Source organism: Nocardiopsis oceani (genome assembly GCF_054777395.1).
Genome location: NZ_BAAHAR010000034.1, coordinates 1 through 57,671, shown reverse-complemented (window position 1 = coordinate 57,671; position 57,671 = coordinate 1). Strand labels below are relative to the sequence as shown.

Here is a 57,671-nt window from a genome sequence, read left to right as displayed (position 1 = left end):
CGAGAGCCGGCTCATCACCGAACGCATCCGGTCCGTCGTGCTCGAGTGGTATTCGTGGGCCCCCGCCGTGAGCAACCCAAGGGGATTGACACCTTGTCCGGCCCCGCTCGACCGCGAAGGGCTCTCCCACTCCTTGCGGCGCATCGCCCAGGGGGCCCACCAGCGGCCTTTGGGGATAGTCTTGGCCGCCGGCGCTGAGCTGGTGGAACTGCGCGCGTACCAGTTCTCGTGCACCTCGTCGATGTCCACGCTGCCGCCGGTGCGCTCGTGGTCCATACGCCAGGCGTGGATGGCCTCGAAGGCCGCATGGTCCATGAAGTCCACGTACAGGTCGAGGTCGACCTTGGCGCCCGCGGGGATGGTGCGCAGCACGTGCGCGAGCCGGGGGACACCGAGGAAGGTGAGCGAGCCGTGCACGGTGACGTGCACCCGGCCGTTGCGCTCCTCGGTGACCACGGTGAGTTTGGTCAGGCGGCGCAGCGAGACGATCATCGCCAGCGCGAACCCGATGAACACCCCTTCCAACAGGCCGAGGAATACCACACCGCACAGAGTCACCAGGTAGACGCTGGCCTCGTGGTGGCGGCTCAGGTTCCGCAAGTGGGCGAGCGACACCATCTGCACGCCGATGAACACCAGCAGCGCGGCCAGGGCAGCCATCGGGATCAGCTCGACCACGTGGGCGAAGAAGGCGACGAACAGCAGGATCCAGACGCCGTGCAGGACCGTGGAGAGCGGGCTGGTGGCGCCGGCACGCACGTTGGCGGTACTGCGCACGATCACACCGGCGACCGGAAGGCCCCCGAGTGCTCCGCTGACGGTGTTGGCCGCCCCCTGGCCGCACAGCTCCCGGTTGAGCATGACCCTGCGGCCGCTGTGCAGGCGGTCGACCGCGATCGCGGCCAGCAGCGACTCCACGCTGGCGACCATGGCGACGGCGGCCACGGCGAGGGCGATGCCGTGCCACTGTCCGGATTCGGGCAGCATCGGTCCGTTCCAGGCCTCCGAGAGCGAGGCCGGTAGCTGGACGGTCTCCACCTCCCAGCGCCCGGTGGTGGCGATGGCGGTGGCGGTACCCACTGCCACCAGCGCGGCGGGGATCATGCCGGGCCGGACCCTACCGATGGCGGGTAGCCGGTTCCAACCGAACATGATCGCGATGGTGATGACACCGACCGCTACGGCGGCGGTGTGGTTCTGCGCGATCTGCTGCGGTAGGTCGGTGATGTTGGCGAGGGCTGAGCTCTGTGGGGACCCGCCGAGCACCACGTGCAGCTGGGCGAGGGCGATGGTGACGCCCACCCCCGCGAGCATGCCGTGCACGACGGCGGGAGAGACGGCGAGGGCGGCCCGTGCGATGCGGAAGGCCCCCAGGGCGAGTTGGACCAGCCCGGCGAGCAGGGTGATCAGGCAGGTGACCCGCCAGCCGTAGGTCATGATCAGGTCGGCCACGATGATGGTCAGGCCCGCGGCCGGGCCGCTGACCTGGACCATTGATCCGCCGACCAATCCGGCTACGATGCCGCCGACGACGGCGGCGATGATGCCGGCGATCAAGGGGGCGCCGGAGGCGACGGCGATCCCCAACGACAGGGGGACGGCGACCAGGAAGACCACGAGCGAGGCGCCGACGTCGGCGGCGACTCCCTTGCGATCGGTGAGGGGCCCGGGGAGCCGGGAGGAGGCCTCCGGCTGCCCGGGCGGTGCTCCCTGGGCGTCGTTGCGCATGGTTACTCCGTTCGGGTTGGACCAGGCAGGTGTATGCGTAGGCGCACGGGGACGGAAGATGTCCGTTAAGGGGGTGGCGTGGCCGCATGACGAGAACGGACCTCGAAGGGTGCTTCGTCAGTCACCAACTGTAGTCAAAATTGGTGACTATGAGTTACATTCCCTCGTGGTTTCGGTAACCATTTTCCCGATTTCACACACTCTCGGGATGGGTGGAGGCAGAAAAAATCCGAGGTGGCAGGGTATCCCGCCACCTCGGTGGTGTGTATCAACGGAACCGCGTGCCCAGTGTGCCCGGTTTCGATGTCACTCTGTGTGGCCTAGGGCCTCCATGGGGAACAGAGGTCTCCCGGGGGGCTTCCTAGCGGAAACGTCCGTCTTCGTAGCCGCCTTCGTAGTACTCCGGTCCGGGACCGGGCCGACCGTAGGGATCTTGGCCGTACGCGCCTCGGCCGTAGTGGCCCTGGCCATAGGGCCCTGGGCCCTGCTGCCCCTGGCCGCCCTGGGCTTGGTCGTCGGCGCGCGGGTACCACCGGTCCACGGGCGGGTAGCCGTAGTCCGGCTCGGGTTGTTGCGGAAAGCCACTGCCCAGGACGTCGGGATAGGCGCCGGGGTCGTTGGGTCCACCGGATCCATTCGGACCACCGGGGCCGCCAGGGCTGACCGGCCGACCGAAGGGGTCGGTCTGCTGAGGGTAGTCGGGATAGGCGCTGGGCAGGTCTCCGCTCAGCTGTCCAGCTGGATAGGCGCCCGTCGGGTAACCGGGGCCGGGGCCACCGGGGTACGCCGGGCCTGCCTGCGGCTCCGGCTGCCCGGGAGGAAGGCCGGCGCCCTCGTTATAGGGCGAGGCCTGGCCGGGGGGTGGCCCTCCGTGCGACATCGTCGGCCGACTCGGAGTACCGAAGGTTCCGCTGTCGTCCTGGCCGCCCCACAACGGGGCGTTGCCCCCGGACCCGCCGACACCGTGTGGTCCGGGCTGTCCCTGCGAGCCGCCTTGGAGCCGTCCCTGGTATCCGGGCCGTGTGTGGGTGCCGCTGTCGAACTCCGGCCGGTTGAAGGAGTCGGTGTCGTAGGCCGAGCGGTTGAAGGAGTCCGTGTCGTAGGCGGGGCGGTAGAAGGAGCCCGACTCATAGGCCGGGTTGCGCTGGTGGGTGCCGCTGTCGAACTCCGGCCGGGGCGGGAAGCCTTGGGGTCCGCCGGGGTAGTCGGGGCGCGTGTGGGTGCCGCTGTCGTAGGCGTTGCGCTGGTGGGTGCCGCTGTCGAACTCCGGCCGGGGCGGGAAGCCTTGGGAGCTGCCGGGGTAGTCGGGGCGCGTGTGGGTGCCGCTGTCGTAGGCGTTGCGCTGGTGGGTGCCGCTGTCGAACTCCGGCCGGTTGAAGGAGTCGGTGTCGTAGGCCGAGCGGTTGAAGGAGTCCGTGTCGTAGGCGGGGCGGTAGAAGGAGCCCGACTCATAGGCCGGATTGCGCTGGTGCGTACCGCTGTCGAACTCGGGGCGGGGGAGGGAACCGCCGTCGTGAGACGATCCAGGACGGAACGATCCTGCCGGGTAACCGCCGGTCATGTTGCCGACGGGGGCACCCGGAGCAGGGGAACCGGGAATACCCGGCCCGTCCATGGGCTGTCCCGGCGCAGGTTGGGCTCCCATGCTCGGATGGCTACCGCTGCTCGCGCTCGGTCCGCTTCCGTAGCCTCCCAAGGAGGACGGGCTGGGACGCTGGTGCGCACCGGTGTCCATGCTGGACCAGATCGGTGAACCCGCGTCGTCCCCGACGGAGGGCTCCGGACGGAAACCCGGGTCCAGAGGGTCGCGGGCACCGGGACGCTCACCGCCACCGCTCAGCCCGCCACCGGCCGAACCGCCCATCGGCCCGCTGCCCATCGGCACGGTGCCCAACGGGTCCCCGCCACTGGGTCCTCCGCTCAAGGGAGCGCCCCCCAACGGATCGTGCCGCTCCGGGGGCCTGATCGGATCGCGGCCCTCGAACGGGTCACCGGTCGAGGGCGGATGCGGCCTCCAGGAACCCGGACCCAGCGGATCGTCGTCCGGCGGGCCCGAAGGAGCCGCGGGCTGTGCGGGCGGGAGCCCCTGGGTGGGCGGCAGGCCCTGCGTCGGCGGTAGCGCGGACGGAGCCGACCGGGAGTCCGTGCCGGTCGGCGGGGACCCCAACCCTTCGGAGAGGGGGTCGTGCTGGGCCGGAGCGGGGTCGGGCCGTGTGGGCTCCGAGGGAGTGTTGCCCTGCCCCAGGCTGGCCAGCATCGCGAGGTCATCGGTGGAACCCGCAGTGGAGCCGGCGGGAGCGCCGCGCCCCTCGGGGCCGCCCCCGACGGGCGGCAGGGCGTTGGGTCCGCTGGGCGGCCCTTGGCCGGCCCGCTGGCCACGCACGGGTTCGTCGTAGTAACCGTCGTCGTAGTCGTCGTAGTAGCCGTCGTCCCCGAAGTCGTCGACGTCCCCGGCGCCTCCCCTGGCCGCCGTAGGCGGTTGCGCGGGCCCCTCGTCACTCAGGCTCGACCAGAAGTCGTTGTCGGAGAGCCCGTCGGCGTCGTCTTCCCAGTCGACCCCGCGCTGACGCCTGCCCTTGAACCGTCGCGCCGCCTTGCCGCCGCCCGGGCGCGAACGGCGGGCGCGGCCCCGCGGCTCGGACCCCTCGTCCTCGTCGCCCGGGTCGCGACGGTCTTCGTAGCCGTCGTCCTCGACGTCGTAGTCGAAGTCGTCGTAGTCGTCCTCCTGGGAACCGAGGCTGAGCGCGCGCATGCCGAGTAGGAGGAGCACGAGCACGGCGAGTACGACGATGACGGCGATGATGATGGTGACGGTGACGTTCATGGTGTACGCACTACCTTGGGGAGGTCGGCCGGGCCCGGTCAGCGCCGAGGACCGGCCGGGCGAGGTCCGGTCGAGGGGAAGCGGCGGCAGCCTGGTTCTGCGTGGTTCCGGAACATTCCGCCCGTGTGGGGGCCAGGGCATGGGCACCGGTCGTCCGAAGCGGTCTCAGGGCAGGGTGCCGCACGGCGGTTGGGCGGGAATCGGTCATCTGAAAAGGGGCGAGGGGCACAGCCCCACTGTATGTGCTGTTGCGTGCTGTGTGCAGAGGGCGATAGGAGCTTCCTCAGCCCATTCCGGTGTGCACCTATGAGGGTGAGTGTCCGGTTCTGCGTTGGAGCTTAATGACCATTATGGACCGATTCACTCGCTGCTCGCGACCAGTGATCCCCGGGCCACGGCCTGGTCGGCGATGCCATCCAGGGTGAGGCTCAGCTCGGCACCCTCGGGCAGATCGAGTTCGCCGTCCAGCGCGTACACGGTGAAGCGGTACTGGTGGAGGTCGTCCTCCTCCGGGCAGGGAGCGCCGTACGCGGCGTCCCCGGCGGAGTTCTGGCCCGTTTTCGCGTCGGACGGGACCGTGTTCTGGCGGAGCTCCACCAATTGCGGGTCCAGGTCGTAGACCATCCAGAACACGACGGCGTCGGTCGGGTCGTCCACCACCAGCGCGATCGACCCCACGTCCTCGGGCAGCCCCGACCAGCTCAGCGGCGGTGAGGCAGGCTCGCCGTCGGCCTCGCACGTGTACGCACTGGGCAGCGGTTTGCCCTCCTGCATCATCGGGCTGGTGATGTTGATGTCGGTGGGCATCTCGGCGCTCAGGTCCGAGGACAGGACCCCGCAACCGGTCGACGTGAGCAGGGCGGCCCCCGCGGCCACGGCGGCCACGCGGGTACCGGAGGATGTTCGGGGTACGCCACGCGCGGCGGTGGTCCGGACGGAAGGGAAGGCCGGGAACAAAATGGGGCTCCTGCTGGACTTTCGGGCTGTCAGGCGGTAATCGCTGCACACCGGCCCCGGCGCCCACGGATGGCGCCGGTGCCCGTCGCGGTGGAGCCGCGCACACCTGCGCCACCACGGGCACGGCGGCACGGTCCTGAGTGAAGCCTACTGCGGTGGGCCAGGGCCTCGGGAAACCGGATGAGGTGACGGACCCGTCCCGCGGCGGCGCCGAACCGGAACCCACGAGCTTTCGCGTCCCGCATCGGTGATCATGGGTGGGTGCGGTTCTCCATTCTGGGTCCCCTCCAGGTGCATGACGCCTCGGGGTACCCCGTCACCATCGGCGGTGCGCGCCTGCGCGCCTTCCTGACCCTGCTCCTGCTCCGCCCCGGCCAACCGGTCTCCGTGGAGCGGCTCACCGACGCGATCTGGGGAGAGGACGTCCCGGCGGCCGCGGGCAACGCCCTCCAAGCCCTGGCCTCCCGGCTCCGACGAGCCCTCGGAACAGAGACCCGCCTGCACGGTGACTCTTCCGGATACCGGTTGGCGGTCGCGCCCGACCAGGTGGACCTGTGCGCGTTCGAGGTACTGGTCAGGGACGGACGGGCCCAACTCCTGGACGGGCAGGCCCTGGAAGCCGAACGCACCCTGTCCGCCGCCGTAGCCCTGTGGCGCGGTCCAGCCCTGCCTGACCTGACATCCAGGGGGGTGGCTGAGGACACCGCGTTGCGCCTGTCCGAGGCACACCAAGCGGCACTGGAGGACCACCTGTGGGCCCGGCTCGAATTGGGGCGGCACGCTGAGGCACTGCCGGAGGCGGAGGAGCTCGCCGCACGCCAGCCACTCCGCGAACGACCGGTCGAGCTGCTCATGCGGGCGCTGGCGGGCAACGGCCGTACAGCTGAGGCACTCGCCGCCCACGAGGGTTTCCGGAACCGGCTGGCCGAGGAGCTCGGCCTGGACCCGTCACCCCGCCTGCGTGACACCCATCTGCGCCTGCTCAGGGGAGAACTCGCCCCCGACGAGCCCGGGCCGACCCCGCTCTCTCCCAAGACGCCCACGCCCGGGCCTGGGGCCGCCACGCCTAGGCCCGTGACGCCCCCGATCCGGCCCGAGGTGGTCCGCCTGCCCCGGCACCTGACCAGCTTCGTGCCGCGCGATACCGAGGTCTCCGCGGCCGTGGAGCGCATGGCCGAGGCCCGGCTGCTCACCCTCACCGGACCGGGAGGCGCGGGCAAGACCCGCCTCGCGACCGAGAGCGCCGCCGCCCTGGCGGAGCGGGTACCGCAACAGGTCCCCGACGGGGTCTGGTTCGTCGAACTCGCCCCGGTTCGCGAAGGCGCCGATGTGCCCGACGCCGTCGCCGCCGCCCTGGACCTGCGCGTGTACGCGGTGATGCACGCCCGTGCCGCCGCGGCACCACAACCCTCCGAGGAGCGGGTGCTCTCCTTTCTCGGCGCACGGTCTGGCCTGCTCGTGCTCGACAACTGCGAGCACCTGGTCGACGAAGCGGCCCGTTTCGCACAGACCCTGCTGGCCAACTGCCCCCGCCTGCGCATCCTCACCACGTCCCGGGAACCGCTCGGAGTGCCGGGTGAGAGCCTTCTCCCGGTGCCCTCCCTGCCTCTGCCGCCGAAGGACGCCGACGCCGCGACGGCTCGCGCCAACCCCGCGGTGGCACTGTTCGCAGAGCGCGCCGAAGCGGTCCGTCCCGGCTTCGCCGTCGGCCCGGACAACGTCGGCCACGTCGTCCGGATCACCCGGGAGCTGGACGGTATGCCGCTGGCGCTGGAACTGGCCGCCGCCCGGCTCCGGGCGATGTCCCCCGCACAGCTCGCCGCCCGCCTCTCCGACCGATTTCGCCTCCTCACCAGCGGGAACCGTTCCGCGCTACCCCGCCACCGCACCCTGAGGGGCGTGGTCGACTGGAGTTGGGAACTGCTCGACGAACCCGAGCGGCGCCTGTTGCGCCGCTTGGCCGTCTTCCCCGGCGGGGCGACTCTGGAGGCGGTCGAGCGGGTGGGCTCCGACCCCGACGCCGACCCCGCCCCTGACCCTCACACCGGCAGCCCGACCGTCGCGGGCCAGGACGTGTGGGAGGCCCTGTTCGCCCTCGTGGACAAGTCCCTCGTCACCGTGGAGAGTCCCGAACACGACGACACCTCGCCCCGTTACCGGCAGTTGGAGACGGTGCGAGCCTACGCGGCCGAGCAGCTGACCAGGAGCGGAGAAGAGGAACGGGTCCGGGATGCACAGGCCCGCTACGTGCGCGACCTGTGGCGGCGTGCCGAACCCGAGTTGAGGGGGCGCGGCCAGCGGCCCTGGCTCGCCCGGCTCGCGAGGGAGTCCGACAACTGCGTGGCGGCCTTCCGGTGGGCGATCGAGCGCCGCGATGTCTCCCTCGCCCTGGACCTCGTGGAGCACTCCCAGTGGTACTGGACCCTGAACGGGGGCTGGCGACAGCTCCACCGCTGGTCCAAGGAGGCCCTGGAACTGGTCGGGGACCGGCCTCCTGAGGGACGCGAAATCGCCTACGCCAGCTGCGTGTTCCACCGGACCGGGGACATGGGACTGGGACGACAGGGCATCCTCGACGGGATCGGCAGGGTGGAGGACGTGCTGGCACGGGTGGACACGCGGCCTGAGTCCCACCCCGTTCTCGTGTCCGTCCTGGCCTACAAGGCCATGGCGGAAGGGAATCCCGACAGTGAGCCCCGGAAACGGTTGGAGGAGGCGCTCGACTGGGTGACCGACCCCTGGCTCCGGGCAACGGTCAGCTTCTCGCTGGCCCTGCTGGACGCGGTGTTCGGGCAGGCCCACCGTGCCCTGAGGCGTTCCTCGGACGCTTTCGAGTCGATGGGCGCCCTCGGCGACGCGTGGGGGCAGTGCAATGCGCTCATGCAGATGGTGGACGTCGTCCGCTTCACCGACCTGGAGCGGGGCCGCCTACTGCTCACCGAGGGGATCGCGTTGGCTGAGGGAAGCGGGCTGGAGGGGATCTCCGCCATGTTCCGCACCGTGCGGGCCCGCACTCTGGTCGACCTCGGAGATCTGGCGGCGGCCGCGCAGGACCTGGCGGAAGTGGCGGGGGCCGCGGCGGAGGAGGACCACCTGGTGATCCTGCGCCAGGTCCGGACCCAGCTGTTGCGGGCCGAAGGCCGTACCGCCGAGGCCCGGACCCTGGTGGACGAGACCGAACCGGTCGTCACGCAGTTGGGGGGTTTCGCGCCCGCCTACATCGAACCCTCCTGGCGGATCCTGGCCGCGGAGGTGGCCTGGGATGAGGGTGACACCGCGCGCGCCTGGGCCGAAGCGGGCCGGGGCTGGTGGCTGTCCATCTACGGATTGCGAACGATTCGCGCTGACATCCTGGACGCCTTCGCCGCCATGCTGGTCGAGGAGGATCCCGCGCAGGCCGCCCTCTTCGTCGGTTACGCGACCGCGCTGAGGGGCATCGCCGACTCCGCCTCGCCCAGGGCCCGCCACGTACGCGAGCGGCTGGTCGAACACCTGGGCGCAGCACGGAGTCAGACTCTGGTGTCCGGGGGAGAGGCCGCCGAAGCAGAAGAGGTGGCTGACAGGGTGGCTCGCTGGCTGGCCCCGGTCGTCCCGGACGACGTCGAACCGGGCGGCTGGTGCCGCTGAGCGCCGACCGGTCCGCCTGTCGGCGGGGCCCGCCCACCCGGTGGGCGGACCCCGCGTTCGGTCAGGTGCGGCGGCGGTAGGCCCACACCGCGAGCGGCGCGAAGACCGCGGTGATCACCACGGTCCAGACCACGGTCCAGAGCACGGGACCGGCGACGTCGCCGCCGAGCATGAGCCCGCGCATGGCGTCCACGACATGGGTGACGGGGTTGTTCGCCGCGATGGGCGCCAGCCAACCCGGCATGTCATCGGGGGCGACGAAGGTCGAGCTACCGAAGGTGAGCGGGAACAGCAGGATCATCGCGAAGGACTGCACCGCCATCGGTGTGCGCACGATCATGCCGACGAAGGCCGACATCCAGCACAGCGCGAACGCGAACAGCAGGACCAGTGCGCTGGCGGCCAGCACACCGCCCACGCCACCGTCGGGGCGGAATCCGATTGCCATGCCGACCAGCATCACCATCACCACGGTGATGCTGTAGCGGACCAGGTCGCCGAGGATCGCGCCGATCAGCGGGGCCGAACGTGCGATGGGCAGCGACCGGAACCGGTCGAAGATCCCCTTCTCCACGTCCTGGCTCAGGCTGAAACCCGTGCCCATCGTGGCGAAGATGACCGACTGGGCGATGATTCCGGGCATCAGGAAGTCGCGGTAGGTCTGCCAGTCGCCCATCATCGCCTGTCCGAAGACGAACACGAACAGGGTCACGAACATGACCGGCTGCAGCATCAGCCCGAAGACCTCTTCGGGGTTGGCCTTGATCTTCAGGATGCTGCGCCAGGTGAGCTGGAGCCCGTGCTGGACAGTGCTCAGCGGGGAGATGCTGTGGGGTGCCACCGGAGCCCCCTCGGGCTGTGCCGGTCGCGGCCGGGCCGTCACGGCACTCATGCCGGGGTCCCTTCGTTCGCGGGCTGTTCCGTGTTGTCGTCTTCGGCGGGGTGGCCGGTGAGGGCGAGGAAGACCTCGTCCAGGCTCGGCTTGCGCAGGGAGAGCTCGGCGACGGCGACCCCTTGTTCGTCGAGGCGGCGCACCGTCTCGGGCAGGACGCCGCCGTCGGTGACGGGGACGCTGGCCAGGAGACCGTCCGTGGTCACCGGGGTGCTGGTGACGGCCTCGACGATCCTGGTGGCCAGGGGCAGCTGAGCGGGGTCGGCGGTGCGCAGTTCCAGTACTTGGTTGCCCGCGTGCGTCTTGAGCTCCTCGGGTGTGCCCCGGCTGATCACCTTCCCGTGGTCCAGGACCATGATGTCGTCGGCGAGCTGGTCGGCTTCCTCCAGGTACTGGGTGGTGAGCAGCACGGTGACACCGTCGTCGACCAGGCCGCGCACCACATCCCACAGGCCGTTGCGGCTGTGCGGGTCGAGCCCGGTGGTCGGCTCGTCCAAGTAGAGCAGCGCGGGGCGGCCGACCAAGCTCGCGGCCAGGTCCAGACGCCTGCGCATACCCCCGGAGTAGGTCTTGGCGGGCCGGTCGGCGGCGTCGGTGAGCCCGAAGCGCTCCATGAGCTCCTTGGCGCGGGAGCGTGCGTCGGCGCGGCCGAAACCGAGCAGCCTGGCGATGAGCACTAGGTTCTGGGTGCCGGTCAGCTCGGCGTCCACCGCGGCGTACTGCCCGGTGAGCCCGATCTGGCGGCGTACTTGGTGCGGTTCGCGGACCACGTCGAAGCCCCCGACGGTGGCGTGGCCCTCATCGGGTCTGAGCAGTGTGGCAAGGATGCGTACGGTCGTCGTCTTCCCGGACCCGTTGGGTCCCAGCACGCCCAGCACGGCCCCCGATTTGGCTGTCAGGTCCACTCCGCCAAGGGCGGTCTTGCCCTTGAAGTGTTTGACCAGACCCTCCGCGCGGATGGCGTCAGTCATCAGTCCTCCGTTTCAACGTCTGTCCCAAGTGTGCCGACATGCACTGACAGGACGCTGGCGGAGCCGTTCGTCCGGGGCATCGGCGGTGTCAGCCGGATGTCAGCGGACCGGGCGGCAGGAAGAGTCGAAAACGGACGTTCCCCGCACCGGTGGCAGCTACTGAACACGTCGTTTGCCCAGGGCATTCCGCATCCAGGAGGGAGGAGCCGACCGGCCCCGGGCGAGAGGTGCCCGGGGCCGGGTCTTCGTTCAGGCCAGCGTCGATGACGCCCCTCTCCGTTCGCGGTGTCGATCGAAGTGGGAACGGCTACCCCCCGTTTGCGCTGACCCGGGTGACACGACTCCGGGGATCCCCCGAAAACGGCCTAGACTCGGGCATGTGATGAACACCCCGCCCCACGACGCCATGCCCCAGCCCGGCGATGTCCCCGAACCACCCGAACCCGCCGGGGTCGCACAGTTGCGGCCGCCCCTCAGGAGGGTGAGCGGGCGATCGATCGGGGTGTGGACTCTGAGACTGCTCTTCGGGGCGGTCTTCAACCTGGCCGTGTTCAGCTTCATCGCGTGGGTGTTGAGCACGTCCGGATGGGGCTGGATCCCCGAGTGGGCGGTGGAGAACGCCTGGGCGCTGCCGGTGGCCTACTCCGTGTACGCCCTGGTCAAGATCGCCATCGTGCCCTCCTGGCGCTACCGGGTGCACCGCTGGGAGGTCACCGGCGACATCATCTACACGCGGGTGGGCTGGATCAGCCGGGCCTGGCAGCTGGTGCCGGTCAACCGGCTGCAGACCGTGGACCACACCCAGGGCTGGTTGGAGCGGATCTTCGACGTGGCCACTCTGAAGGTCCAGACCGCCTCCTTCGCTGGCTCCTCGACGATCGAAGGACTGGACTCCGAGGAGGCGCGCAGGCTCAGCGAGGAGCTGGCTGTGCGCGCCGGAACACTGCGGGGCGATGCGACCTGATGGACCGACAGCACGATCCCGACCCGAACCCCTTCGGCCCCGAACCCGCCGACCCCGAGGACGGGGAGGCGGGCGGGTGGGTCGCGCCGGGCAGCACGTCTTCCGGGGCCGCGAGCGACCCCGGCCCCGAGCGTGCGGGCCAGGAAGGTCCCGGCCCCGAGAGTCCCCAGCCCGGTTACGGACCCCAACCCGGCTACGTGCCGCACCCCGGTTACGGACCCCAGCCCGGCTACGTGCCGCACCCCGGTTACGGACCCCAGCCCGGCTACGTGCCGTACCCGGGGCCCGAGGCCTCTTCCGGGTACGGGGCGAGCCCCGAGTACACCGCAACCGCCGACGAGCCCTACGGGCCGCACGGAGCACGTTCGTGGTGGGGTGATGCCCCGGAGGGGGCACCGGTCGCCGAGTTCGGGGCGGAGAGCGCACGCCAGCTCAGCCCGCGCAGCATGGTGGTCGGTCCGATCAACCAGCTCAAGAGCATCCTGCTGCCGATCCTCCTCGGCCTGGTGGTCGGCGGTTTCAACCCGTGGCTGCTGGCCGCCACCGCGATGACCGTCATCGGCCTCCTGGCCGGTGGGCTCGTCACCTGGAAGACCCTGCGCTACGAGGTGGGCGAGGAGCGGATCGAGATCCGCAAGGGCCTGATCCGTCGTTCACGGCGCACGATCCCGCTGGAACGGATCCGGGGCGTGGACGTCACCAGCACTCTGCTGCACCGGATGCTCGGTGTGGCCGTGGTGCGGATCGAGGCGGCCGCGGGGTCGGCGGGGGAGACCGAGGACGGCAAGCTCGACGCCGTCACCGCGGAGGAGGCCGACCGGCTCCGAGGCGTCCTGCTCCACCGCAAGGCGGTGCTCACCGGCAGGGCCGAGAGCGGCTATGGGGGAGAGGAAGAACAGGCGGATGCTGACGCGCACGTGGCGGACGGCTCCGTAGCAGGCACCCGGGAGCCCGAGGACGCCACCGTCACCCACTTCACTATGCCCCGGAGCTGGTACCTGTACGGGGCGCTCAGCATGGGCTACCTGCTGACCCCGTTCGTGGTCCTGGCGACCCTGTTCGGCATGGTCCAGCAGTCGATGGGGCAGATGGCCACGGGTTTCTTCGTCGACTGGGTGGCCAGCTCCGACCGCTCCTTCCTCACCTTCTTCGCGGTGGCCTCGGTCGGTGTACTGGTGTTCCTGATGCCGGTGTTCGCGGTGGTCTCCTACGCCCTCACCCACTGGGGGTTCACGCTCCGGGACCGCGACGGATCCCTGATCGCAGAGCGCGGACTGTTCACCCGCCGCAGCGTCACCTTGGAGAAGCGCCGGATCCGCGGGTACGAGCTGCAGGACAACCCGCTCGAACGCACCCGAGGGGCGGTGGGCCTGCGCGCGATCGTCACCGGGTTGGGGGACGCCGCCACCCGTGCCGTCCTACTACCTGTCGGCCCGCGTTCGCGGGTGGAGCCGGTGGTCGACCGGGCCCTGGGCCTGTTCCGGGCACCGTTGACCTGGCACCCGCGGGCCGCGCTGGTCCGGCGCCTGATCCGCTCGGTGCTGCCGTTCGCCGCGGTGGCGGCGGTGGCGGCGGCCTTCGACGTCACGTGGTTGGCGGTGACAGCGGGGGTGCTGGCCCTGCTTGGGATCCCTCTGGGTATCGACCGGTACCGGTCACTGGGGCACGGCTACGACGGTGAGCGCGTGAGTGTGCGCTCGGGTTCGCTGAGTCGGTCGCAGGCCACCGTGGAGCGGTCGGCGGTGATCGGTTGGACGTGGACGCAGACCCTGTTCCAACGCAGGTCCTCCCTGGCCGACCTCCAGGTCACGGTCGGTGCGGGCGCTGGTGGCTACACCGCGCAGGACGCCTCCATCGAGGAGTCCGTGGGCTTCGCCGCGCAGATCACCCCCGAGATGGTGCGCCCCTTCCTGGCCCACGAGGGGGACGGGGACCGCGGGGCGCCCTAGGTGTACTCAACCTCCGTGGTCAGGACATCTAGGACCCGGACAGCAAGAGGGGCGGTCGCCCACCGGCGACCGCCCCTGTCCGCGGCCTGTTGTGTCCCGCCGTGGGACAGCTGGACCGCCCTATTCGCTCTTCTTGGAACCGAACATGATCTCGTCCCAGGAGGGCACCGAGGCCCGGCGGCCGCGGCCCTTGCGCTTGGCCGTGCCGCCGCCGGAGGAACCGTTGGCGGCGGCCGGGATCGAACTGTTGGGCGGCTGCTCGTCGGCGGTCCGGCGCGGGGTGCCCTTGTCGTTGAGGTCGATGGTGGCGCGGCGGCGGCGCGGGCGCTGCTGAGCGGACTCGTCGGTGGGAGGGGCCTCCTCCGGTTCGGGCGGAGCAGCGGGCGCGGGCTGGGCGTCCAGCCAGTCCGGTGCGGTCGGCGGCTCGGCACGATGCCGGGTTTCCGCATGCTCAACGGGCGCTTCGCGGGTGGCCGCGGGCTCGTGGCCCGGCATCTGGGGCCGCTGCCGGGGTTCGGGGCGTGCGGGCGACGGTTCGGCCGGTTCGGAGAACTGGCGGCGGACCGGTTCCGCGCTCGGCGGTTCGGCCCTTGGGGCCTCGCGCCGGGGCGCGGTGGGCAGCGGGGCTGCGGGCGGTGCCTCGTACTGTTCGGCGTGTCGCTCCGTGTGCCGCACGGGCCGGGGTTCGACCGGCCGACGTTGCGAGGGCTCCTGGTGTGGTGGCCCCTGCTGCGCGGGTTCCTGGTTCTGCGGCTGGTGGTGGCGCTCCCCTCGGAGGGGTACGCCGAACTGGTCGGTCTCCGGCTGTCGGGCAACGGGGCGCAGGGGATCGTCCGTCGGCGTGTCCTGCGCGGGCGACAGGCGGCGCGGCGCGACGTGGTCCGGGCGTCGCTCGGCGGCGGACTGTGCGTCCAGGCGGGGCAGGTCGGTGGTGGTCTCGTTGCGCCTCGGGGCGAAGGGCGTGACGTTCGCCCCGGGGCCGATGCCGAGTCCGGGGGACGTGTCCAGCGGTTCATTGGAGGAGAACCGGACGGCCTCCTCGTCGGCGGGCGTCACGCTGTTGTGTCTGGGTTCGTACAGCCAGTGGGCGACACGTTCGTCGCCGCCGTGCAGGAATACGAGCTTGAGCAGCCAGGAGCGGTCCTCGCGCTTCCACGAGTCCCAGACGGCGTCACCGGTCTCGATCTGGTGGGCACCGATCCTCTTACCGACCACTTCCTCTAGGGAGGGACCGGGAGCGGCGTCGCCGTGCGAGCGCACGGTGGCGCGCTGGGCCTGCTGCGCGATGTACTCGCGCTCCTGGAGTACGGGGCCCTCGAACCAGCGCACCCGTTCGATCGGTATTCCGGAGATCTCGGAGATGGCCTCCGCGGTCTCGCCGGACCGGATGCGGGCCTGGATTTCCTTGGGGCGCAACGGATTCTCCACTTCGATCTCGTACTGGCCGAGCCGGGAGAACTGGCCGCGTACTGCGGCACGGAGGCGGTCGTCGACGGGCAGCATGAAGCGGGTCCCACGACCGGTGCTGGCGAGCACCAGGTAGGTGCCGTCCTCGCTCACGGCCACGAGGCGAAGCTCGTGCATCGCCCTTCCTTTCGCGTCCCGTCGAGGGTAGGTCCGGCGGACCTTCCCCCGCGTTCTCCAAGTCTGGTCGGCCGACAACTGTCCGGCCAGTACCGCGCCCGGCATGTCCGAACTGTGCCCGCCTCCCGGTCCGTGGTGGGTACCACGGTGGGAGCCGCCCCGGGGTTCCGGGGCACTCACGGTCGCTTCCAGTGCCAATCTTGACACGCTGAACCGTCAGCGACCGGGAGCGATCGTGGGGGAATGTCGTCGATCCCGCGCGAAGGCTCCGCCGTGATGGTATCCCGCAGACCCCGAATCCCCCCAGGCCTGGGAAAAACTCCAATCTCGGACTGCTCCTTGACATGATGGGCCTTGGGATTCGCAAATCGACACGCCGAAGGATGCGACACAGTGATCCTTCTTATTTGATGGCGTTATCGGAGCCCAGTCCCCCTTATCCTTAGGTATCCACCCATGGGCAGTATGTGACGTTTGGGGCCTGTGCTGCCGTCTGCCCCGCCACACACCCATCCCATGCCTGACACCCAGTCCCGCCGCGCCCGAGCGCGGCCTACGAGGGGGGGGCGATCGCGATGCCAAAACCCGGTCACGGGGACGAGTTCGAGGTGGAAGAGGAGGGCGCGGAGGAAGAGAAGGCTGACAAGCGCAAGCGCATCGACCTGAGTGTGTCGCAGGTCGCGGGCGCCGGGATGGCCACTCTGACCGCCGCCACCGCGGCCTCCTACCTCAACGTCTACGGAACCGTCATCGGTACCGCCGTCATGGCCGTGCTCAGCACCAGTGCTGCCCCCGTCATCCAGCACTGGATCACCCGCAGCAGTGAGCAGGCCAAGGAACTGGCGGAGAAAGCGGGAAAGGCGGAGAAGGCGGGCAAGCAGCCCGGCGCGAAGGCGCTGGTCGACCCCGGCTCCGACGCCGAGGCCGAATCCCGCGCGGCCAAGCCCGTGCTCGGCCCCGATGCCACCAGGGTCGCCGACACTGACGGATACACGGATCCATACGGGTTCCCCGCGGGCGGGGACGACGACGCCACTCGGACGATGGCCATGCCGGTCGTGGGGCGGGACCTGCCGGGGCAGACCGTCGCGCACGGTTTCGGCAACCCCGAGGACCACACCGTGGTGGGCGGCTCCGCGGTGCCGGAGGCCACGGAGGTGATGCCCAGGGCCGGCGGGGAAAGCGGCTCCCGTCCACCCGGTGGCGGGCCGCGGCTCGACGGCCCCGATGACCCGCAGGGCGACGCGGACGGGGACGCGGAGCGCCCCAAACGCGGGTGGCGGACCGCCGCCCTCTCGGCTGCCGCGGTGTTCACCCTGGTCATGTTGGTGATCCTGGCCTTCGAACTGCTCACCGGGCGTTCGCTGACCGCGTGGACACAGGGCCAGGAGGGACACACCTCACCCTCGCTGCTCGGTGGCAACTCCGCCCCGGCGGAGGTCGAGGAGGAGGACCCCGAGACCACGCAGGACGAACAGCCGGAGAGCCAGACGGACACCGGAACCCGGGAACCGCAGGAGCCTGAGGAGCCGGTGGAGCCCGAGCCCGGGACCACCCCGGGCGAGCAGCAGCCGGACGGCCCCGCCGACCAGGACGACCCCGTCGACCCGCCGGTGGACGAGGGGACCCCGGAGGAACCGGGAGGCGGAGAGGACGCGGACCCGGGTCCGGGAGGCGGCGGCGAGGGTGACAACGCCCCGCCCGAAGCCGACCCGGCCCCTGAGGAGTGAGTCCTTGGCCAAGGGCTGATCCCTGAGCACGGCGGGCCCGGTACTCGGACCCGGGCCCCGTCGTGACTAGCTAGCCGAACACCCGGTCGAGGTAGCCGTTGCCGAACCGGCGGTGCGGGTCCACCCGGTCCCGCACCGCCAGCGCGTCGCCCAAGCGCGGGTAGACGCCCTCCAGGTAGGCGTGGTCGCGGGTGTGCAGCTTGCCCCAGTGCGGCCGTCCCCCCACGGAGGTGAAGACCGCCTCCAGATCGGCGAAGTAGGCCTCGTACGGCGTGCCCTTGTACATGTGCACCGCCACGTAGGCGGTCTCCCGCCCGTACGCGGTCGACAGCCACACGTCGTCGGCCGGGGCGAACCGGACCTCCACCGGGAAGCTCACCCGGTGGTCGCCGCGGTCCACGATCGAACGCACCTCCCGCAGTACGTCCACCACGTGCTCGGCCGGGATCGCGTACTCCATCTCCACAAACCGGACATCGCGCACAGACGCGAACACCCGGTGCGAGACGTCGGTGTAGGAACGTGGCGACAGCGCCCGCGAACTGATCTGGTTCACAGCGGGGACCATCGACGGGAAACGGCGGCACACGCGGTTGATGCGGTCGAAGAGCGTGTTCGACAGGAAGTCGTCGTCCAGCCAGGTCTTGAACTTCGACAGCGGCGCGGCCGGACCCGTGGTGATGTTGTTGCGCTTGGTGTTGGTGTTCCCGGTGTGTGGGAACCAGAAGAACTCGAAGTGGTCGTTGCCCTCGCGCAGTTCCGGGAGCCGCTCCAGTACCTCGTCCAGGGCCATGGGCTCCTCCTGCGCGTGCAGCAGGAAGGCGGGGCGCACAGCCATCGTCAGCGCCGTCACCACGCCGAACGCGCCCAGCCCCACGCGGGCGGCGTAGAACAGCTCCGGTTCCCGTTCGGCCGAGCACTCCACCACGGAGCCGTCGGCGAGCACCATCTCCATCGCCACTACCTGGCTTGCCAGGCCGCCCGCGTCCCGGCCGGTGCCGTGGGTTCCGGTCTGCACCGCCCCGGAGACGGTCTGCACCGCGATGTCACCCATGTTGGCCAGCGCCACACCGTGGGCAGCCAGGGCGTCATTGAAGTCACACAGCGGCAGACCGGCCTCGACCGTGGCCGTGCCCGCCTCAGGTTCGACCGAGCGCACGCCGCTCAGCGAGGTGGGGGAGAGGAGCAGGCCGTCGGTGACGGCCACGTCGGTGAAGGAGTGGCCCGAGCCGACCATGCGTACGCGCAGGTCCTCGGCGGCCGCGGAGGAGACGGCTGAGACGACCTCCGCGGTGCTGTTGGGGGTCGCCGTGCGGCGGGGATTGGCCTGGTGGGTGCCGGCCCAGGTGTGCCACAACACATCAGTCATGCGGTGACATTACCGACCAGTCACTTGTGGGACCAGGCCGGGGAGTGGTCCTGGTCACCGAAGGTACGAAAGTCCCACAACATGGGCCGGGGGTGGATCCATGAAGTCTCAGGGAACTGGTTTCATGAGTTCATGAGGCCTTACGACGCGTTTTTGCTGATCTCCTTCGGTGGCCCGGAGGGCGAGGACGAGGTCATCCCGTTCCTGGAGAACGTCACCCGCGGGCGCAACATCCCCCGCGAGCGGTTGGCGGAGGTCGGTGAGCACTACTTCCTCTTCGGTGGAGTGAGCCCGATCAACCAGCAGTGCCGGGACCTGCTCGCCGCCGTCACCGCCGACTTCGACGCCAACGGCGTCAACCTGCCGATCTACTGGGGCAACCGGTTCTGGGAACCGATGCTCACCGACACCCTCGCGAAGATGAAGGAGGACGGGGCCCGCCGTGTGCTGGCACTGCCCACCTCCGCCTACTGCAACTGGTCCAGCCGGACCGCTTACCACGAGGACATCGAGCGAGCCCTCGCGGACCTCGGTGACGATGCCCCCGAGGTGGAGCTGATCCGGCCCTTCTACGACCACCCCGGGTTCATCGACCCCCTGGTGGAGTACACCCAGGGCGCTCTGGACAAGCTCCCCGAGGACCAGCGTGCGGGTGTGCGCCTGCTGTTCTCCGCCCACTCCATCCCCACCGCCATGGCCGAGGCCAGCGGCGACCCGGGCCACGGCTTCGGCCCCGAGGGCGCCTACGGGGCGCAGCTCGCCGAGGTGGCCCGCCTGGTGGTCGAGCGCCTCGACCGGGAGTACGCGTACGAGCTCGTCTACCAGAGCCGCAGCGGCCCGCCCAGCCAGCCCTGGCTGGAACCCGACGTCAACGACCGCATGGAGGAGCTGGCCGACGAGGGCGTGCCCGCCGTGGTGGTCATCCCGTACGGGTTCGTCTCCGACCACATGGAGGTCAAGTTCGACCTCGACGTCGAGGCCCGCGACAGCGCCGCGAAGCTCGGCCTCGGCTACGAGCGCGCGCTCAGCCCCGGCACCCACCCGGCGTTCGTGTCCATGGTGACGGAGCTGGTGCACGAGTACACCGGAAAGGCCGAGGAGCGGCGGCTCACATCCCTGCCGCGCTGCGCCGGGGGCGGCGGTCAGTGCTGTCAGCAGCGCTGAGCCATCGAGGTGCGTGTGACCGGGGCGGGCGGGATGGTGCGGCCCGCCCGGCCGCGTGGGTTCCTGCCGTTCGGCTTCGCACAGCCGTGTGTGGAAAGCTTGGTCAACGCTGTTGACGCCTGCCTGACGTGGGCGGAAACAAGGTGATCACGGTCACCGTGCCCGATAGGGTCGGTTCTGACCACAAGTCGACGGTTGAGGAGATTCTGTCTTGGTGCGTTCCTGGTATGAACTGCCGGAGTACGTCCGACTGCGCCGCGTGAACGGTTTGCGCCTGTCCCCGGACGGCACCCGTCTCGTCGCACCCGTGAGCGACATCGCCCCGGACGCCAAGTCCTTCCGCAGCGCCCTTTGGGAGATCGACACCGCCCCCGAATCCGAAGGCGGTCGCTCCCCCCGGCGCCTGACCCGCTCCACCAAAGGCGAGGCCGGCGCCGAGTTCCTCCCCGACGGTTCGGTGCTCTTCAGCACAGGCCGCCCCGACCCCGAGGCCAAAGCCGAGGACAAGCCCAAAGCCGCACTCTGGCTCCTGCCCGCGGACGGCGGCGAGGCCCGCCAGGTCGCCTCCAGGCCCGGCGGTATCGGCGCCTTCACGGTCGCCCGCGACTCCGGCCTGGTCGTCTTCTCCGCGTCGGTCCTGCCCGGCTCCGAGGACGACGAGGCCGACACCGAGGCCCGCAAGGCCCGCGAGGAGGCAGGAGTCACCGCGATCCTCCACGAGTCCCTGCCCGTCCGCTCCTGGGACCGCGACATCGGCCCGGACCACCCCCGGTACTTCACGGCCACCCCGCCCGAGAGCGACGACGCCCGCCTCGGCGACCCCAAGGACCTCACCCCCGACGCGGGCATGGCCCTTCTCGGATCCTCCCCGGCACTGACCCCCGACGGCTCCACCCTGCTCACGGGATGGGCGGTGCCCTCCTCCGGCGGGGCCCGCCGGGACGAGGTCGTCGCCGTCGACGTGGGCACCGGAAAACGCCGTACCGTCGCGGGCGGCCCCGACTCCGCGTTCGAGTTCGGCAGCCCTCTGGTCTCCCCGGACGGCGCCAAGGTCCTGACCTGCGCCAGCGACGACGGAAGCTACGACGGCGAGCCCCGCAACACCACGCTGTGGATCACCGACCTCGCCACCGGTGAGGGCCGCGACCTGATTCCCGAGCACGAACTCTGGCCGCGCGGCTTCGCCTGGTCGGCGGACTCCAACACGGTCTTCCTCATCGCCGACGAGAACGGCCGCCGACCGGTCTTCCGCGTGGATGCGGCCACCGGTTCGCTCACCCGGATCACCGGGGACCACGGCGCCTACAGTGAGCTGAACCCGTCCCCCGACGGCCGCTTCGTCTACGCGCTGCGCGACGCCTGGGACGCCCCGCCAACCCCGGTGCGCCTGGACGCCGACGCCACCGACGGCCAGCCCACCTACTTGCGCACGCCCGGATCCGAGCTGACCATGCCGGGCAGCCTCACCGAGATCGAGACCACCGCCGACGACGGCACCCGGATCCGGTCGTGGCTGGTGCTGCCTGAGGAGGCCTCCGCCGAGTCTCCCGCCCCGCTCATGCTCTGGGTGCACGGCGGCCCCTACCTGAGTTTCAACGGCTGGTCCTGGCGCTGGAACCCGTGGCTACTGGCCGCCCGCGGCTACGCCGTCCTGCTTCCGGACCCCGCGCTGTCCACCGGATACGGCCAGGACATGCTCCGCCGGGCCTGGGGCCAGTGGGGTCCTCGCACCCACGCCGACGTCATGGCGATCACCGACGCCGCCGAGGCCCGTGAGGACATCGACGCCGAGCACACCGCCATGATGGGCGGCTCCTTCGGCGGCTACATGGCCAACTGGATCGCCGGGCACACCGACCGGTTCAAGGCGATCGTCTCGCACGCCTCCCTGTGGCAGCTGGACGGGTTCAGCGGCACCACCGACTACCCGCCGGTGTGGGAGAGCGAGTTCGGTACCCCGCTGGCCCAGCCGGAGCGCTACGAACTCAACTCTCCGCACCTGCACGCGGACAAGATCCGCACCCCCATGCTCGTCATCCACGGCGACAAGGACTACCGGGTGCCGATCGGCGAGGGCCTGCGGCTGTGGCGGGACCTCCTCCTCCACGAAGTCGAGGCCAAGTTCCTGTACTTCCCGGACGAGAACCACTGGATCCTGACGCCCGGCAACGCGCAGGTCTGGTACGAGACCATCTTCGCCTTCCTCGATCACCACGTCCACGGCAAGGAGTGGACCAAGCCCGAGCTGCTCTGAACCTCCACCTCCAAACCCCCGAGAGAACCCCCGGCCTCCGTGCCGGGGGTCTTCCGCTGACAGCAGGGACTGGGAGCAGGGGGTTGGATGGAGGGCCCGGCGCATAGGGTTCGGTGGCGGAAGCGTCCGGGCACGAGCGCCCGGACGGCCACGAGCAGGAGGGCACCAGTGACCACCATCCAGTCCCCACCCGATCCCGAGAAGCTGCGGGACCTCGCCGTCGCCGTGGCGGCGGAGGCCGGCGAGCTCGCGGCGAAGGGGCAGGAGGGCATCACCGTCCTGGACACCAAGTCCAGTCCCACGGACGTCGTCACCGAGATGGACCGCGCCACCGAGGACCTGATCCGGGAACGGCTGCTCGCGGCCCGTCCCGGGGACGCCGTCCTCGGGGAGGAGGGCGGCGGCGTCGAGGGCACCAGTGGAGTGCGCTGGGTGGTGGACCCCATCGACGGAACCGTCAACTACCTGTACGGAAGCCCCGACTGGGGCGTGGCCATCGGCGCGGAGATCGACGGAGCCGTCGTCGCGGCCGCGGTCTCCCTGCCGTCGCACGGCCAGATGTTCGAGGCAGTGCTGGGCGGCGGGTCCCGGTGTGACGGCCGGACCCTTCGCGCACCCGACCGGGTGCCGCTCGACCAGGCCTTGGTCGCGACGGGGTTCGGCTACTTCGCCGAACGCCGGGCACATCAGGCCAAGGTCCTGACCGGGGTCGTCCCGTACATCCGGGACATCCGCAGGGGCGGATCGGCGGCGGTCGACATCACCGGCATGGCAACGGGGCGCTACAACGCCTACTACGAGCGGGGGCTCCACCTCTGGGACTGGGCAGCCCCGGGGCTGGTCGCCAGCGAGGCGGGTGTGCGCGTGGGCGGGCTCCACGGGGGCCCGCCCAATAACGATCTGGTGATCGCGGCCCGTCCCGGACTCTACGAGGACCTCGACGCGCTCCTGGCGCCGCTGGGCGCCGACTCCGACGGCTGAGGCGCTAGGGCCGTCCAGAAGGGGCGCCCGGGCAGCGAAAACCCCGGACACCTCTGGTGTCCGGGGCACGAAAGAGGCGGGGTCGGACTCCCGGGGGCTGCCCGCCCCGCTTCGACGTTTGTCGTCCCAGATCCCCCTCGGGGGTCAGGGGCCGTATCGGCCGCTCCGGTTAGGAGTGGGCGTCGACGCCGTTGCGAGCCGCGATGCGGTACAGATCCTCGAGTTCAGACGCGTGGGTGTCCGCGAGGAAGTCGTCCCCGGCGGCCTGCGCCGACTCGAGCGACCGATAGGTCTCGTTGATACGGACCTTGATCGCCGCCATGAACTCGCCCATTGCACCTCTTCCCAGGGGTAGACACCGGGGCATGACAGTGCACCGGTGTACATCTGAATTTGCGCACGCCTGTGCGTCCGCACGAATCGAAGCCGTCACGACCCTGTGACATGCGTGCCCGTCGCGGTCCGGGCAGGGCCCCGGTGTCCACGCGCGCACCTCACTACCTCTACCGCACTGTGATCCACGCCAAACCTAAGCCCCCCCGTACGAGTTTTTCCGTGACGGTTTCGGGGAGACGGGTCGCTTCCACAAGGAGAAAAAGGCCGTGTCAGCGGTGATGTGGGCGCCTGTCGCCGGGGTGGCGGCGCGCCTGGCCGACACGTCGGGCAAGCCCCGGGAAAGAGTGTTGTAGGACACATGTGGCGATCGGGCCCTGATGCTTACTCGTTTCTTATTCTTGATGTGTCAGATTTGAGATGTGCGGGGTTGAGCCGCCGCCGACGGTTGGGGGATTCGTCGGCGGCGGCCACCCCGTGCGCAGGGGAGTTGCAGCTCCCGGTCCAGCGCCCGCCGCACGGCGGGGTTGAGGAGTAGCGTGGACCCTCCCGGGGTTCGCGTCGGGTTTACCGCCTCCTTACCTCGTCTGTGAGAGAACGGATGACGCGGCCGGGACCAAGAACGCCGCTGCCGGTGTGTTGGGGGATGCGCCGGCAGCGGCCCCCTTTTTTTGTTTCCAGGTACCGACGCTCTAGAAGGACAATCCGTTGCGCGTACTCGTGGTCGAAGACGAACGGGTCCTGGCCGACACCGTGGCGGTTGGGCTGCGCCGGGAGTCCATGGCGGTGGACACCGTCTACGACGGGGACACCGCTCTGGAGTACACCGCGGTCAACGATTACGACGTGGTCGTGCTCGACCGGGACCTGCCGGGCACCCACGGTGACGATGTCGCCCGCACCCTGGTCAACGACAGCTACACCGGCCGAATCCTGATGCTCACCGCCTCCGACGGCGTCGAGGACAAGGTCGAGGGCCTCACCATCGGGGCCGACGACTACCTCGCCAAGCCCTTCGCGTTCCCCGAACTCATCGCCAGGGTCCACGCTCTGGGCCGCCGCTCGGCACCTCCGCTGCCGCCGGTGCTCGAGCGCCACGGCATCACCCTCGACCCGGCCAACCACCAGGTCCGGCGCGAGGGCCGGGAGATCTCGCTCACCCCCAAGGAGTTCGCCGTGCTGCAGGTGCTCATGCGCGCCCAGGGCACCGTGGTCAGTGCGGAGGGCCTCCTGGAGAAGGCTTGGGACGAGAACGCCGACCCCTTCACCAACGTCGTCCGGGTCACCGTCATGACTCTGCGCAAGAAACTCGGTGACCCTCCGGTCGTCCAGACCGTTCCGGGGGCGGGGTACCGCCTGTGAGACCGGCGGAGCGCCCAGAACCAGGACAGGTCGAACCCACGCGGCCGGGGGACACCGGCACCTGGCGCAGCCTGAACTCCGTCTCGCCGGCGGGGGAACGGGCCGGGCACTCCGCCGCCCGCGCCACCGTCCACCGCTTCACCGACAACCTCAGCCTGCGCGCCCGCCTCACCCTGATCTACGGGATGCTCTTCTTCGCGGCGGGCTCCCTGCTGGTCCTGGTCAACTACCTGGTCGTCGCCGTCCTGCTCAACGCGCTCATGACCGAGGAGAGTCCGGCGGAGCTGATCGAGAACAGCCACCACATCGAGCAGGTCCTCACGCACGTCACCCGGTTCTCCCTGCTCGCGCTGTTCCTCGTGGGGTTGCTCGCCGTCGGCCTGGGGTACGCGGTGGCGGGCCGCGCGCTCTCGCCCCTGCACAAGATCACCCGCATCGCCCGAAGGCTCTCCGAGCGCTCCCTGCACGAGCGCATCGCCCTCTCCGGGCCCGACGACGAGATCCGCGAACTCGCCGACACCTTCGACGGCATGCTGGAGCGCCTCGACCGGGCCTTCGACGGGCAGCGCCGCTTCGTCGCCAACGCCTCGCACGAGCTGCGCACCCCTCTGGCGATCAACCGCACCCTCCTGGAGGTGGCCCTGAGCGCCCCTGACGTCTCAGCGGACCTCAAGAGCGTGGGAAACACCCTCCTGGAGACCAACGCCCGCCACGAGCGCCTCATCGACGGTCTGCTCTTCCTGGCCAAGAGCGACCGCGAACTCGAGGTCAACGCCAAGGTCGACTTGGGCGAGGTCGCCGGAACGGTGCTCAGTCAGCTGTCAGCGGACATCGAGCAGTCCGACCTGACCCTCCGCCAGGACCTGCGCCCGGCCTCGGTCAAGGGTGACCCTGTCCTGTTGGAGCGCTTGGTCGCCAACCTCGTCGAGAACGCCCTCAAGTACAACGTCAAGGACGGCGAGATCACCGTGCGCAGCGGTATGTACGAGGGCATGCCGGCGGTCCAGGTGGAGAACTCCGGCAAGGTCATCCCGGCCTACGAGATCGAGGGGCTCTTCGAACCGTTCCGGCGCGCCTCGGGCGACCGGGTGGGCTCGGGGCGCAGCTCGGGTCTGGGCCTGTCCATCGTTCGTTCGGTGGTGCGCGCCCATGACGGCGTGGTGACCGCCTGGCCGCGTGCCGGCGGCGGTCTGGTCATCACGGTGTGCCTGCCGGTGCCCCCAGGACAGCCCGGTGACAGCACCGATCGCCGCTAACGGAGGGGGCCGAGCTGCGCAAGGTGGCGCTTCGTGGTATCTATACGTGTCCGAAGACACGCCTACCCCTGTCACGAGCGCCGACTCGGGGTGGGTATGCTTCCCCGGGCGTGGACACGGAGGGAATCCCTCCTGACGTGGGCATGTCCGGGTTTTCGCCCGTACTCGGGGGAGTGCTCCAGGCTTGTCCGGCATGTGGGAGCAACGTGTTTTCAGGTCTACGAGACACCTGACGTTGGGTAGTACAGAGAGAACGATCGCCGAGGGGCCGACAACGTTGGCCGCCTCCGGTCACAATCTCGTGAATGTACTGCTGACCTGTGGACAGTGACCCGGGAGGGGGCACAGTCCAGCGACATCGGGAAAACTCATCGGCCGAATCGGGCACAACGAAGGTCTCTCAAGCGTTACACCCGCGCGACGAGGCACTAAACGAGGGGGATGGAGTTAGCAGAGATGGCCACCGACTACGACAGCCCGCGCAAGACTGACGAGGACATCAACGAGGACAGCCTCCAGGAGCTGCAGGCGCGGCGCGTGGACAAGGGCACCGGCACCATTGACGTCGACCCCGACGAGGTGGCCGAGGGCATGGAACTGCCCGGTGCCGACCTGTCCGGCGAGGAGCTCGCGGTGCGCGTGCTTCCCCGACAGGCTGACGAGTTCACCTGCTCGAGCTGCTTCCTGGTGCACCACCGCAGTCAGCTCGCCCAGCAGCGCGCCGGTCAGCTGGTCTGCAAGGAGTGCGTCTGAGACTGGCGGCAGGCGGGTCCGTGCGCCGCTCTCCGCAGTCTGTGAGGACGGTGAGGGGTGCCGGACAGGTCATGTTCGACCGTCGGTGACGACCGATGGGAACCAGAGCCGCGATCCGATGCGTCCCCTTCGGGGGCGCATCGCGCGTCTTTTCCCCACCACCGCCGCGACCTTGAGCACCCCCGACGCCGCCGACCCCGTGACTTCGGGGCCCGCGCGGCGGCGCGCACGGGGTCGTCAGACCGACCGTGAGAACCGTGGGGCGCGACGGCGGACGGCCGACCACACGCGAGCCTGACCCCTCGTGTGGTGAGCCGTCCACCGTCGCCGCGGTGCGCCCCGGCGGAGCGTCCGCTCAGACCTCCAGGTCGCGCTCACCGGAGCCGACCATCTGCTTGCGGGCGGCACGCACGGCCAGCACACGGGCCACCTCGACACCCACACCGGCCACTACGGCCCAGCTGAGGGCGCGCCCCAAACTGACGTCGGGGGATTCCAGGTCCGTCGGCGGCTCCTCACCGGTCGCACGCGTCCACGCGAAGGTCAGTGCCTTGCGAGTGACGAACTCCGCCGCGAATCCCGCTGCGAGGCCGATCACGGCCGGGGCGAGTTCACCGTCCTTCTTAGCCATGTGAATCGTTCACCGTTCCCTTGTGCGTACGATGGTGCGCGAGGGCGCGCACCGTCTGCATGGGAATCCTTTCACGGTGGCCGGACCTTCGCAGCGGTGGCCGCGGCGGGATTGACGCGGGTTTCCCCTGACGGGGTGGAAAAGCGGGAGCGACCAGGGTCGTGGGAGCACTAGCATTGGCCCATGACCAACCGCTCTCATTCCTTCCGCATGCCCGACAAGCCTTCGCTGGACGGTATCGAGGCGAAGTGGGTCGACGTATGGGATGAGTCCGGCGTCTACCACTTCGACCGCACCCGCAGCCGCGAAGACGTCTTCTCGATCGACACCCCGCCGCCCACGGTGTCGGGTTCTCTGCACATCGGCCACGTGTTCTCCTACACGCACACCGACACCGTCGCGCGTTTCCAGCGGATGAACGGCAAGGCCGTCTTCTACCCCATGGGCTGGGACGACAACGGCCTGCCCACGGAGCGCCGCGTCCAGAACTACTACGGTGTCCGCTGCGACCCCGCGGTCCCCTACGACCCGGACTTCCAGCCGCCGGAGAAGCCGAACCCCAAGCGCCAGGTCCCCGTGTCCCGGCGCAACTTCATCGAGCTGTGCGACATCCTCACGGTCGAGGACGAGAAGGTCTTCGAGGCCACCTGGCGCCGTCTGGGGCTGAGCGTCGACTGGCGGCACACCTACGCCACCATCGACGACAACTCCCGCGCCGCCGCCCAGCGCGCGTTCCTGCGCAACCTGGCGCGCGGCGAGGCCTACATGTCGGAGGCGCCCACCCTGTGGGACGTCACCTTCCGCACCGCCGTCGCCCAGGCCGAGCTGGAGGACCGGGAGCGCCCCAGCGCCTACCACAAGGTCGCCTTCCACAAGCAGGACGGTGCTTCGGTCCACATCGAGACCACCCGTCCCGAGCTGCTGGCCGCTTGCGTCGCCCTGGTCGCCCACCCCGACGACGAGCGCTACCAGGACTTGTTCGGCACCACCGTGACCACCCCGGTCTTCGGCGTCGAGGTCCCGGTCCACCCGCACCGCCTCGCCGATCCCGAGAAGGGGTCCGGCATCGCGATGATCTGTACGTTCGGCGACACCAACGACGTCACCTGGTGGCGCGAGCTGCAGCTGGAGACCCGTCCGATCATCGGCTGGGACGGCCGCGTCATCGCCGAACCGCCCAAGGGCCTCGACTCCGAGGCCGCCCGCGAGGCCTACGCCACGCTGGCCGGGGCCACCGCCCACACCGCCCGCGAGCGCACCGTCGAGCTCCTCAAGGAGAGCGGCGACCTGGTCGGCGATCCCACGCCCATCACCCATCCGGTGAAGTTCTACGAGAAGGGTGACAAGCCCCTCGAGATCGTCACCACCCGCCAGTGGTACATCCGCAACGGCGGCCGGGACGAGGACATCCGCGACCAGCTCATCGAACGCGGCCGTGAGCTCACCTGGCACCCCGAGCACATGCGCCAGCGGTACGAGAACTGGGTCGGGGGCCTCAACGGCGACTGGCTGATCAGCCGCCAGCGCTTCTTCGGCGTCCCGTTCCCCGTCTGGTATCCGCTGGACGCCGAAGGGAACCCGAACTACGACGAGCCGCTGCTGCCCGCCGAGGACCAGCTGCCCGTCGACCCCAGTTCGCAGGCGCCCGCCGGGTACACCGAGGAGCAGCGCGGCCAGGCCGGCGGCTTCGCGGGCGACCCGGACGTCATGGATACGTGGGCGACCTCCTCGCTGTCCCCGCAGATCGCGTCCGGGTGGGAACGCGACCAGGACCTGTTCGAGCGGGTCTTCCCCATGGACTTCCGTCCGCAGGGCCAGGACATCATCCGCACCTGGCTGTTCTCCACCGTGGTCCGCGCCCACTTCGAGAACAACAGCCTGCCGTGGAGCACCACCGGAATCTCCGGCTGGATCCTGGACCCGGACCGCAAGAAGATGTCCAAGTCCAAGGGCAACGTCGTCACCCCGGTGGCGCTGCTGGAGAAGTACAGCTCCGACGCGGTCCGGTACTGGGCGGCCAGCGGCCGTCTGGGCACGGACACCGCCATGGACGAGGGCCAGATGAAGATCGGCCGGCGGCTGTCGATCAAGATCCTCAACGCCAGCAAGTTCGTCATGTCCGTCGCCGGTGAGAACGCCACCAGCGACGTTGCGCGGGTCACCGAACCCCTGGACCGGGCGATGCTGGCCGCGTTGGCCGACGTGGTCGAGGACGCCACCGCCGCGTTCGTCGCCTACGACCACACCCGGGCCATGGAGCGCACCGAGCGCTTCTTCTGGGACTTCTGTGACGATTACCTGGAGCTGGTCAAGACCCGCGCCTACGACACAGAGTCCGCCGAGGGGGCCTCGGCCCGTGCGGCGCTGCTCATCGCCCTGGGTGCACTGCACAAGCTGTTCGCTCCGTTCGTCCCCTTCGTCACGGAAGAGGTCTGGAGCTGGTGGCAGGACGGTTCGGTGCACGCCCAGGCCTGGCCCGACAGCGCCGAGTACCGTGCCGCCGCCTCCGACGGTGACCCGGTCGTCCTGGCCGCCACCGCCGAGGTCCTACGAGCGGTCCGCAAGGCCAAGTCCGAGGCCAAGCTGTCCATGCGTGCCGAGGTCGAGCACGTCAAGGTGTCCGGCAAGCAGGCCGGGGCCGCTCGTACGGCCTCCGGGGACATCGCCGCCGCCGGCCGCGCCGCCGGGATCGACTTCGAGGCCACCGACGACGGCGAGCTCACCGTCGAGGTGACGCTGCCGGAGCCGACCGAGTCCGCCGAGTAACACGGCCGGAAGGCACCGCCGAGTAGTACCGACGTCCACGGGGCGGGTCCGGGTTCGCCCGGGCCCGCCCCGTCGCCGTCAAGGGTGTGCTCCAACCGACCGCGGGGCCCGCTACGGCCCCACGGGCACGCTGCGCACCAAGGCAGCGCTCCGGGACCGATAGGCTCGGCGAATGTGAGTACCTCATCCCTGGAAGGCGGACGGATCCCGGTCACGGTCCGTCGCCTCGATCCCGGCCTCCCCGTGCCCGAGTACGCGCACCCGGGTGATGCGGGGGCGGACCTGTACACCGCCACCGACGTCGTCCTCGCTCCCGGTGAGCGCGCCACCGTCCCCACCGGCTTGGCCATCGCCCTGCCCGAGGGGTACGCGGCCTTCGTGCACCCCCGCTCCGGACTGGCGGCCCGGCACGGGGTCACCGTGGTCAACGCCCCGGGCACGGTCGACGCCGGATACCGGGGCGAGATCAGGGTGACCTTGCTCAACACCGACACCGACGCCCCGGTCAAGCTCGCGCGGGGCGACAGGATCGCGCAGATGGTGATCCAGCGTGTGGAGCGGGCGGAGTTCGTCGAGGCGGACTCGCTGCCCGAAACGCCGCGTGGTGAGGGTGGTTTCGGTTCGACCGGGGGCCACACCGCGTAGCGGTGGCCATCCCCCAACCCCCCGGTGTGATCCCGGGACCTACGGAAGAAGCGGAGAGGTGAAGGCGTGTTTGGACGCCGCCGCAAGAAGCGGGACAAAGAGACCGAGAGAGCCGCGGAGACGGAGGCCCAGCCGACGCGGCAGGGTGCCGCGGGCGCGGTCTCGTTCGGCAATGAGATCGAGCCTGAGCGTGCCCCTGCACAGCCCGCCAAGGACGCGGACCAGTACCGGCTGACCGGACCGTGGGACTCCGGTGAGGACGCCCCTGAGGCCGAACGGATGGATCTGGGCAGCATGCTCCTGCCGATGCAGCAGGGCACCGAGATCCAGGTGAACGTGGCCCAGGACAAGCAGAACAAGCAGAAGATCATCGGGGTCACCTTGGTGCGCGGCAAGACCGCGTTGCAGGTGCAGCCCTTCGCCGCGCCCAAGTCCTCCGGGCTCTGGGACGAGATGCGTGACGAACTGCGCGAGCAGGTCACCTCCCAGGGCGGCAAGGTCGAGGACCACGAAGGCACCTTCGGCCCCGAACTCCAGGCGCTCATCCCGATCAAGGGCAAGAAGACGGAGGACGGCAAGCAGCTGGGGCAGCGCGTGCGCTTCATCGGCGTCGACGGTCCCCGCTGGGTGCTGCGCGGTGTGATCCGCGGCGAGGGTGCATCCAAGCCGGAGATGATGGCCGAGGTGGAGCAGCTCTTCGCCAACATCGTGGTGGTGCGCGGCGACGAGCCGGCGCCGCCCAGCGAGCTGCTGCAGATCACGGTACCCAAGAAGATCCAGGAGCAGATGGACGAGGCCGCCAAGCAGCGCAAGGCGCAGCAGGCCGCCCAGAGCGGCAACGCGGGCAGCTCGCCCAATGGTTCTTCGGAAGGCCCTGCCAGCAGCTCCTGAGGCAACTCGGCCTGTGGACAACCGTGTCCTGGGGGCGCGGTTCCGTACTGTGTGTTCTATGGAACAGACAACGCAGAACAGCGCCCCCCGGCCGCTCCCCGAGGACTGGAACCGGGCCCTGGCGGTGGTGGCCCACCCCGACGACTTGGAGTTCGGCACCTCTTCGGCGCTCAACCGGTGGACCGGCCAGGGCAAGGACGTGGTCGAACTCCTGGTGACCAAGGGCGAGGCCGGGATCGACTCGCTCGACCCCGGAGCCTCCGGTCCTCTGCGGATGGCCGAACAACACGCCTCGGCTGCCGCCGTCGGTGCTGCCACGGTCGAGTTCCTGGACTTCCCCGACGGGACCCTGGAGTACGGGCTGCCCCTGCGCCGCGCCCTGGCCGGTGCGATCAGGAAGCACAGACCCGACATCATCGTCTCCATCAACTTTCGCGACCACTTCGCCGGGGTGGCCGGGTTCAACCACGCCGACCACCGGGTGCTGGGCCCCGCATTGTTGGACGCGGTCCGGGACGCCGCCAACCGCTGGGTGTTCACCGAGCAGCTGGTGGAGGGCCAGGAACCGTGGTCGGGCGTGCGCTTCGTGGCCTTCGGTGCTGCTCCGGACCCCACCCACTACGTGGAGCTGAGCGAGGAGGACCTGGCGGCGGGTATCGCCTCCCTGGACGCGCACGAGGTGTACCTGGCCAACCTGGACGGCTTCGACCAGAGGAGCTTCCTGCGGGAGGGTGCGGAAAGCTCCGGCGCGGAGGCGGGGGTGCCGCTGGCCACGTCCTTCGAGGTCTTCGATACGTGAACGACGGGCTGCCCGGTGGACCCGATGGAAAGGCCGCATGACGCAAGGCCGTAGGACTCAGAGAAAGAGTTGGCTCCGGTACCTGCTGTGGATGGTCTCGGGTGTCCTCGTGGTGCTGGTCATCGCTGCGGTGGCCTTCGTGGTCTGGGGGCTCAGCGCCTACCGTGCCGAACCGGATCCACTGGCGCGGGCCGCCGCCGACCCAGCCATCAATGTGGAGCGGGGGGAGGACGCCGTGGTGATCACTCCCGCGGAGGAGCCGTCGGGGACCGGGGTGGTCTTCTACCCGGGGGCACGGGTGGAAGCCGACGCCTACGTGGCCAGCTGGGCGCCGGTGGTGGCCGCCACCGGGGTCACGGTGGTCCTGCCTGACCTTCGGCTCAACCTCGCGGTGCTCGACGTCGACCGTGCCGACAGTGCGGTGGAGGAGGCCCCGGAGGTCTCCGAGTGGTACTTGGGCGGGCACTCCATGGGCGGGGCCATGTCCGCGCTCCACCTGGGTGATGACGACACCGAGGACCGGTGGAAGGGGCTCATCCTCTGGGCGTCCTACGCCACGGAGGACGCGGGGCTGGCCGACCGGGACGACCTGAGGGTGCTGTCGGTCTCCGGTGACCTGGACCCGCTGGTCGCGCCGGACGACGTCGACGTGTGGCGGGTGAACCTTCCGGCCGACGCCACGATGGTGGCGGTCGAGGGCATGAACCACGCCCAGTTCGGGGCCTACGGCGAGCAGCCAAGCGACAACGAGCCGGAACTGACCGACGAACAGGCCCTGGAGGCCGTGGCCGAGGCCACCAGCGCCTTTCTGGCTCCCGACTGAGGAAGTGTGCCGGGGAAGGGCACCCGGCTGCATGCCCTAGGCGGGTCCGGGGTCCTCGGGGTCGAGGACCCGCCCCATGAACAGGACGGCCTCGTGGCGGCGCAGCACGAACACGAACGGCCGGTCCACCGCGAAGTCCTTCGCCTTGGGCGGGAAGGCGGCCGACATGACCATCACGGCCGCGGTGGCAGCGGCCCCCTCGGCGCCTTTCTCGTCCACGGTCAGTACGGCCTGGTGGACGATGGCGTCCACCTTGAGCGGCTCGGAGCTGATCCCGGCGAAGTCGGCCTGGTCGGTGGCCAGGTCGCGCACGCGCGCCGGTGAGTCCGCCATCGGTTCGAGCAGCTCCGCCTTGGCGCTCACCGCGAACCGGGGCAGGGCGAGGTTCACCTGCTCGTCGCGGCGGTTCTTGTAGAGCCCGGACAGCGCCTCGTGATCCAGGTGCGGCAGGGCGGAGCGTTCGGCGCGAGAGCCTTGCCGCATGATGACGTCCAGGGTGAGACCGTGGTCGCCCGCCAAGCTCACCATTCGCCAGCCGGAGTGCTCGGAGCAGGTCATCCGGCCGGTGCGGTGCATGGTGGGGACCCGGTGGGTTCCGGACGGGGCGTGGAAGGGGCGGTCCCTGGTCTGTGCGGCCTCGAACGGATCACGCCACGCCAGCTTCACCCAGAGCGCGTTGACCAGCAGCATCCGCACGTCCGGGTGGACGGTCCCGGGGGAGAGGAGTTCGGGGACCAGAGCGCGGGTGACCTGGGAGACCCGGTCGTTGACCTTCCTCCGCACGCCTTCGGCGTCCCCTCGGAAGTCGACCTGGTCCACTTCGGCGTTGGCCTGGCCCCTGACCAGCTCCTCGAACTCCGCGCGCAGGGGCAGGTCCGCGGGAACGTACAGGCCGTTGAGGGTGCCCAGGTCGAGCCCGTTCTCGGCCTCCACCGCGCTGTTCAGGGCGGCGAGATGGCCGTCCAAGCCGCCGCGGACCGGTGCCACCAGGTCCGTCAGCTCCCGCCGGGTGCGGCCCCCGGCCCCGGCGGTCAGCAGCCCCAGGACGGTCCCGGCCGAGTAGGGCGACCACACGTGCGAGGCCCCGTCAGCCCGCAGTTCCCGGTCCAGGCCGAGCGCGAAACGGGTGTGCTCTTCCTCCGGTACGTCCCGTCGGGTGGTCTTCAACCGTGACTCCTCACGAAAGCGGGCGGGCCGCCAGCGTACGGAAGGCCCGGGCCCCGGCGCCAGCGCCCCGGTCGCCGTTCGCCCGTACCCGTCCAGCTGTGGGCCGGGGAAGGGCTCGGGGGTTCCGGGGCGAGCGGCTGGTTCCGGGAGTGAGAAGGCGCACGCACCATAGCGTGGTGAAGCAGGACAAGGCGGTACGCGCGGACCCCCGTAGGGCCCGCGGGCCGCCCGCTGCTTGTGACAGGTGGCATAGGCTGGGGCATCATGGCTGGCGGCCGCACGGCCGAACAGCGATATGCGGACGCGGGAGCGGGATGACTGAGCAGCGAGGGGCCTCCGACGAGGCGGCCCAGGCCGACGACCGGACGGGTGCCCCCGTTGTCACCGAGGGAACGGTCGAGGCACTGGTCCGGACCAAGCTCGCTGAGGCCCTGGGCGGCAAGCGCGGCATGATCGAGGCGGCCGTCCCGACCCTGGCCTTCACGGTCTCCTACGTCATCACCTCCGATCTGCGGATGTCGATCATGCTCGGCGTGGGCGCGGCCCTGCTGTTGGGCGTGATACGGCTCGTCCAGCGCAGTTCGGTGCAGTACGTCCTGACCAGCCTCTTCGGCATCGGTATCGCCGCGATCTTCGCGATGCGCAGCGGCAACGCCGAGGACGCCTTCCTGCCGGGCATCATCTACAACGCCGTATACGCGGTGGTACTGAGTATCTCCGTGCTGGTGCGCTGGCCGGCGATCGGCCTGATGATCGGCCCGTTCATCGGGCACCGGGAGGACTTCACGTCCTGGCGCAGCAACCCTGCCGTGGTCTCCCTGGCCTCCAAGCTGACCTGGCTGATGGTGGTGCCGTGCGTCATCCGGGTTCTCGTGCAATACCCGCTCTGGCTCGCCGAGACCAACGACTGGGCCAACACCTTCGCGCTGCTGGGCCTGTCCAAGGTCGCCATGGGCTGGCCGCTCCAGGTGGCCGCCTTCGCGGCGATGGTGTGGGTGCTGGCCCGCGGCCGCACCCCCCTGGGTGAGGAGCACACCCAGGCCGGGTCCGCCGTCCGCGCCGACAGCGGTGAACAGGCCGAGGAGCGCTAGCGGCGCCGCGCTGAGGCGCGCAAGCGGCACCGGTGGGCGCTGCGCGCCCGCGCATTCACGGCTGGCTTGGAGCGCCGCCCGTTACCCCGGTCCCCTCTATCTGCCGCTCAGACCCGTACTGCCAGCCGGTCAGGCCTGTTCCGCGGGGTCGGCCTCGTCCACCGGGCCCAACAGTTCCTCCAGGGGGCTCAGAGCGTCGGATTCGGCGAGGAACACCACGGTGTCGCCCACTGAGAGGGTCCGCTCGGGGTCGGGCGGGCGTACCCCGCCCGGGCCGAGTACGGCCACCAGGGCCACACCTTCGGGGAGCGCGGCGGTCAGGTCGTGTTCCCGTTCTCCGGCGAACGGGCTCGCCGCGTGCAGAACCGACTCCGCGATCTCCGCGCCCGGAAGCGGTGGGAGGGTGCCTTCCTCCGGCTGGTCCTCGTCTTCGGGAACCCCTTCGACCAGGTCCGCGATCAGGCGGGGCGGGGAGACCGCCAGGTCCACGCCCCAGGAGTCGTTGAACAGCCACTCGTTGTCCGGGTCGTTGATGCGGCCGATCACCCGGTCGACCCTGAACTCGGTCTTGGCCAGCAGGGACACGACGAGGTTCACCTTGTCGTCGCTGCTGGCGGCGATAACCACGTCGAAGTCGCCCAGCCTGGCGTCCTCCAACGTGGCCAGTTCACAGGCGTCGGCCAGGAGCCACTCGACCTGGGGTAGGTCGTCGACGCCGATCGCCCGGGTGTCCCGGTCGATCAGCAGGACGTCGTGACCGCTTCCCGCCAGTTCCGTGGCGATGGAGCGGCCCACGCTCCCGGCTCCCGCGATGGCGATCCGCATCTCACCCACGCCCCGTTCCGTCGTCGTGTGGCCCGGACAGCCGCTTGACCAGGTCGTCTATCTCCCGGCTGTGCGCCACCACGTGCAGTACGTCGCCCTCTGCCAGGGTCTCCTCTGAGCGGGCGAGCACGATACGGCCCTGTCTGACCACGTACACGACACGCAGTGCGGCGTGCTCCTCTTGGGCGGCCTCCTCCAAGGCGGAGACGGTCTCGCCTACCCAGCCGTCCGGCGGGGTGAGTTCGTTCATGGCCAGGGTGCCCGAGGCGTCCTGCCATTCGGGGGCCGCGGTGAGCTGCCCGTCACCGGGCACGACGCGGCGCAGGATGGCGTCCGCGGTCCAGCGCACGGTCGCGACGGTGGGGATGCCCAGGCGCTGGTAGACCTCGGCGCGGCGGGGGTCGTAGATCCGCGCCACCACGTTCTCCACCCCGAACGCCTCTCGGGCCACCCGGGCCGCGATGATGTTGGAGTTGTCGCCGTTGCTGACCGCTGCGAAGGCCGCCGCGCGGTCGATCCCCGCGTTGAGCAGGACCTCCCGGTCGTGGCCGACGCCGCGGACCGCGTGTTTGGCCACACTGGTGCGCAGCCGCCGGAACGCCTCGGGGTCCTGGTCGATCACCGCCACCGTGTGTCCCAAGTCCACCAGCGTGTGCGCCAGTGTGGAACCCACACGGCCGCACCCCATGATCACGATGTGCACCTCGTACGCACTCCCGTCGAGATAGCCGTCCGCCCGGGAGCACGGAGTCGCCTCGCGTGCCCCGTCAGTTACACCTTTGCACACATCGGTCGCACGTGCGCGTTCACCCCGGCCGACGGTGCTCGAACCAGCACGGGCGGTGTCCCAAGGCCGGTAGATTGGGGCCGGTTGGTGGCTGAGCAGGGTCACCCGGACACGACCCGACCACCTAAGGACACCGCCATGACCCGTGTGGGTACCGAGCTCGAACTGACCGTGGACGACGTCGCCCACGGAGGATGGTGCGTGGGGCGCCACGACGACCAGGTCGTCTTCGTCCGGCACGCGCTGCCCGGAGAGCGGGTGCGGGTCCGGATCACCGAGCGCACCACCCGTTTCCTGCGCGGTGAGGCCGTCGAGGTCCTCACCTCTTCCCCGGACCGGGTCGAGGCCCCCTGTAAGTTCGTAGGCCCCGGCATGTGCGGCGGCTGCGACTGGCAGCACGCCTCCCTGGAGTCCCAGCGCCGGATGAAGGGGCAGGTCGTCGCCGACCAGCTGAGCCGTATCGCGGGCCTCGACTGGGACGTACGGGTCGAGGAGCTTCCCGGCACCCCGGACGGCCTGGGCTGGCGCACGCGGGTGCGCTTCGCCGTGGACGAGGAGGGTCACGCCGGTCTGCACCGTCACCGTTCCCACGACATCGAGCCGATCGACGAGTGCCTGATCGCGCACCCGGGCGTCAGCGAGCTCGGCGTCACCGACGTCACCTGGGAGGGCGTCAAGGACGTCGAGGCCGTCGCCTCCACCACTCGCGCTGACCGCGCCATCGTGGTCACCCCCACGACCGCGAAGCTGGGCGCCCTGCCGGAGCTCAAGGCCTCAAGCGCGGTTCTGCGCCGGTTCAGGGGCGGCCGGGTACAGTCCGTGCGCGGCCGCAAGGGTGTGCGTGAGGACGTGGCCGGACGCGAGTACCGGGTCGGCGCGGGCGGATTCTGGCAGGTCCACCCGGCCGCGGGGGAGACCCTGAGCGCGGCGGTCCTGGAGGGGCTGGAGCCCAAGCCCGGCGAGACGGCCCTGGACCTGTACTGCGGTGCGGGACTGTTCACCGCCGCGCTCGGCGAGGCCGTGGGCGAGGAGGGGCGCGTGATGGGCGTGGAGAACGGCGAGCACGCGGTGCGCGACGCCCAGTACAACGTGAAGGACCTCCCTCAGGTGCGCGTCGAGCGCGCCGACGTGGTCAAGCAGATGCGCGAGTGGGCCGACGTGCGTGCCGACGTCGTGGCCCTGGACCCGCCGCGCGCGGGCGCCGGTGCCGAGGTCGTCCGCAAGGTGGCGGGCATGAAGCCCCGCAAGGTCGCCTACGTCTCCTGCGACCCCGCGACGCTCGCCCGCGACCTCGCCGAGTTCGACCGCTCCGGCTACCGGCTGGTGGGGTTGCGCGCCTTCGACGCCTTCCCCATGACCCATCACGTGGAGTGCCTGGCGACCCTGGAGCCGGTCAAGCTGGCCCGCCGCCACCGCGAGGACGAGGAGTCCTAAGGCGTCGGCCGGGACCGCTCCGAACGGAGCGGTCCCGGCCCCTCTATGGCCCGCGGTCACAGGTCCGAGCACTGCCCTGAGGCGGCGCCGGTGATGTCGTTGACCGCGCCGAAGTCAGCGGCGTCCCCGCTGTTCCCGGAACAGGAGACGGAGCCTCGGAGGCTGTTGCCCGCCAGCACAGGGCCGTAGCCCGCCGCGTCACCGGTCCAGCTCTCGGCCGGGACCTGGGTGTTGTCGTCCAGCGTCAGCGAACCGGAGAACTCCGACCCGAGGAGCGCCACCTCGGCAGTGGTGCCCGTGATCGACACGGCGCCGCGCACTTCGGTGTCGGCGAGCCGGACGGTGTCGGCCCCGGAAGCGGACAGCCCGCCCCGCAGGGTGCCGCCCTCGACCAGGAGCGCGGCGTCCTCGGCGACGGTGACCTGTCCCCGCACGTCCGCGTCGTCCAGGCAGACGACGCCCTCCTCGACGTTCAGCCCGCCGGTGACCGTTCCGGTGACCGTCTCCGTGCACTCCAGATCGGTACCCGGGACGACCGTCGCCTGGAAGGAGTCAGGGGCACCGATGTTGCCCGCGGCGTCGATCGCCCGGTGCTCCACGGTGTGCGTGCCCCAGCCCGGCTCGTGCTCGTCGACCTCGAACACGGCCTTGGACAGGCCGCCTTCGCCGAGGCTCCCGTAGACGAGGTCGTCCACGTTGATCCCGTCGGGGGTGAACCGGAACGGGGCTTCGGAGTCCTCGGGCCAGCCGTAGTAGTGGTGCCAGCCGGCGCCGTTGAGCCGGAACTCGCCGACGACGTGTCCGTCGCCGTCGTCCTCGGGGGTGAGGCGCATCGAGAACTCGTTGAGGTAGAGGTGGTGCTCGTCGTCCTCCGCGGTGGCAGCGTGCTCGGAGAGCTCGCGCGGTGCCTCCGGGGCGGTGGCGTCCACGTCCCAGGTGACGGTGGACGAGGCCCCGTCCGGCTCCTCGGGGTCGGTGACGGTAGCGGAAAGCACGTGGTCGCCTTCGTCCAGGTCGAGTGAGCCCAGGTCGAGGGTGCGTCCGTCGGTGGAGGTGGACACGGTCTCGTCGTCCAGAGACCAGGACACGTCGAGTACCCGGTCGGTGGGCCGGGCGGTCTCGGCGTAGACGACCTCGTCGGCGCCGACGGCGCGCTCGGTGTCGCGGTACCTGGTGAACTCCGCCTCGGCGGAGGCGGGCTCCAGGGGTTCCCCGACGGTCCACGTCCGGGTCTGGGTCATGGCCCCCGACTCGCGGATGGCCGGGTCGCGCACGAAGTCGGTGGGGTCCTGCGCCCGCACGCTCACCTCGGCGCCCTCCGCCAAATCCATGCCGGACAGCTCCAGGCTGCGCGAGCCGTCGGCTTCGGGCACTTCCTCGCCGTCGACCGTCCACGTGTAGTCCAGCTCGTGGTAGACGGGGTGGGGACCCTCGATCCATACGACGTCTTCGGGCCCCACCTCGCCCTCGGGGGTGGACGACACCGGCAGGGCCTCATCGTCGCGAAGGCCGGAGATGCGCTGCGTCATCACCTCGCGGCCGACCTGGTCGAAGTAGTACCCCAGGGTCTTGAGCATGGAGTGCTCGCTGGGGCGCCACACGCCTTCCGAGTAGTACAGGCCGCCCTCGTGGCCGTCGGGGTCCGCGGCGCCGATGGTGCCGCCGGACTCGCTCTCCTCACCCAGCCAGCGCCACCACTTGGCTTCCTCCTCGGTCATCTCCTCGGAGGTCATCAGCGTGTGGTGCACCGATTCGGGCTCGCCGTCGGTGTAACGTCCCAGGCTGGTATCGCGCTCGTAGTACGGGTACTCGTCCTGGAGCTCGCCGAGGGAGTGCGCCAGCTCGTGCGGGCTGATCAGGGCCGAGAGCGCGTTTCCGGAGGAGGCGGTCGCGGTGTGCCCGCCGGCCCCGCCGTAAGTCTCGCTGTTGGCCAGGGCCAGGATCTGCCGGTTGTCCTCGGTGACCCCCGGGATCAGGTCGGCAACGTCGTTGGCGGCTTCTTCGTCCACGGTCAACAGGCGCTCGAGCGCCTCCTCGTCGCAGCCGTTGAAGAAGCCCATGCCGAGGGCCGTGTCGCGCTCCTCCCATCCATAGGCCGGGTCACAGTCGACACCGGACTCCGCGGACGGGGTCTCCACGGCGTAGACGTTGATGTAGTGGCGGTAGCTGCGGAACGGCTCGATGCTCCACTGCACGTTGAGGTGCTGGTCCAGCTGTTCCCGGTAGAGCGGCATCTCCTCTTCCGTGTAGCCGTCGCCGAGGAGGACGAGGTTGAAGCGTTCGGACGGGTCTCCGGTGACCTGGACCGGCACGATGTCGGCGTCGTCGAGCGCTGAGGCCTCGGCGGACCGGTCCGGGGCGACCAGCGTGGCCGCGGAGGTGAGCAGGGCGAGGGCGGACAGGGCCGCCGCGGTACTGCGCAAGGGGGTTCCTTCGGGGGTGGGGGAGTCGGGGTGCGTCGGGAAGCGTACTGATTCCGGTCCCGCCCGATCCAGAGGACCGGCCATAGTTGCTTCGATAACCCGTCGGGTCCGGGGCCGCCCCCGGGAATGCCCCGGACCCGGGGTTGTCCCTGCGGGGCCGGTCAGGTGCGGCGTCGCGGCGCCGGTGCCTTCAGGACTGCGAGTCCCAAGGCGAGGACGAGCAGGCCGCACCAGGAGACCAACGGCAGCCGTTCACCGACCAGGGCCACGCCGAGCATCGCCGCGACGGCGGGTTCCGCCAGGCTGAGGGTGGTGGCCGTCGACGCCGAGGTGTGCCGCAGCCCGAGCCCGAACAGCCAGTAGGCGAGGAACACGGTGAACAGGGCCAAGTGCAGGGCCACCACGGCACCGTTCGCCGTGGCCAGCCAGGCGGTGCCGGTGGCCAGTACCACGGGCAGCACGAGGACGCCGCCTCCGGCGAACATCGTGCCCATGACCGCCCCAGAGGTGTGGCCGCGCCGGATCAACCGCTCCGCGATGACCGCGTAGAGGGCGTAGGAGAACCCTGCGGCCAAGGCCAGGAACACGCCCAGGGCGTTCACGGCGGTGTCGGTGCCGGTGAGGTCGGGGCCCAGCACGAGTACGCCGCAGCCGGTCACCGCCGCGACGGTCGCCACCGCCCAGCGGACGGTGGGCCGGACGCGGTCGACACACCAGGCCAGCAGCCCGGAGAACACCGGCGCACTGCCCAGCGTGATCACGGTGCCGACGGCCACTCCCGCGTTGGCGACCGCCGGATAGAAGGACAGCGGGTACCCGGCCACGGCCAAGGCACCGAGGAGGAGCGTCCACCGGGTGCGCCGGTCGGAGCCGGTGACCAGGGCGAAGGAGCCCTTGCCGACGAGGAACAGCAGGAGCCCGCCGAGGACGAGCCCCGCGGAGCCGATGGCGGCGGGGTGCGCGCCGTCCGGCGCGAAGGAGCTGGCGGTGCCCGTGGTTCCCCACAGCACGGCGGCGCCGAGGATGGGGAGGGGGCCGCCGGCCAGGCGGGTCAGAGAGGGGGTCGGCGACGGCCGGTGCGCGGCCGTCGGAGAAGAGTGCTGTGGCACGTTCGTACTTCCGTCGTGGTGCGTGGGATCTGCTCCGAGGGCGGGCGCACGACGGGTACGGCCCGCTCACCGCAGTGGCGGGGCCGTGGGAAAACCGCGGGGTCAGCCGGTGCGCCCGATCAGGCGCTCAGCGGCGGAAGGACCTTGTGCCAGTAGTAGTTCACCCCTCCACCGTAGCGCTCTCCCGGGGCGGGCCGACGGTCGGGAGCGGGACGTTCGGGCGAAGATCCGTGACGGAAGGTTCAGGCGCGGAAGACTGAGGGCCGGTGAGGTCAGGAGCAGAGCTGGGTTCCCCACGTGAGGTCGTCCGCCCGGCTCTCCTGGGTCCAGGAGGTCTGCTCCCAGTCCGGCTCCGGCAGCGCCTCCTCTCCGTGCAGGGAGAGGCCCAGCAGGTCGGCCAGTTCCTCGCTCTCGGTGCCCGGGGAGACCAGGGTGTCCCAGTGCTCGTCCACCACCGACGAGACGTGCTCCTCCGGCAGGTCGGCGATTCCGTGCGCCAACCGGACGTCCGACTCGGTGGGGCCGAACCGCGCGAGGAAGGCGTCCGCTGCCTCGAGGCTCTCGGCGTCCGACAGATGCGGGTCGACCGATGCCATCCAGGCCCCCACCACAATCCGGGCCTGCCCGGAGTTCGAGCAGGCGTACTCAGGGTCGGCGGCCAGCCCGAGCACGGTCGCCGTGGCCGAGTTGACCAGGTCCTCCCGGTAGAAGGGCTGGTCGGGGTCCCAGCGCTCCGACACCGTGACCGCGTCCTCTGGCGGGCGCGGATGGATGTCCACCCTGGTGATCCGACCGCTCTGCCACACCGACGGCAGACCGTCCCGCTCCTCGTCCGGGATCTGCGCCATCGCGGGTCCCAGCGCGGCGTGCCAGTAGTCCACCCACGACTCGTATCCGGGAAGGGGGCAGTAGGCCACGCCCTCCCGGACCCGGCACGGGTCGGCCTCGTACGCTCGCAGCTGCTCGTCCGTGAAGTGCGTATCGTACGAGTAGGTGTTGCCCCCGTACGCGCTGACTCCGAGGACACCGGCCAGGAGCAGGCCCGCCACACCCATCGGGAGGGGGCGCAGGGACCGCACACCGTTGCGCGCCGACAACGCCAGTGCCAGGAGGAGACCGGCCAGGAGCACGGCGTGCGCGAGGTGGAGCAGGGCCACCTTCGTCACGGCGGGGTGGTTGACGGGTATGGGGTTGAGCACCCAGCCGACCACGGTGCCCAGCTGCCTCAGGACGTCGTCCGCCCTGGTCCCCATGGCGGTGAGCGTGTAGAGGAAGTAGGCGGGAAGGAACAGGACGAGCGTCACCAGCGGCGCGTAGGAACGGGTCCAGGCCGTGGCGGCGACGGCGGCGGTCGGGCCGCAGCAGGACAGTACGACCACCCCGAGTAGGGCGAGGGGGCTGACCGTGCCCGCGATCGAACCGGTCGCCGAACCCGCGGCGTCCAGTACGGGTACCGCGCTCAGGGCGGCCATGAGCGCTGCGGTGACCGCCGAGGAGGCCAGCGCCAGGGAAGTCAGGCGGCCGCGCGCGGACAGCGGGAGCGCGAACCCCTCTGAGTGCCGTACCTCGCGGATCGCGGGGAAGGTCGTGGCCACGTACATGACCGCGGCCAGCCCCAGGGCCTGGACCGTCGCCTGGCCGTGCAGCCCGACCCAGCTCGGCAGCTCGGACGAGCGCGTCGAGAGGGACAGGCCAACCAGCGAAACCGGTACGACGAGCAGGAACACCGGGCTCGTCAGCAGGTGGCGCACGTTGAAGCGGGTCAGGCCCCAGAAGGCGGAGGCACCCGTCATCGGGTGCTTCCCCGCGCACCGGTGAGGAGCAGGTAGGCGTCCTCCAGGGACGGTTCGACCGGCACACGCGTCGGGGAGTCGGGGTTCTCCTCGCCCTCGGGAACCAGGACCCGGTAACGGCCGTCGGCCAGGCGCCAGGAGGTGACGCCCTCCTGAGGGCGCGAACCCTGCTCCCAGACCCGGCCCCGGGCCCGGGCGACCAGGGCGTTCGGGGTGCCGTCGAAGATCACCCGGCCGCCGTCCATGCACAGGACGCGGTGGCACAGCGCCGCCACGTCCTCGATGTGGTGTGTGGACAGCACCACCGTGCTCCGTATCGCGGCCTCGGAGACGAGGTCGCGGAAACGGATGCGCTGCTCCGGGTCGAGACCGATGGTGGGTTCGTCGAGCAGGAGGAGGTCGGGTTCGCCGAGCAGGGCGGAGGCCAGCGCCAGGCGCTGGCGCATGCCCCCGGACAGGCGCCGGATCCGGCTGTGCCTGCGGTCGTACAGGTCGACCTTGCGCATGGCGCGGCGTACTTCGTCGTGGCGCTCCCGGCGCCCGCCCAGCTCCTTGAGGACCGCCACGTAGTCCAGCAGACCGAACACCGTGAAGTGCGGGTAGAAGGAGGGGTGCTGCGGCAGGTAGCCCATGCGGCGGCGGATCTCGGTGCGTTCTGCGGCGCGCTCCGGGTCCCGGCCCAGAACGCGCACCTCGCCCCCGGTGGCCTCGAGGTCGGTGGCCAGGCAGCGCATCAGGGTGGTCTTGCCCGCGCCGTTGCGGCCGAGCAGCCCGGTCACCCCAGGGCCCAGGTCGAGGTCGACCCCGTCCAGGGCCCTGCGGGTTCCGTAGCTGCGGACCAGGCGGCGCGTGGTGACCCGGGCCGTCATCGTCTTGGTCGTCATGCCGTCCGCACCCGAGTCAGGACGGCGACAGCGAGGAGGGCGAGCACCGCGGCCCAGATGGCCTGGGCGGCGGGGACGAACAACAGGAGCGGGTCGAGGCTGTCGGCGGCGCTGAGCAGCCCCAGGGAGAGCACCCAGCCGCCCCCGATGGTGCCGGCCGCAGCTGCCAGGGACATCCATCGGTTCAGGGCCAGGCAGCCGGCGACCATGGCCAGGGCGGGCAGCAGCCAGAAGACGGCGCCCCACAGCGTGGCGGCAGAAGGCATCATGAGCGCGGCCACGGTGCACAGGGTCAGCGCGGGAACCAGCACGGCGCAGGTGCGCAGGAGCAGGAGCCGGTATCCGGCCAGCGGTGTGACCGCGGTGAGGCTGTACGCGGGGTCGACCGCCCTTCCGTAGGCGAGGGCCACCCCGGCCAGGGGCACGATCGGCGCGGTGAAGGAGAACAGCAACGAGCCCTGTGGCAGCTCGTGCGCGATGGTCAGGGCCATCGCGAGCACGGCGACGGTGGCGACTAGCCAGCCCCGGTACAGCTGCGGGGTGGCCGCCAGCAGCTTGGCGGTGTTCTCCCGTAGGCCGACCGCGGACAGCAGCCGTTCGAGCGGGCCGCGGTGGGGCTGGTCGACGAGGTCGCGCAGGTTCGCCCAGCTCCGCTCCAGCCAGGCTTCGTCGGCGGGCATCCGGTCGCGGCAGTCGGCGCAGTGCATCAGGTGGGCCTCCACGGACATAGCCGTGACGTCGTCGGCCGTGCGGGTCGCATAACGCTGGAGTTGGTGGTGGGTCAGGTGCCAGCTCATGTGGTCAGTGCCTCCCGTAGCCGGGCCTTGGCGCGCATGACCCGTGTCTTCACGGTTCCCTCGGGTACTTGGAGGATCTCCGCCGCCTCCCGCACGGTCAGGCCGTCGAGCACGGTGGCCTGTATGGCCGAGCGCAGTTCCGGGGAGAGTTCGTGCAGGGCTGATCCCAGCGGCCCGTGCTCGATGTTGAGCAGCACGGTGTCCTCGGCGGAGGCGTCGCCGATGGTCTCGTACGGTTCGGGTTCGTTCTGGGCGATCCACCGGTTGGCACGCTTGCGCAGCTGCGAGATGAGTTGGCGGATCGCGATGGTCCACAGCCAGGCCCCCGCGTCGTCGTCGCCGGGACGCGGCTTGTAGGAGCCGGCGTTGCGCCATACCGCCAGGAAGGTCTCCTGGAGTGCGGCGTCGAGTTGGTCGTTGTCGGAACAGCGGTAGCGCAGACGGGCGCGGAGCCAGGGGGCGTGCCTCCGGTGCAGGATCTCCAGGGCGCCGGTCTCCCCGGCGGCCACGGCGGACAGCAGCACCGGGTCGGTGCTGTCGGGGCCGTAGGAGGGTGCACGGCGTCGTGCGCGGCGGAGAAGCTTCACGTGGACTGCTATCGCGGTTCGGGGGCGGAACGGTTCGGGTGCCGGAGGTTCGCCTGCCGAAAATTCGCGAGTGCAGCGCTGTGACCACGGCTTTGTCACGGTACCCGCGCGCCGGTTTCGGGTTGGACCGCTCAGTGGGAGAAAATGGGGCGTATGCGCCTGAGGATCTTCCTTGAGCCCCAGCAGGGGGCCACCTACGAGGACCAGCTTGCCGTCGCCAGGGCCGCCGAGGACCTCGGCTTCGACGCGCTGTTCCGTTCGGATCACTACCTCCACATGGGCGACCACGTCAGCGGGCTCCCCGGCCCCACCGACGCCTGGATCACGCTGGCCGGTCTGGCCAGGGACACTTCCCGCATTCGCCTCGGCACCCTCATGACGGCGGCGACCTTCCGCCATCCCGGCCCCCTGGCGGTCTCCGTCGCCCAGGTCGACCGTATGAGCGGCGGCCGGATCGAGTTCGGTTTCGGCGCCGGCTGGTTCGAGGAGGAGCACGCGGTGTACGGGATCCCCTTCCCGGCCACCGGACGCGAGCGCTTCGACCGGTACGAGGAACAGCTGGACATCATCACGGGGTTGTGGTCCACCCCTGTGGGGGACACCTTCCGGTACGAGGGCAGGCACTACCGGCTGGCGGAGGGGCCGGCACTACCCAAGCCGCAGCAGGGCCCGCACCCGCCGGTGCTGATCGGCGGCACCGGTACCAAGCGCACACCGCGCCTGGCGGCCAAGTTCGCTGACGAGTACAACGTGCCCTTCTCCACGTTGGAGGACACCGCGGCCGCTTTCGGCCGCACGGCCGACTCCGTCCAGGCGTTGGGCCGGACGACACCGATGGTGTACTCGGCCGCTCAGGTGCTGTGTGCGGGGCGCGACGAGGCCGAGGTGGCCAAACGGGCCGACCGCATCGGCCGCGACGTGTCGGAACTGCGCCAGAACGGTCTGGCCGGCACCCCGGACGAGATCGCGGACCGGATCGGTCGGTTCGCCGCTGCCGGGGCTGAGAGGATGTACCTGCAGGTCCTGGACATGTCTGATCTGGACCACCTGGAGCTGGTCGCTTCGCTGGTGGCTCCACAGCTGGACTGAATCGATTCCTGTTGCCGGGGGTGCCCGCGTAGGCCGAGGACGCACCCGATAACTTGATATCGAGATACAAGTTGGATACCTTGACGTCAAGATAACAGCGGGGGTCCCCCGACCCGCTCCCGGTTCGGGTGTGTGAGGTCGACCGCTTTTCGACATTCGGCCCCGAATGCGTGGGCGTCCGCGGCCAAGAGGTGCGCAGCCGGTGGCGATGTGGCGTCGTTGCAGGTCAAGGCGGTCCTGGAGGATCGCGGAGGCGGTGGGGGTCTGTACCCGTGACCCCCGCTCCCGGCAATCCGGTTAGGGCGGCCTCAGTAGGTCCCGCGTCCTCCTCATGGGGCAGGATGCTGGGGACAAAGTGGCGAGATCAGGAGGCAGACACCGTGTCCGCGAACAGCTTCGGCGCCCGTGACACGTTGCGCGTTGGCGACGAGTCGTACGAGATCTTCCGGTTGGATTCCGTCAAGGGGTCCCACCGGCTTCCCTACAGCCTGAAGGTGCTGCTGGAGAACCTTCTCCGCAAGGAGGACGGCGCGAACGTCACCGCCGAGCACATCACGGCCCTGGGTAACTGGGACGCCACGGCGCAGCCCAGCCAGGAGATCCAGTTCACCCCCGCGCGGGTGATCATGCAGGACTTCACCGGCGTCCCGTGCGTCGTCGACCTCGCCACCATGCGCGAGGCCGTCAGCGAGATGGGCGGTGACCCGGACAAGATCAACCCGCTCGCCCCCGCCGAGCTCGTGATCGACCACTCCGTGGTCGTCGACCTCTTCGGCCGCCCCGACGCGTTCGAGCGCAACGTCGAGATCGAGTACGAGCGCAACTACGAGCGCTACAAGTTCCTCCGCTGGGGCCAGACCGCCTTCGACGAGTTCAAGGTCGTCCCGCCCGGCACCGGCATCGTGCACCAGGCCAACATCGAGCACCTGGCGCGCGTCACCATGGACCGCAAGGGTCAGGCCTACCCCGACACCTGTGTCGGTACGGACTCGCACACCACCATGCAGAACGGCCTGGGCATCCTGGGCTGGGGTGTCGGCGGTATCGAGGCCGAGGCCGCCATGCTGGGCCAGCCGATCTCCATGCTCATCCCGCGCGTGGTCGGCTTCAAGCTCACCGGTGAGCTCTCGCCCGGTACCACGGCGACCGACCTCGTGCTCACCATCACCGAGAAGCTGCGCCAGCACGGTGTGGTCGGCAAGTTCGTCGAGTTCTACGGTGACGGTGTCGGCTCGGTCCCGCTGGCCAACCGCGCCACCATCGGCAACATGAGCCCGGAGTTCGGTTCCACCGCCGCGACCTTCCCGGTCGACGACGAGACCATCCGGTACATGCGCCTGACCGGCCGCTCCGAGAAGCAGGTCGCGCTGACCGAGGCCTACGCCAAGGCCAACGGTTTCTGGCACGACCCGGCCAACGAGCCCGAGTTCTCCGAGTACCTCGAGCTCGACCTCTCCGAGGTCGTCCCGTCCATCGCCGGTCCGAAGCGCCCGCAGGACCGCATCGCGCTGTCCGAGGCCAAGTCGACCTGGCGCCACGACATCAGCGACTACGTCTCCGACGACGCTGACGAGGCCGGTGCCGAGTCCTTCCCGGCCTCCGACGCCCCGGCCCAGGCCGCCAACGGCGACCGCCCGCACAAGGCGGTCCCGGTCACCCTGGCCGACGGCACCCAGACCGAGATCGACCACGGCGCCGTCGTGATCGCCGCGATCACCTCCTGCACCAACACCTCGAACCCCTCGGTCATGCTGGGCGCCGCCCTGCTCGCCAAGAAGGCGGTCGACAAGGGCCTGTCCCGCAAGCCGTGGGTCAAGACCTCCATGGCCCCGGGCTCCAAGGTCGTCACCGACTACTACGAGCGCTCCGGCCTGACCCCGTACCTGGACAAGCTGGGCTTCAACCTGGTCGGGTACGGCTGCACCACCTGCATCGGCAACTCGGGCCCGCTGCCCGAGGAGATCTCGCAGGCGGTCCAGGACAACGACCTGGCGGTCTCCGCGGTCCTGTCCGGCAACCGCAACTTCGAGGGCCGGATCAACCCGGACGTGAAGATGAACTACCTGGCCTCGCCGCCGCTGGTGGTCGCCTACGCGCTGGCCGGATCGATGGACGTCGACATCACCACCGAGCCCCTGGGCAACGGCAGCGACGGCGAGCCCGTCTACCTGGCCGACATCTGGCCGACCGCCGAGGAGATCCAGGAGGTCATGGACTCCGCGATCGCCTCCGACATGTACACGGACGCGTACTCGGACGTGTTCGCCGGTGACGACCGCTGGCGCGAGCTGCCCACGCCGACCGGCAACATCTTCGAGTGGGAGGACGAGTCGACCTACGTCCGCAAGCCCCCCTACTTCGACGGCATGGGCCAGAGCCCGGACCCGGTCACCGACATCTCCGGTGCCCGCGTCCTGGCCAAGCTGGGCGACTCGGTCACCACCGACCACATCTCCCCGGCCAGCGCCATCAAGCCGGGCACGCCGGCCGCGGACTACCTCAAGGCCAACGGGGTGGAGCGCCGCGACTTCAACTCCTACGGTTCCCGCCGCGGCAACCACGAGGTGATGATCCGCGGTACGTTCGCCAACATCCGCCTGCGCAACCAGATCGCGCCGGGCACCGAGGGCGGCTACACCCGCGACTTCAGCCAGCCCGACGCGCCGGTCTCGTTCATCTACGACGCCGCGCAGAACTACGCCAAGCAGGGCACCCCGCTGGTCGTCCTGGGCGGCAAGGAGTACGGTTCCGGCTCCTCGCGCGACTGGGCCGCCAAGGGCACCAGTCTGCTGGGCGTCCGCGCGGTCATCACCCAGTCCTACGAGCGCATCCACCGCTCCAACCTGATCGGCATGGGCGTCCTCCCGCTGCAGTTCCCGGAGGGCGAGTCCGCCGAGTCGCTCGGCCTTGACGGTGAGGAGACCTTCTCCGTCACCGGCATCACCGAGCTCAACGAGGGCCGCGTGCCCGAGACGGTGAAGGTCACCACCGACACCGGCGTCGAGTTCGACGCCGTGGTGCGGATCGACACCCCGGGCGAGGCCGACTACTACCGCAACGGCGGCATCCTGCAGTTCGTCCTGCGTCAGCTGATCGCCAAGCAGTAGTACCCAGAGCTGCCGCCCGGGCCCACCAGGCCCGCCGCGCGGTTCACCGAGGGCCGCCACCGTCAGACCGACGGTGGCGGCCCTTGCCGTGTGACCTGGGCGGGTGTACCCCTTGGAACGCTCCCGAGTATCGGTGGGGCCGAAAGGCCCCGATATGATCAGCTCATGCCTCCATCCCCCGCACCCCCTTCCGTGCGTGTGAAGAGCCCGGCCCGGCGCGTCCTGGCGCTGTGCGCCGCGACCCTGTTCGCGCTGCTCTGCGCCGCGCCGGCCCATGCCGAATCCGCCGACGCCGACTCCGGGACCGACTCCGGGACTGAGGAAGGTGTCGGTGCGGCCGAGTACTACGCGGGCCTGCTGACGAGTGAGCCCGAGGGCGAGGCGGTCGTCGTCGACGAGTCCCTCGCCGGCGACTACGACCTGGCGGACTTGGAACAGAGCCTGCACGGGGCGTTCGGCCAGCTGGACACGCCGTACTACGTCATCGCCAGTGACTTCCCGAGCGTCACGACCCCGGCCCGCGACTTCCTCGCCGCGCTCCAGGACCGCGTCGACCAGCCGGGGCTGTACGTCTACCTGCGGCCGCAGGGGACCTCGGTGTACTCGGTGGCCAGGGACGTGGATGTGCCCGCAGAAGAGGCGGCCGCGATGCTCACGCGGGAGGGGGTGGTCACCACCTACACCCCGGTGGACACGAAGGCCGACGCTTTCGTGGACATGCTGCGGGACCCCGGCCTCGAAGAGCGGTACGCCTCCAGGGCCGGGTCGGGGTGGTACGTGCTCGGTCCGGTCGCCTGGTGGGCGGAGAACCACGTCAACGCGCTGCGCCTGAACACCGCCGACGGTCCGGCCAGACTCGGTGCGACCGCCGCCTTCGCGGTCGGGCTGACCGTGACGCTGGGCTTGGTCTCCGGCGGGGTCCGCTACGGGCGCCGCAAACGGTCCGCCGAAGCCGGGTACACCGGGAAGCTGCCCGGGGAACGCGCCCTCTTCGGGGGACAGGTCCTGGTGCCCGCCGTCGGCCTCGCGATCATGGCGGGCGCACTGATCCATGTCAACACCGCGACCCTGCCGCGGGACGAACAGCAGGTGGGGCCCCTTCCACCGGCGGCTCCGCCCTACGCGGCCGCCACGCCCCGGACCGAACAGGTCTCCGAGGAGCTGCGGGACGACCCCCTGTACGTGGACCCCCTCGCGGAGCAGAGCGTCCAAGAACTGGAGGCGGCCGCCGAACGAGCCGCCGAACGCGCTGACGAACTGGACCTCCCCGTCTACACGGCGGTCGTCCCCCTGAGCCGGTTCGACGAGGTCGGCGGAGACCCTGAGACCTTCGCGCACGCCCTGCACCACGTCATGGACGAGGACGGTGTCTTCGTCGTCGTGGACGGCGCCCCAGCCGGCTCGCTCCGGATGGAGGCCGCCCTGTTCGGGGCCGCTGTCGAGGGGGAGGAGAACGAATGGGAGCAGGGCCGGGCACTGCGGGAGGTGACCGGCCACCTGCCCGACCTCACGACGGGCGAGGCCCTGGACGCGTTGGTGGACGTGCTGGCGGACGTGTCGGCCGCGCCGGGAGAGGTGGCGCCAGAGCCCAGCCTGGCGGCCTCCAGAGCGGAGCCGACCCCCGACCCCTCACCGCTGTCCGAATTCACCTCCGGCGGCTTCCTGTCGGCGCTGTTCATCGCGGGCCCCGTCGCCGCCCTGCCGATCCTCGCCCTGATGTGGGCGGTGGCCAGGGCCGCCACCCGCATGCGGGCCGTCCCCGGCCGCTCCCTGCGGCCCGAGGCCGACCGGGCCGTCCGGCGCGCTTCCACAGCCCTGCAATCGGCCCCCGACACCCGTCCCGGCCACGCCGAGGCCCTGCGCGAGACCGACGCCGCCCTGGCGGTCCTGGCCGGCCGACCCGACGAGCTCGACCTGGTCGGGGTCGTGGTGCTCGCGGACCGGGCGGCCCGCAGGCTCGACCCCGACACCGAGACCGCTGCCCTGGCCGACGCCCCGGTCTGCAGGGTCAACCCCCTGCACGGGCCGTCGGTCTTGCACGGAGACGACTGCGAACAGCCGCTGTGCGCTTCCTGCTGTGCGTTGACGGACCGGGAACGCGAGCGCCGCACCCTCAAGGTCGCAGCCCCCGGCGGAGGCCGCCTCCCGCACCTGGAACTGGACCGCCGGTGGACCACCACCGGTTACGGCGCCAAGGGCGGACTCGACCTGGAAGACCTGCTGAAGGAGTCCGATGCCCACTGACCACCGACCGGTGAGCGTCGGCCTGCGTACGGCCGCACTCCTGACCGGTCTCTTCGTGCTCGCCGCTCCCGCGGCCGGGAGGGCCGACACCGCGCAGGAGGACGGACAGGAGGAGGCCGGTGCGACCGAAAGGATGGTCGCCGCGCTCGAGGAGTCGCCGGTCTACGTCGACCCCTCCTACACGGGGGCCTTTCCCGAAGAGAGCGCCGAGGAGCTGGAACGGCAGATCACCGAGTCCGGGATTCCGCTCCGGGTCGTGATCATCCCGCTGATCGAGGGCGGCGACTGGTCCGGCGAGGCCGACGTCATGGCCGCCGCGGTACACGACCGCGTCGACGGTGAGGCCCACTACCTGGTGCTGGACGGCCAGCGGCTGACCGGGCACGACTTCGTCGACCCGGCCGACGGGCAGGTGGACCGGGCCAGCCACGCCCAACTCGGGGTCTCCTACGAGATGGAGTTCGACGCACCGGCGCCCGACAAGGTGGAGCGGGCGGTGGACATCGCGCTGTCCGACGACCCGGAGGCGATCCACCGGGCCGCCGCCGACGACCGGGAGAGCGGGCCGTTCGACTGGATGTACTCGCTCGGACCGGGCCTGTACACCGCCGTGGTGGTACTGCCCTGGGTCTTGGCCGGGCTCGCCCTGCTCGCCTTGGGCTTCGGCCTGTACCGCTGGCGCAGGCCCCGCGCGGCGCCGACCCTTCCCCAGCACGCGGCCTTCGCCAACGCGAGCCGGGCCCGCAGGGACGAACTGGCCGAGCGCGCGGAGCGGGAACTGGTGGAAGTCGGTGAACGGTTGAGCGACGCCGTACCGGTCGCCGACGACCCCGCCGCGACCGAGGCACTCCACCGGGCGCTCGACGCGCACGCCGCGGCCCGCCGGGTCCACGACGCGCTCCCCGAGGAGGGGGCCATGGACGACATCGTGGGGGTCCTCGTGCTGCTGGACACCGCCGAGTCCCAGATGGCCCGCGCCACCCGGCCAGCCAACCAGAGGCGTTCCCTTCCCGGGCGCTCGCACTGCTACGCGAACCCGCTCCACGGGACCGACACCAAGGTCACGCGCTGGCGCGCGTTCGGCGGGCGCGAGGACGTCCGGGTGCCGCTGTGCGCGGTCTGCGCCAAGGCGGTGCGGGACCGGAGCCGACCGACGGTGCTCTCCGCGCGGTACGAGGGACGTGACGTGCCCTACTACGAGGTTCCCGCGGCCGAGAGCGTGTGGGCGGCCACCGGCTACGGGACGCTGCGCGCGGACCTGGTCGAGCGCATCCTGCGCGGCGACCACGCGCGCGAAACCCGGTAACGGCTGGGCATCGGTTGCCGGACCGCTCGAACTGGGCCCCGGTACTGGGCGTCAGTACTGTGTGGCACCCTGACATGGCGCGCCCCGCCCGGGACGCGGCATACGGCGACGAACGAAGAGACGGGGCGGGCAGTGGACGACGCCCAGAACCGGGTCGGGCAGGACCGAGTGGTCGGCGGCTACCGGTTGTTGAAGTCCCTGGGACGCGGTGGTTTCGGCGAGGTGTTCCTCGGTGAGGCCGAGGACGGGACGCTGGCCGCGGTGAAACTGTTGCACGCCAACTGGGCGGGCGACGCGGACATGCGGCGGCGCTTCGCGGCCGAGGTTGATCAGGCCAAGAGGGTGAGCGGTTTCTGTGTCGCCGCCATTCTGGGCGCGGACCCGACAGCGGAGCAGCCGTGGATCGCCACGGAGTTCATCGACGGACCCACCCTCCAAGCCTCCGTCGAGAGTGAGGGCCCCCGGTCCGGGGTGCAGCTCCAGCGCCTGGCGATCGGCACCGCCACCGCGCTGGCCGCCATCCACGCGGCGGGTGTGGTGCACCGGGACCTGAAGCCGGACAACATCATGCTGGCCCCGGACGGTCCCCGGGTGATCGACTTCGGTATCGCCCGCGCTGTGGAAGCCACCTCCGTGACCGCCAGCGGGGTGGTCGGCACCATCGGCTACATGGCCCCCGAACAGCTGGAGGGCGCCCGGCTGACCTCGGCCATCGACGTCTTCTCGTGGGCCTCGGTGATGGTGTTCGCCGCCACCGGCAAGGAGGCCTTCCACGCGCCCACCCAGGCCGCGCGCATCGCCAAGGTCCTGGGCGGCCAGCCCGACATGACCGGACTGGAGGGCGCGTTCGCCGACACACTCCGCGCCTGCCTGGACAAGAACCCGGCGGAGCGGCCCGACGCCGAGACCCTCATGCGGTGGCTGATCTCGTCGCCCACGAGCGGCGGACCGACCGGCGGCCCGACCGGCGGAGCGGCACCGGCGGGGGATACCGGCCAGACCACGGTCAGCCCCTCACCCGACGCCGAACACACCGAGGTGGCGCCCTCGCCGGACGCCCGCACCAAGGTGGGGGTCGACCACACCAAGGTCGCGCAGTACCCGCCCACCGGTGTGGACCCAATCGACCCCACCCGGGTCGCCCCGCAAGCCAAGGCCGACCCCACCCGCCCCTACACGCGCCTGGCCCCTGAAGCGTCCGCACCTTCGGCGCCGCACACGCCCCCGCGGGCCGAGCACGCGTCCGCACCGCCCCCGCCCCCGTTCTCCCAGGACTCGGGGGCGCAGAGCTCGGGCTTGCGGAACTCGGGCCCCCGACACAGCGGCACCGTTCCCCCGTACCACTTCGTGGGCGTGCGCGTCCTCGACCCCGGCTCCCTCGCCGCGGAGATGCAGCGCAACTGGAACGCCGCAGTCCAGGTCTTCAACGACCCCACCGAGCGCGCCGCCCTCGGCGCCTGGCTCATGGAGGACCTCGGCGACACCACGGTCGACCGCAGCCTGTTCCGCCGCCAGGTCGACGACGCCAACCTGGCGGTCGCCTCCTTCATCGCCCAGACGCGCCCCGACCTGCCGCCGGTCTTCCGCGGCCGCGGCGTGTCCGTGCCCGAGCTCCGGGAGCTGTTCGCCGACCCGCAGCCGCTCCTGACCGGAGCCCCGATGGCCAACGAGATGGTGCTCCTGGCCCGCCCCGGCCTCCTGCGGATCATGAACGCCCACGAGAGCCCCGAACCCGGAGCGCACCAGCACCTCGCCGACCAGCTCGACCGGGCCGAGCACGCCGGGACCGCCTTGCACGAGACCCTGTCCCGCGAACTCGTCGGCTGGCGCTCGACCCGCCCCAACGTCAACCCCGCCCTGGTGCTCGCCTTCCTCCTCAACCCCGAACGCGTGACCCCGCCCGGGACCCGCGGTGACGCCGGGATGGCCGAGTGGGTGGACATCCTCTGGCAGCGTGTCACCAACGCCCCCCACCCGGACAGTGCCGGATACGCAGCGGCGGTCTACGGTGCCATGAGCACCGTCCAGGCCCTGGCACAGCAGCGCCGCTACTGGGAGGAGCGCTACTCCCAGGTGTCCGGGACACACGGGGCGCTCCAGGAGAAGGTGCAGTTCCAGGAACGGCTGTCCACCGCGACCCGGTGGTGCAAGTACGGCATCATCGGACTTCCGGTCGGGTTCGTCATGGACACGGCCGCCCAGGCGGGTAACACCGCGGTGGTCGTCGCCATCATCGGCGGCTTGCTCATGTACGTGGGTCTCTTCTCCGTGCTCGGTGCGATCGGCACCGCCGTCACGAACGTGGTGATGAACGGCGATGCCAAGCGCCGTGCGCAGCGGATCATGGAACTGCGCAACTCCAGCCACCAGCTTCCCCAGCTCACCTCCGGCGTACAGCGCATCCGCACGGACATGGACCGGGCGCGCGAGATCACCGCCGGCTGACCCGGCGAGGGCGCGGCGGAAGTCCCCGGGAAGGTCGGCAGGGCAGAAGACGAAGCGGGGGCGTGAGGAGACGAGGAGGCACGTTCCCATGATGTTGTGTCGAGCGGGTTGATTCTGCGCTCTTGGGTTCCGTGTGGGTGGGGAGCCTGAGGGTGTGGGGTGAGGTGTTGGTCCGGGCACGCGCTGTTGCGGGGCCTGTGGATGCGAGCTTCCGTGCGGGTGGTTTCCCCGTTTCCTGCCGCTTGATGGTGGCCGTCTCCGCTACGCGCCTCAAGGTCGTCGCCATCGAGCGCTTCGCGCATCATTGGCGCTCCACCTTGACCCGCTTCGCTGCGACGGCGGGTTGGCGGCTGTCAGGAACGGGGGAGGTGTGGTCGGGGAGCCGATGGTCCGGCCTTCGGCCGAACCCCAACAGCACAAGCACGGCCTGGCGGCCGTCAATGGCCACTCCGCCGGAGCACTAACGGGTCGGGTGTCGCGGCCGGTCATTCTCTGCGGCGAACCCCTCGGCCTGGGGGCCGATGCCTGCCCCTGCGCCGGAGCGGAACGGTTGGCGGTGTCACGGCCGGTCATTGCGCGCGGCGAACCCCTTTCGGGTGCCTTTCCCCGATGATCTTGCCCCCAGCTCCACCCTCGGCCGTCGAGAGTGGAGACAGGGGCAAGATCATCCCCTATGAGCGACCTGGAATTCCAGGTGGTCATAAATACCACCCCAGGTGGCCTGAACTGGGAGCCCGAAGAAAGTCAGGGGGCACCCCTGACGAAAGTCATGAATTCAGCACGAACCAGCGATAATACTTCCTTTGTTCGACCCTTTCGCTTACAATAGAAGAATGACGATCTCTCCTGAAGCACCCACCCCCACCGGGCACACCCCGGTGGATGCCGCGGTGGTCGCTGCTCGGGACGAGACCACAGCGTTCTTCGATCGCGACGTGCCCCTCGGGGCGGCGGGTGAAGTGCTGGACCAGGCCACCCGCGTGTGGGAACACCTCGACCAGATCAAAGTCTCCATGGCCGCACGGCTGGCCCAACTCGAGGCCACCGGCCAGCTGTTGGAACAGGGCGGACAGAGGAACCTGGAGGCGTGGCTGCGCCACGCCTTCGGCATTCCTGCTGGCCAGGCCAACGACCTGGCCCTGATCGGGCGGGCGCAGTTCCGCCAGGACATGGTCCCCACCCTTCAGGCGCTGGCCGAAGGGGCCCTGTCGGTGGGTGAGGCCGCTGCGGTGATCAAGGGCGCCGATGCCGGGGTGGAGAAAAGGGAAAAGGGTGACCACCCCGACCCGGAGCTGTTCCGCGCGAAAATGGAATGCGGAATCCTGGACTT

Annotated in this window: 40 protein-coding genes and 1 pseudogene (1 of these 41 running past the window's edge); 23 read left to right on the top strand and 18 right to left on the bottom strand. The window is 70.5% G+C overall.

The window, feature by feature from the left end:
- The 3 genes from ACYVDG_RS20735 to ACYVDG_RS20725 all read right to left on the bottom strand — a co-directional run.
- Window positions 1-1,728, bottom strand: partial view of a SulP family inorganic anion transporter gene (locus ACYVDG_RS20735; RefSeq protein ID WP_460755792.1) — the 5' portion only. The gene continues 660 nt to the left of window position 1, outside the view; the window shows 1,728 of its 2,388 coding nt (coding positions 1-1,728); it begins with the start codon at window positions 1,726-1,728; the stop codon falls past the left edge of the window.
- A 361-nt stretch (window positions 1,729-2,089) separates the two neighbouring features.
- Window positions 2,090-4,552, bottom strand: coding sequence for a hypothetical protein (locus tag ACYVDG_RS20730; RefSeq protein WP_460755789.1), 2,463 nt, complete (start codon window positions 4,550-4,552; stop codon window positions 2,090-2,092).
- A gap of 360 nt (window positions 4,553-4,912) precedes the next feature.
- Window positions 4,913-5,509, bottom strand: a complete 597-nt coding sequence (locus ACYVDG_RS20725; protein ID WP_460755786.1) for a YbhB/YbcL family Raf kinase inhibitor-like protein — start codon at window positions 5,507-5,509, stop codon at window positions 4,913-4,915.
- Window positions 5,510-5,770: 261 nt separating this feature from the next.
- Between ACYVDG_RS20725 and ACYVDG_RS20720 the strand changes: the two genes are divergently transcribed.
- A complete protein-coding gene (locus ACYVDG_RS20720) occupies window positions 5,771-9,136 on the top strand; it encodes an AfsR/SARP family transcriptional regulator (protein ID WP_460755783.1) in 3,366 nt (1,121 codons plus the stop codon).
- 61 nt (window positions 9,137-9,197) lie between these two features.
- Here the strand turns inward: ACYVDG_RS20720 and ACYVDG_RS20715 are convergent, their stop codons facing one another.
- Both ACYVDG_RS20715 and ACYVDG_RS20710 read right to left on the bottom strand, forming a co-directional pair.
- Window positions 9,198-10,028 (bottom strand): ABC transporter permease, encoded by an 831-nt coding sequence (locus ACYVDG_RS20715; protein ID WP_460755780.1) that lies wholly within the window; start codon window positions 10,026-10,028, stop codon window positions 9,198-9,200.
- Complete coding sequence (locus tag ACYVDG_RS20710; RefSeq protein WP_460755777.1) at window positions 10,025-10,999, bottom strand: ATP-binding cassette domain-containing protein; 975 nt, start codon at window positions 10,997-10,999, stop codon at window positions 10,025-10,027. Before ACYVDG_RS20710 ends, ACYVDG_RS20715 begins: the two co-directional genes overlap by 4 nt.
- 382 nt (window positions 11,000-11,381) lie before the next feature.
- On the opposite strand from ACYVDG_RS20710, the gene ACYVDG_RS20705 reads away from it, so the two are divergent.
- Together ACYVDG_RS20705 and ACYVDG_RS20700 are read left to right on the top strand one after the other, a co-directional pair.
- Window positions 11,382-11,963 (top strand): PH domain-containing protein, encoded by a 582-nt coding sequence (locus ACYVDG_RS20705; RefSeq protein ID WP_460755774.1) that lies wholly within the window; start codon window positions 11,382-11,384, stop codon window positions 11,961-11,963.
- Entirely contained in the window at window positions 11,963-13,912 is a 1,950-nt protein-coding gene (locus tag ACYVDG_RS20700) for a PH domain-containing protein (protein WP_460755770.1), read from the top strand. The genes ACYVDG_RS20705 and ACYVDG_RS20700 overlap by 1 nt, the downstream gene beginning before the upstream one ends.
- 120 nt (window positions 13,913-14,032) lie before the next feature.
- On the opposite strand, the gene sepH is transcribed toward ACYVDG_RS20700, so the two are convergent.
- On the bottom strand, window positions 14,033-15,496 hold the full coding sequence (sepH, locus tag ACYVDG_RS20695) for a septation protein SepH (protein ID WP_460755765.1): 1,464 nt from the start codon (window positions 15,494-15,496) through the stop codon (window positions 14,033-14,035).
- A gap of 575 nt (window positions 15,497-16,071) precedes the next feature.
- Here sepH and ACYVDG_RS20690 point away from each other — a divergent pair.
- Window positions 16,072-17,226 carry a hypothetical protein gene (locus ACYVDG_RS20690; RefSeq protein ID WP_460755760.1) on the top strand — a complete coding sequence of 385 codons (1,155 nt, stop codon included), beginning with the start codon at window positions 16,072-16,074 and terminating at the stop codon, window positions 17,224-17,226.
- A 70-nt stretch (window positions 17,227-17,296) separates the two neighbouring features.
- On the opposite strand, the gene ACYVDG_RS20685 is transcribed toward ACYVDG_RS20690, so the two are convergent.
- The gene (locus ACYVDG_RS20685) at window positions 17,297-18,595 is read right to left on the bottom strand and encodes a D-arabinono-1,4-lactone oxidase (protein ID WP_460755754.1); all 1,299 of its coding nucleotides are present in this window, start codon (window positions 18,593-18,595) and stop codon (window positions 17,297-17,299) included.
- A 132-nt stretch (window positions 18,596-18,727) separates the two neighbouring features.
- Between ACYVDG_RS20685 and ACYVDG_RS20680 the strand changes: the two genes are divergently transcribed.
- The 3 genes from ACYVDG_RS20680 to ACYVDG_RS20670 all read left to right on the top strand — a co-directional run bounded on the left by ACYVDG_RS20680 (window position 18,728) and on the right by ACYVDG_RS20670 (window position 22,994).
- Entirely contained in the window at window positions 18,728-19,759 is a 1,032-nt protein-coding gene (locus tag ACYVDG_RS20680) for a ferrochelatase (RefSeq protein WP_460755751.1), read from the top strand.
- A gap of 211 nt (window positions 19,760-19,970) precedes the next feature.
- Window positions 19,971-22,013, top strand: a complete 2,043-nt coding sequence (locus ACYVDG_RS20675; protein ID WP_460755748.1) for a S9 family peptidase — start codon at window positions 19,971-19,973, stop codon at window positions 22,011-22,013.
- Between the two features lie 168 nt (window positions 22,014-22,181).
- Complete coding sequence (locus ACYVDG_RS20670; protein WP_460755744.1) at window positions 22,182-22,994, top strand: inositol monophosphatase family protein; 813 nt, start codon at window positions 22,182-22,184, stop codon at window positions 22,992-22,994.
- Between the two features lie 169 nt (window positions 22,995-23,163).
- On the opposite strand, the gene ACYVDG_RS20665 is transcribed toward ACYVDG_RS20670, so the two are convergent.
- Window positions 23,164-23,328: a hypothetical protein gene (locus ACYVDG_RS20665; RefSeq protein ID WP_460755741.1), complete on the bottom strand. Its 165-nt coding sequence runs from the start codon at window positions 23,326-23,328 to the stop codon at window positions 23,164-23,166.
- 707 nt (window positions 23,329-24,035) lie between these two features.
- On the opposite strand from ACYVDG_RS20665, the gene ACYVDG_RS20660 reads away from it, so the two are divergent.
- From ACYVDG_RS20660 to ACYVDG_RS20650, 3 genes are all read left to right on the top strand, one after another.
- A complete protein-coding gene (locus ACYVDG_RS20660; protein WP_460755738.1) occupies window positions 24,036-24,689 on the top strand; it encodes a response regulator transcription factor in 654 nt (217 codons plus the stop codon).
- Window positions 24,686-25,945 (top strand): sensor histidine kinase, encoded by a 1,260-nt coding sequence (locus ACYVDG_RS20655; RefSeq protein WP_460755735.1) that lies wholly within the window; start codon window positions 24,686-24,688, stop codon window positions 25,943-25,945. The genes ACYVDG_RS20660 and ACYVDG_RS20655 overlap by 4 nt, the downstream gene beginning before the upstream one ends.
- 456 nt (window positions 25,946-26,401) lie before the next feature.
- Window positions 26,402-26,698 carry a DUF4193 domain-containing protein gene (locus tag ACYVDG_RS20650; protein ID WP_460755950.1) on the top strand — a complete coding sequence of 99 codons (297 nt, stop codon included), beginning with the start codon at window positions 26,402-26,404 and terminating at the stop codon, window positions 26,696-26,698.
- A 355-nt stretch (window positions 26,699-27,053) separates the two neighbouring features.
- Here the strand turns inward: ACYVDG_RS20650 and ACYVDG_RS20645 are convergent, their stop codons facing one another.
- A complete protein-coding gene (locus ACYVDG_RS20645) occupies window positions 27,054-27,329 on the bottom strand; it encodes a DUF4235 domain-containing protein (RefSeq protein WP_460755731.1) in 276 nt (91 codons plus the stop codon).
- A gap of 183 nt (window positions 27,330-27,512) precedes the next feature.
- Here ACYVDG_RS20645 and valS point away from each other — a divergent pair, with 183 nt between their 5' ends.
- The 5 genes from valS to ACYVDG_RS20620 all read left to right on the top strand — a co-directional run bounded on the left by valS (window position 27,513) and on the right by ACYVDG_RS20620 (window position 33,253).
- Window positions 27,513-30,095 (top strand): valine--tRNA ligase, encoded by a 2,583-nt coding sequence (gene valS / locus ACYVDG_RS20640; RefSeq protein WP_460755727.1) that lies wholly within the window; start codon window positions 27,513-27,515, stop codon window positions 30,093-30,095.
- 174 nt (window positions 30,096-30,269) lie between these two features.
- A complete protein-coding gene (gene dut, locus ACYVDG_RS20635) occupies window positions 30,270-30,740 on the top strand; it encodes a dUTP diphosphatase (RefSeq protein WP_460755724.1) in 471 nt (156 codons plus the stop codon).
- A 66-nt stretch (window positions 30,741-30,806) separates the two neighbouring features.
- Window positions 30,807-31,631, top strand: coding sequence for a DUF3710 domain-containing protein (locus ACYVDG_RS20630; protein ID WP_460755718.1), 825 nt, complete (start codon window positions 30,807-30,809; stop codon window positions 31,629-31,631).
- 58 nt (window positions 31,632-31,689) lie between these two features.
- Entirely contained in the window at window positions 31,690-32,430 is a 741-nt protein-coding gene (locus tag ACYVDG_RS20625) for a PIG-L deacetylase family protein (protein WP_460755713.1), read from the top strand.
- A 37-nt stretch (window positions 32,431-32,467) separates the two neighbouring features.
- Window positions 32,468-33,253 carry an alpha/beta hydrolase gene (locus ACYVDG_RS20620; RefSeq protein WP_460755710.1) on the top strand — a complete coding sequence of 262 codons (786 nt, stop codon included), beginning with the start codon at window positions 32,468-32,470 and terminating at the stop codon, window positions 33,251-33,253.
- Window positions 33,254-33,289: 36 nt separating this feature from the next.
- Here the strand turns inward: ACYVDG_RS20620 and ACYVDG_RS20615 are convergent, their stop codons facing one another.
- Window positions 33,290-34,420, bottom strand: coding sequence for a serpin family protein (locus tag ACYVDG_RS20615; protein WP_460755705.1), 1,131 nt, complete (start codon window positions 34,418-34,420; stop codon window positions 33,290-33,292).
- Between the two features lie 314 nt (window positions 34,421-34,734).
- Between ACYVDG_RS20615 and ACYVDG_RS20610 the strand changes: the two genes are divergently transcribed.
- Window positions 34,735-35,511: a DUF3159 domain-containing protein gene (locus ACYVDG_RS20610; protein WP_460755702.1), complete on the top strand. Its 777-nt coding sequence runs from the start codon at window positions 34,735-34,737 to the stop codon at window positions 35,509-35,511.
- Window positions 35,512-35,640: 129 nt separating this feature from the next.
- Here the strand turns inward: ACYVDG_RS20610 and ACYVDG_RS20605 are convergent, their stop codons facing one another.
- Window positions 35,641-36,345 (bottom strand): potassium channel family protein, encoded by a 705-nt coding sequence (locus tag ACYVDG_RS20605; RefSeq protein WP_460755697.1) that lies wholly within the window; start codon window positions 36,343-36,345, stop codon window positions 35,641-35,643.
- Complete coding sequence (locus tag ACYVDG_RS20600; RefSeq protein ID WP_460755695.1) at window positions 36,338-37,039, bottom strand: potassium channel family protein; 702 nt, start codon at window positions 37,037-37,039, stop codon at window positions 36,338-36,340. The genes ACYVDG_RS20605 and ACYVDG_RS20600 overlap by 8 nt, the downstream gene beginning before the upstream one ends.
- Window positions 37,040-37,261: 222 nt before the next feature.
- Here ACYVDG_RS20600 and ACYVDG_RS20595 point away from each other — a divergent pair, with 222 nt between their 5' ends.
- The gene (locus ACYVDG_RS20595; protein WP_460755692.1) at window positions 37,262-38,557 is read left to right on the top strand and encodes a class I SAM-dependent RNA methyltransferase; all 1,296 of its coding nucleotides are present in this window, start codon (window positions 37,262-37,264) and stop codon (window positions 38,555-38,557) included.
- 56 nt (window positions 38,558-38,613) lie between these two features.
- On the opposite strand, the gene ACYVDG_RS20590 is transcribed toward ACYVDG_RS20595, so the two are convergent.
- The 6 genes from ACYVDG_RS20590 to ACYVDG_RS20565 form a co-directional block, all read right to left on the bottom strand.
- On the bottom strand, window positions 38,614-40,980 hold the full coding sequence (locus tag ACYVDG_RS20590; RefSeq protein ID WP_460755689.1) for a M64 family metallopeptidase: 2,367 nt from the start codon (window positions 40,978-40,980) through the stop codon (window positions 38,614-38,616).
- 161 nt (window positions 40,981-41,141) lie between these two features.
- Window positions 41,142-42,089, bottom strand: a complete 948-nt coding sequence (locus ACYVDG_RS20585; protein WP_460755686.1) for an EamA family transporter — start codon at window positions 42,087-42,089, stop codon at window positions 41,142-41,144.
- Between the two features lie 272 nt (window positions 42,090-42,361).
- Window positions 42,362-43,882 (bottom strand): hypothetical protein, encoded by a 1,521-nt coding sequence (locus ACYVDG_RS20580; protein ID WP_460755682.1) that lies wholly within the window; start codon window positions 43,880-43,882, stop codon window positions 42,362-42,364.
- Window positions 43,879-44,766 carry an ATP-binding cassette domain-containing protein gene (locus tag ACYVDG_RS20575; protein ID WP_460755679.1) on the bottom strand — a complete coding sequence of 296 codons (888 nt, stop codon included), beginning with the start codon at window positions 44,764-44,766 and terminating at the stop codon, window positions 43,879-43,881. Before ACYVDG_RS20575 ends, ACYVDG_RS20580 begins: the two co-directional genes overlap by 4 nt.
- A complete protein-coding gene (locus ACYVDG_RS20570) occupies window positions 44,763-45,563 on the bottom strand; it encodes a zf-HC2 domain-containing protein (protein WP_460755672.1) in 801 nt (266 codons plus the stop codon). Before ACYVDG_RS20570 ends, ACYVDG_RS20575 begins: the two co-directional genes overlap by 4 nt.
- On the bottom strand, window positions 45,560-46,150 hold the full coding sequence (locus ACYVDG_RS20565) for an RNA polymerase sigma factor (RefSeq protein WP_460755668.1): 591 nt from the start codon (window positions 46,148-46,150) through the stop codon (window positions 45,560-45,562). Before ACYVDG_RS20565 ends, ACYVDG_RS20570 begins: the two co-directional genes overlap by 4 nt.
- Before the next feature lie 153 nt (window positions 46,151-46,303).
- On the opposite strand from ACYVDG_RS20565, the gene ACYVDG_RS20560 reads away from it, so the two are divergent.
- The 6 genes and pseudogenes from ACYVDG_RS20560 to ACYVDG_RS20535 form a co-directional block, all read left to right on the top strand.
- On the top strand, window positions 46,304-47,239 hold the full coding sequence (locus ACYVDG_RS20560) for an LLM class F420-dependent oxidoreductase (protein WP_460755663.1): 936 nt from the start codon (window positions 46,304-46,306) through the stop codon (window positions 47,237-47,239).
- Window positions 47,240-47,619: 380 nt separating this feature from the next.
- Window positions 47,620-50,346, top strand: coding sequence for an aconitate hydratase AcnA (gene acnA / locus ACYVDG_RS20555; RefSeq protein ID WP_460755660.1), 2,727 nt, complete (start codon window positions 47,620-47,622; stop codon window positions 50,344-50,346).
- 165 nt (window positions 50,347-50,511) lie between these two features.
- Window positions 50,512-52,590, top strand: a complete 2,079-nt coding sequence (locus ACYVDG_RS20550; protein WP_460755657.1) for a hypothetical protein — start codon at window positions 50,512-50,514, stop codon at window positions 52,588-52,590.
- Complete coding sequence (locus ACYVDG_RS20545; protein ID WP_460755654.1) at window positions 52,580-53,896, top strand: hypothetical protein; 1,317 nt, start codon at window positions 52,580-52,582, stop codon at window positions 53,894-53,896. The genes ACYVDG_RS20550 and ACYVDG_RS20545 overlap by 11 nt, the downstream gene beginning before the upstream one ends.
- A gap of 132 nt (window positions 53,897-54,028) precedes the next feature.
- The gene (locus ACYVDG_RS20540) at window positions 54,029-56,341 is read left to right on the top strand and encodes a serine/threonine protein kinase (RefSeq protein WP_460755650.1); all 2,313 of its coding nucleotides are present in this window, start codon (window positions 54,029-54,031) and stop codon (window positions 56,339-56,341) included.
- A gap of 833 nt (window positions 56,342-57,174) precedes the next feature.
- Window positions 57,175-57,671 (top strand): annotated as a pseudogene (locus ACYVDG_RS20535) (HNH endonuclease); the annotation flags it as partial.

Bases quoted from the DNA above. Each gene is read 5' to 3' on its own strand.
- ACYVDG_RS20575 (WP_460755679.1), bottom strand. From the start codon at position 44,766: ATGACGACCAAGACGATGACGGCCCGGGTCACCACGCGCCGCCTGGTC.
- ACYVDG_RS20685 (WP_460755754.1), bottom strand. From the start codon at position 18,595: ATGACTGATGTGTTGTGGCACACCTGGGCCGGCACCCACCAGGCCAAT.
- ACYVDG_RS20650 (WP_460755950.1), top strand. From the start codon at position 26,402: ATGGCCACCGACTACGACAGCCCGCGCAAGACTGACGAGGACATCAAC.
- valS (WP_460755727.1), top strand. From the start codon at position 27,513: ATGACCAACCGCTCTCATTCCTTCCGCATGCCCGACAAGCCTTCGCTG.
- ACYVDG_RS20705 (WP_460755774.1), top strand. From the start codon at position 11,382: ATGAACACCCCGCCCCACGACGCCATGCCCCAGCCCGGCGATGTCCCC.
- ACYVDG_RS20715 (WP_460755780.1), bottom strand. From the start codon at position 10,028: ATGAGTGCCGTGACGGCCCGGCCGCGACCGGCACAGCCCGAGGGGGCT.
- ACYVDG_RS20620 (WP_460755710.1), top strand. From the start codon at position 32,468: ATGACGCAAGGCCGTAGGACTCAGAGAAAGAGTTGGCTCCGGTACCTG.
- ACYVDG_RS20595 (WP_460755692.1), top strand. From the start codon at position 37,262: ATGACCCGTGTGGGTACCGAGCTCGAACTGACCGTGGACGACGTCGCC.
- ACYVDG_RS20560 (WP_460755663.1), top strand. From the start codon at position 46,304: ATGCGCCTGAGGATCTTCCTTGAGCCCCAGCAGGGGGCCACCTACGAG.
- sepH (WP_460755765.1), bottom strand. From the start codon at position 15,496: ATGCACGAGCTTCGCCTCGTGGCCGTGAGCGAGGACGGCACCTACCTG.
- ACYVDG_RS20680 (WP_460755751.1), top strand. From the start codon at position 18,728: ATGAGGCCTTACGACGCGTTTTTGCTGATCTCCTTCGGTGGCCCGGAG.
- ACYVDG_RS20550 (WP_460755657.1), top strand. From the start codon at position 50,512: ATGCCTCCATCCCCCGCACCCCCTTCCGTGCGTGTGAAGAGCCCGGCC.
- ACYVDG_RS20730 (WP_460755789.1), bottom strand. From the start codon at position 4,552: ATGAACGTCACCGTCACCATCATCATCGCCGTCATCGTCGTACTCGCC.
- ACYVDG_RS20645 (WP_460755731.1), bottom strand. From the start codon at position 27,329: ATGGCTAAGAAGGACGGTGAACTCGCCCCGGCCGTGATCGGCCTCGCA.
- ACYVDG_RS20665 (WP_460755741.1), bottom strand. From the start codon at position 23,328: ATGGGCGAGTTCATGGCGGCGATCAAGGTCCGTATCAACGAGACCTAT.
- ACYVDG_RS20690 (WP_460755760.1), top strand. From the start codon at position 16,072: ATGCCAAAACCCGGTCACGGGGACGAGTTCGAGGTGGAAGAGGAGGGC.
- ACYVDG_RS20700 (WP_460755770.1), top strand. From the start codon at position 11,963: ATGGACCGACAGCACGATCCCGACCCGAACCCCTTCGGCCCCGAACCC.
- ACYVDG_RS20545 (WP_460755654.1), top strand. From the start codon at position 52,580: ATGCCCACTGACCACCGACCGGTGAGCGTCGGCCTGCGTACGGCCGCA.
- ACYVDG_RS20610 (WP_460755702.1), top strand. From the start codon at position 34,735: ATGACTGAGCAGCGAGGGGCCTCCGACGAGGCGGCCCAGGCCGACGAC.
- ACYVDG_RS20710 (WP_460755777.1), bottom strand. From the start codon at position 10,999: ATGACTGACGCCATCCGCGCGGAGGGTCTGGTCAAACACTTCAAGGGC.
- ACYVDG_RS20580 (WP_460755682.1), bottom strand. From the start codon at position 43,882: ATGACGGGTGCCTCCGCCTTCTGGGGCCTGACCCGCTTCAACGTGCGC.
- ACYVDG_RS20570 (WP_460755672.1), bottom strand. From the start codon at position 45,563: ATGAGCTGGCACCTGACCCACCACCAACTCCAGCGTTATGCGACCCGC.
- ACYVDG_RS20625 (WP_460755713.1), top strand. From the start codon at position 31,690: ATGGAACAGACAACGCAGAACAGCGCCCCCCGGCCGCTCCCCGAGGAC.